Source organism: Legionella moravica DSM 19234 (assembly GCF_000423305.1).
Lineage (GTDB): Bacteria > Pseudomonadota > Gammaproteobacteria > Legionellales > Legionellaceae > Legionella > Legionella moravica.
Map to the genome: position 1 here is coordinate 1 of NZ_AUHS01000003.1, position 57,671 is coordinate 57,671.

Genomic DNA, 57,671 nt, shown 5'->3' on the forward strand with positions numbered 1-57,671 from the left:
CCCCCTCTTTAAGGTATATTCCTACGCGTTACTCACCCGTTCGCCACTCGCCATCAACCTAGCAAGCTAGGTCATGCTGCCGTTCGACTTGCATGTGTTAAGCATGCCGCCAGCGTTCAATCTGAGCCAGGATCAAACTCTTCAGTTCAATTCCTGAGCTAGCTTTATCTAGCGTCTCTTTACTTCTTTGTTTCTTTATTAAGCACTCAAATTCTTCAAAGCGCCCACACAGTTTGTCTTCTCAATTCTTAATGAACCTGCCCCGAAGGCGTGCTGCGTATTCTACTGATTTCAGCTCCAGTGTCAAACACTTTTTGCATTTTTTTCAAAATTTCTGTTTTTATTTTCTTTCACATATATAAGGTATAAATTTTCAAAATTTAGTAGGATAAAAACAGTTGTTACGTGATTTACCGACTCCATTATGCAACCCGGTTGTATTTCTAGCTTATTAGTCCTACTCGTTAACAGGGTATAACAGAAGTCGAACACTCTGAATTTTTTAATGTAAAGGCCTCATTACCTCATTAACTTCCCCTGCGATGAAGTGGATACATCAATCATCATAGTCATCTTTATCCAAACACCACCAAGAATTATCTTGCCTATGAAATCGTACATCCAGTCTGTTGGCAATTCCTTCAACCATTTTTTGACATACCAGTACTTTTTGGCTATTGTCTTCAATTTTGAATATCTTCACCAAGTCAAACCGATAAATTTTCCAGTCATCACCCGATTGATTGGTATGCGCATGGCATTTTTTTTCGTGGGTGTTCACTGTTCCGCTATGGAATTGTACTTTTGGCACTGGATGTTGTGTATTTCGATTTTCAATTTCATAGTACAAAGAAAAATGAGTGATGTTTTTAATACATATGGAGTATGTGTTCAATGATAGAAACACGCCTAAGAGCATAATGAAATATCGTATTTTTGAATCCATTCATTCAACTACCATGTTTTTTTATTTAATAATCACATTACGTTTTTACAATGAATAATTCAAGAAGAACTAATCCAGTTTAGAGTATCAGCCTATTTGATGCCTCAACACTAGCATCCCACCCCTAACCTTGGACTATTGTATTTTTTCAACCTGTTTAAAATAAATATTTATCCGAGATCTGGCGCTCTACTTCTTTTTTTGTTACTCTTCGCAATTCAACTATGGTGGCTCTATTGGTCCCCTCGCGACGATAGATTGTGAACCCCGTCAGGCCCGGAAGGGAGCAGCGGTAACGATTGATTCGGGCGCCGAGGTGTGGCTCTTAGAGCTGCCACCCAAATTGTGAAAACCTGTATGAGCTATCTGGCACTTGCCCGTAAATGGCGACCACGCACATTTTCCCAACTGGTTGGCCAGGAACATATTAATAAAGCGCTGATTAATGCGCTGAATCAACAGCGATTGCATCATGCTTATCTATTTACTGGTACCCGCGGTGTGGGTAAAACCAGTGTTGCCCGTATTCTGGCTAAAGCACTTAACTGTGAAACGGGAATCAGTTCAACACCCTGCCTTCAATGTGATGCTTGCAACGCGATTGAACAAGGTCGGTTCATCGATCTTATAGAAATTGATGGCGCGTCCAAAACCCGAGTCGAAGACACTCGTGATGTACTGGACAATGTGCAGTATGCTCCAACTAATGGCCGTTTTAAAATTTACTTGATTGATGAAGTGCATATGTTATCTCAACACAGTTTCAATGCACTTCTAAAAACACTAGAAGAACCACCCGCTCATGTGAAATTTATTCTGGCAACAACTGACCCACAAAAGTTACCGGTTACCGTTTTATCCCGCTGTTTACAATTTAATTTGAAACATTTGCCTGCTGATTTGATCAGCAAGCATCTGCAGCTCATCCTGAACGATGAACATATCAATTATGAAGTTCAAGCCCTGAATATTCTTGCTCAGGCGGCACACGGGAGTATGCGTGATGCATTGAGTCTTCTGGATCAAGCAATAACCAGTTGTAATGAGAAACTACTGGCTCATGATGTCAAGCTCATCCTCGGATATACACAACAGGACTACGCGGTCAAACTATTGGATGCTCTGGCAAAACAGGATGGCCCGACCATGCTGACGTTAAGTCAGCAGATCGCTACTGAAGGAGGGCACTTTCAATATGTTATTGATGAACTACTAAATTACCTCCATCAGATTGCCGTATACCAAAGCATAGGGGATATGAATCCGTTAATTAGTCCAGCAGATGAAATCAAGAATCTGGCAAAACAATTTTCAAAGGAAGACACTCAATTGTTCTATCAGATTACCCTGAAAGGACGCGAAGAAATTCATCTTGCTCCAACATTGGCAATCGGATTTAACATGACCATGTTACGCATGCTAACCTTCAGGCCGGCTCCTGCTGCAACAGTTCCACCTATGGCTATTCACTACAGTAATTTGGTAGCACAGCCTGCTCTAGCGAATCAGGCATCAATGGACGAACCAGTAGAAACAATAGAAAGAGCAGAATCAGCAGAACCAATAAAAACAATAGAACCAATTGAAGATAAAAGCTCTTTGATGGAAAACTCATTACCCACTGTAAAATGCAGTGAAGCTCTTACAAAGCCAACTGAAGAAATACAACCAATGATTCCTATTGAAGCCCAAAACTGGGCCAGCATCATTCCCAGACTCAAATTATCTGGTTTTGCACTTAATGCAATCGAAAATGCTGAATTTATTACAAAAGATGATCGAGACATTATTTTGAGAGTAGCTAAAGGTCATGAGTCCTTGTTTACTCCATCAACAACCAGCCGAATTGAAGCTGCATTGTCGGATTATTATCAAAGCCCGGTTAAAATTATTCTGAATAGCAACGAAGCTGTTCAGGCTACGCCAGCACAGCAAAAAGAGAGGGCAGCGCAACAAAAGCAGCAAAAAGCAGAGGCGGCATTACACAATGACCCTCTATTTCAGCAAATTCAGCAAGAATTTTCCGCTGAATTGGTCAAAAATTCTATTGTCCCACTCAAAGATGACTTATAATAGTATACCTAACCATAAATAAACGAGGCAGTGATGGATATTAATCAAAATCTTGGTAATCTGATGAAAGAAGCGCAAAAAATGCAACAACGCATGCAAGAAGCGCAACAACAGCTAAGTCAACTGGTCGTCAGCGGTGAGTCTGGTGGTGGCATGGTTCTGGTTAAAATGAATGGTCGACATGATGTAACAGAAGTTAAAATCAAGCCAACATTGATGGATGAAGATGTTGAAATGTTGGAAGATTTAGTTGCCGCAGCAATAAATGATGCCGTGCGTAAAATTGAAAAAGCATCGAAAGAAAAAATCAGTCAATTAACTGCTGGTCTTAATATTCCTACTGATTTAATGGGTGGAGATAAAGGCGGTAAAGAGGAATAAGCCTGAATATGGATACTCTCGCTCGCCTGGTAGAGGCGCTCCGCTGTTTACCAGGTGTAGGTCCCAAATCAGCACAACGCATGGTGTTTCACCTGCTCCAAAACCAAAGACAGCGGGGTTTGCACCTCGCTTCCTGTCTAGAGCACGCCATGAACCATATCAACCATTGTCAGCGCTGTAATAATTACACCGAACACACTTTATGCTCTTTATGTCAAAATACGAACAGAGACCCGGCCTTACTGTGTGTAGTAGAAAGCCCTGCTGATGTTTCTGCCATTGAACAAAGTAATGCTTTTCAAGGTACGTATTTTGTCCTGATGGGAAAAATATCGCCTCTTGATGGTCTTGGCCCTGATGATATCGGATTGCCCAGACTTAAAAATCTGATCATACAAGAAGGAATTAAAGAAGTAATTATTGCTTTAAGCCCAAGTGTTGAAGGCCAAACAACGGTGCATTTTATACATCAATTATTGAGAAATGAACCAGTTAATATCAGCCAGCTGGCACATGGCATTCCCTCAGGTGGGGAGTTGGAATTCCTGGATGGAAATACCATAGGCAGCGCCTTAAGAAATCGAGCAACGATTAATGTTTAGTGCGAACAAACCCCATACTATCCTAAAACAATGTGCCATGATGGTCATCATGTTCATCCTGGCGGGATTAGCTCATGCATCATTCCATAAAAGTTTATGGCCCAAATGGGAAGTTAATAACCCGCTCTCAACTGAAACCATCTCTCACCAAGCCTGGCAAAATTTTCTGGACAAACACGTTGTTACAAACGAAGAGCATATTAATTTGATTGATTATGCTCATCTGAGTCAACAGGATTTAAATTTACTCAAAGAATATGTCAAAGCCATGTCGATGATTGACATCGCTAATTACAACCGTCAAGAGCAACTGGCTTATTGGATCAATGTGTATAACGCCCTAACGGTACAAACAGTTGCAAACTATTATCCCATAGCGAATATTCAGGAGATTAATATTTCGCCCGGGTTATTCAGTGTAGGCCCCTGGGGAGCCAACCTACTGACCATTAATAACACACCATTGACCCTGGACGATATTAATAATCGCATTATTCGACCGATTTGGAATGACCCACGCACTCATTATGCACTCAATAACGCGACCATTGGCGCACCCAATTTAAGCAAAAAAGCATACCAGGGAGCACAGCTGGAAGAACAATTAAATGAAGCCGCGATAACCTATATCAACTCACTGAGAGGAGTTCAGGTAATTGAGGGAAAACTGATCCTTTCCAAACTCTATGATTGGTATGAGGAGGATTATGGTGGCACTAAACAGGACGTAATAAGACATTTACTTCAGTTTGCTCAGGAGCCATTGCTCAGTCAGTTAAAACACATCAATTCAATTGATAGTTATGTTTATAATTGGCACCTGAACTACCCAGCACTACAGACGTCATGAAGCGAGAACGCTCAGCACTCTCATACTTCGGACATTTTGTTTTATATAATCTCTGCTTTTTGGGTTTACAACTCGTTCTTATTTACTCACAATCAGAAAGCCTGGTCAGTTCTATTAAGCTTCCTATAGCTATATACCTTGAATTCGCTGGAACTCTTTGTATTCATGTTGCACTTTATATTATTGTATCGTTAATTCAAACCTGGTTATTAGTAGGGATTTTAAATCGCTCCTGGCATCATTTTTCAGCAGAACAGTGGCTAATTGGCATATGGTCCTTATGTGCTTGTTTCATTATCAGTGCTAATGCCTACTATTTTCCTTTAAGTATATTCAGCAAATTATTTTCACCCCCTATACCTGAATCGTGCTTCAAGATTCTGTATACTCTTTCTTTGTTTTGTTTAGGTTTGTTATTGCTGAACCGTCTGTTTTACCGTAGTAGTTCCTTCTTGTTAGTGCTGCCGATTCCGATCCTTGTTTATAACAGTTTTTTTTATTTCAAAACAATGCCTGCTCCTGAGGTTATTACTCAACCCAACATCATTATTCTGGGAATAGATTCTTTAAGTCCGGAAAGCGTAAAGAAAAAAAACATGCCTTTTCTGTATCAATTGCTCAACTCCAGCACTCAGTTCACCAATGCAATCAGTCCCCTCGCCCGAACCTATCCCGCATGGTGTTCCATTCTGACTGGTTTATACTCAGAACATCATCACGCAGATGAGAATCTGGTTGCAAAGACCTCCGTTAACAATCAGGCGAGCATAGTATGGAAACTGAATCAGCTGGGGTATAGCACAGTTTATGCAACGGATGATCGAAGATTTAATAGCCTCGATAAAGACTTTGGATTTCAAAAATTAATAGGCCCCAAATTAGGAGTCAACGACATTATTTTAGGATCGTTCAACGATTTTCCTCTGGGAAATTTGCTCATTAATTTTCGAATCAGTTCTTGGTTATTTCCCTACAATCATTCGAATAGAGCCAGTTTTTTTTCATATTACCCCAGTACCTTTAGTGCCAAACTGGAGAGAGAATTGGCGATCATGCCAAGGAATAAACCAGTCTTTCTGGCAGTTCACTTTGCTCTTCCGCATTGGCCTTATGCCTGGGCCAAATCATTACCGGATGAAGTAAACAATGAATTCAGTCTTAACAAACGTAACTCCCTCTACCAAAGTGCACTCAAACGAGTAGACAAACAATTTCATTCTTTTTATACCTATCTGGAGCACAATCATTATTTCACGAACAGTCTTGTCATTATCCTGAGCGATCATGGTGAAGCCTTATATTATCCTAATTCAAGACAAACCAATTACCAGAACTATCAAAGTTCGTTGAGCAGCCGGCTGGCAGAGTATTTTAAAAATAAAACAGCAACAGAACTGGATAAAAGCGCGGGCCATGGCTCGGATATATTAAGCCCCAAACAATATCACAGCATATTGGCATTCAAGATATTTAAACAGGGCAAACAGATAACGGGTACTGATAAAATCAAAACTCGAGTGGCATTAATTGACCTGGCTCCAACCATACTCTCCTTTTTGAAGGTAAGCCATAAACCCGCTGTAGATGGAATTTCACTGCTGAAATCAATGTTAAACCCTCAGTCACCATTACCTCAACGTACATTTTTTATTGAAAGCGGTATGTACCCCAATCAGGATTTTTCCAAAGAAAAAGCAATTCAAATTGGACATCAAATTTATACAATAAATCCTCAAACAGGAGAACTCGAACTAAAGCCTGATGAGTTAATCAAAATAAACAGGGCCAAACTGTATGGGGTGATCAAAGGCGATTGGATTTTGGCGTTATATCCCGATGAGCAATCATATATACCAGTAATTCAAAATTTGAAGACAGGACAATGGATTGATAATTTAGATAGTGATTTTGCTAAAACAACACCTGCAGCACAATTAGCGAAAGAGATGCAAACCTTTTACGGAAAAAAGCTCGCTTTTCCTATCCCTTAAAAAAATCGTCCATATAAACCGATGAACGCAGAGTCAAGTGCTTATGCGATAAACTCCTGTCTTAATAAATTGAATATTTAATTATTGTCTTCAATAGAATCAAATAATTTTTCTACCGAATCACTAATGGTAACAGGCTCTCGCCCATAAATTGCAATAATCCTGAACACAGCATCTCGATTACGACGACGTGCCTGTACGTATTGTTTCTCCAAATCATAAACATAGGGCTCTGTTGTCACATGCCTGTTTTTTAATTCTACTCGTAAGGCTTCCATGACGCATTGCAAGGCATTAAATACAGATGCAACCGCATTTTTTTCCGATTTGGTCAAAGGCGGAAGCCAATCCAGTTTCTTATCCTGGATTATGGTAAACAAAGTATAAAGTAAGTATCTACTGTCCTTGTTTGCAAAATACCCATACAAATCAAGACAATCGGTTGTGGTTAACTGACGATACAAATGAAGCATTTCTTGATGAAAAACAGAAAATTGTTCATCATCCGCTACTGAATCGCTCACTAAACGCTGTTGCAATACCATTACAGCATCAATTAATCGATTTGGATTAAACCAGAATTTATAAGCCCTACCCAAATCGTGTAATCGCTCACTGGTTACCTGCTCTTCATTTTCTGGAGAACATTTTACCTTTAGATTTTTAACAGCCAATTGAATGATTTCTCTATAATCTTCATCCACTTCAATAAGAATGCCTTGGGGAAGATCATCGCCATGAAATAAATAATCTACTCCAGATTTTAACCCTTTCTGGAGTGATACTTGATATAATTGTTGTTGTAATCGCTCAATAAATTCATGTAAAAAACCTAATCGCATACGAACCGATACCAGCTTTTCCGGGTGAATCAACTGATTAAATAACTTATCTGGAAACAACTTATAGAAAAATATCGCATTAACCAGATTCACTAATTGCGGATCAGAGAAAAAATCAAGTGCCCGTTGTAACTCATCATGATTCCAATCACGAAACAAAACAGACTGTTCAGCACCGTGCTGGGTACTGTGATTCCAATATTCAACTAATGAAGACAACCATGACTTAAAATGAGTACAGAGAAACAATTGGTTCAATTCGTCAGAACAGCCTTTGGGGTCAATCACAGTACTACGATTGAGTGTAGATGAGAGAGTCATTGAAACAGTACACTGATGATATAAAGAGGCGATTTCAATTATGAGTCTCGATTCTTCTTCCTGAGCAGCCATTTTGGATAATCGTGCCTTTAACTGAGAAATAATCGACATGTATTCGACCCAATTTATTGGTTTAATTTCATCACTGGCGGTATTGAACGTGTAATGGGATTGCGGATCACGCAGTTTTAAATAATCAAGGTATTTTTGAGCCAGTTGGGCACATATTATCCGCACTTCTTCATGACAATAATCCTGCTGATTAGGAACATCCAGATATTTATGGAGACGACTTTCCAAATGTTTTAGTTCATATTTGAGTTGAGCTTTGGCTCGATAATCGTCCGTTAGAAACCAATGCGACAAACCAGGTGTATTTTGAGTCATCCATTTCTCCTCAAGCATCATTCTGAAGCTCGAACTTTAACAATAGCACCGAAATAAGAAATATGTAACTCCCGGCATCGCCAGAATGGCTTTTTAGCTCATTTCCTTTAAAAAATGCAAATGACTGAATTAAAATGAACTATTCTTATTAAATGCACAAAAATAATTGCAAGATGAAGATAATCTTGCCAAAATTAGAGCATATTTTTTTTAACCTTCAGGAGCAAATTGATGTCCCAGAGCCACTGTTTGCTCGTTATTGACACTACACCAGTCAGTGATGAGCTGAAGGATTATTTTGCAAAGTTTAATCTGGACGTTGTACAACAAAAAAGCCTTTATCCGATTCATATTGAGCAGGGAATGCCTGCTGCCATTTTGATTCATTGGTCTATTTTAAAAAATGAGCCAGAAACCATTAGGCAATTTTATAACAATTATCCTGTACCACTCATTATTATAAACGACTCCCCAGATGAGGAGGTTAGCATTGCCATGCTTGAAGCAGGTGCTGATGATGTCATGACCAAACCGCTGTATCCTCGCGAACTTCATGCACGAATAACAGCTATAGCCCGTCGTGTCATTCGCGCTCAACAAAAAATGGCACATGGAAAAGATGTATTGATGTTTACAAACTGGCGCCTTTATCCAGCCTCCAGGCAAGTGTTTGGTGAGAATAATCAGGAATTACAATTAAGCGCTGGCGAGTATGATTTGCTCCTGACGTTCGTTCAGCAACCACAAAGAGTTTTGGATCGAGAGTTCTTACTCCAAATCACCAAAAATACCGATTTGACGCCTTTTGACAGAAGAATTGATGTACAGATCAGTCGATTACGCCAAAAAATCGAGGTTGACGCGAAAAAACCGGCTTTGATTAAAACCATTCGCAACGGTGGTTATATGTTCACTCCACGAGTCGTAACGCTAAAAGAAAGTGATGCCGAGTAAATTCATCTGTTTGTGATATAATGCGCCCAACTGGTACAAAATAAAACAAGAGAACAACGATGCCTAACCTTCTTGAAGTGATCATACATGACGTTGAATTTACTGCCATAAAGACCCTCTTTCACCAAAGCTCCTGTTAATTTACATTCCTTACATTGAGGGTCATTAGCCCTCCTCGTCTGTAAGTATGTGTAGATATTCAGCAAGTATTTAAGTCAGCTACTTGAATCCCTATACTTTTTTATTGGCCACATTATCATGAGTCACACAAAATACGACATTAATTGTTCTGTTATTAACTGGAATGGACATTCTTTACCTGATTGGTTGTTTTACATACCTAAGGCAAAAGACACTTTTATATCTCCTGCCGCCCAATTCAAGCCCGTGGCAGCACTTAATGGATCGCCCTGGCAAACGACCACCACTCCCAAGCAACAGGAACGGGCAAAGACGCTTATCCTTGATACCCATTTTTATATAAACGGGTTGCAAGAACACGATTTAATTGCCCAAATTGAATGGTTCAAACTCCAAGAGATAACGGTTTATTTATGCATAGAACGAGATGGATTAAAATCACTGGTTTCATGCAATGAACCAAATCAGAATTTTGAAGCCTATATTGAGTTCCTTGGCCAATTCGATGAAACAACAGATTATGAGCAACTGACGGCCAGCAACAATCTTGTCCGAGATACAACAGCGGTACTCAATGTTGAGCGCAGTCAACAAATGTTTGCGTGCATGAATCAGCAAAAAAGACACATTGTCTCAAATCACCGCGGCTCCGATGACGGTTCGGCGACCTCCACTCCAGAATACAGATTTTACGATGAATCAGCTTATGCCATTCATATACCCTATGCGATTCTCGCACAAAACAAAGCAATGAAAGCCGCAGATTATCCCATTTGTCTGAATCCACCGGCGGACTGTGCCGATGGTAATGATTTAATCCATTTAATAACCCAATATCCCTATCTTACCCATAAACTGCTTGAACAGAATAAAGATCTGATCACCCATGAACTGGTTTCGGCGTTCTATCACAAACTGCCTGAGTTAAGAGCGGTTATTATTCCCTACTGTTATGATCTGATAGGTCAATCACCTATAATAGATATTGATTATTATATCCTTTTAAAGGATAAACTCGATCTGCACCAAATACCTCTTGAACACTTCAAATTAAATTACTCTCTGTTCAAATGGGCTTGTCCAAATCTTGAAGAGCGATTCGATGCCCTGCTGCATACTGGTTTTAACGCAAAATCATTGCTTAAAGTTTTTCCACATAGGGCGCATGAAATTTTCAGCCATTTCCCTCCAAAAGATCTTTATGACTTAAAGGATTATATTACAGCAGTGCCAGAAGATGCTGACAGTATTATTCAATCTCATCAATCGCTTCTGGTAAATGCAACAAACTCGAAGTTTTTCCTAATACAAATAAGGTATTTTTGGACTGTCTTTAAAAATGCAAAAACAACTAAAGCTCTATTAAATGATCTAATTCAACCTCATCTAGACTCCATGAGTATAATCGTTGACTATCTTGCTAGCGAGCCACCGGAAGTTGAGGCTTTCCTTAAAAAGAACAACCGGTTCACTGGATTATCCAAGCACTTCATTATAAGTCTTGCTAATAAAAATCCCCAAATGGCTGCTTATCTTTTTAAATATCTAAGCACCCCATTAACTTTTATTGATCTAGAATGTGTAACCAATAAAGACTTAAAACTAAGCCTTTATGAAAGAGACCAACCCCAGGTGAGATCAATCAAAGATTTGATAATTTTATTGTCACTGTATCCGGAACAATTCGATCGTCTCATAGATGAATATCAATTCTTATTAGAAAACTCAGGCTCATTTAGGGTTGATCACTTGCCCCCAAAACTCGCATTAACATTAATCCAACTTTTTCCTGATAAAGCTCAAATTAATGAAGTTAATACACCATCCATCAATCCCTTATGGCAAAAGCCTCCATTTATTAATCACATACTAAATCAAATAAGCAGAAAGAATATTGATATAAATTCATTAATCTCATATTACGACCAACTTGCCTTTCTAGGTCGAGATTTGGCAGAGCAGATTATTGCGGAGCAGATTCCTATAAGTACAGAAAAATTCTCGCTCCCGGCTCTTGATTCCAGAAAAACCAAAGGGAATATAACTCTCTTTGAAACAAGCCCCATAATAGAAATAATGGCTCAAGTGACATACTCTGGTATGCAAATGCTTGTTTATACCCCTTCATTTTCACATCCTGAACACCCCCCTCAATACAACGAGTGTACCGCATTAACCATTGGAATGCTGGAAGATGCCCTTGAAGTTGATTTGAGAAAGTTCCCTAATTTAATTTCTTTAAAAATTAATCTTTGTACTGCCAGTCCTTTTAAAATCCAACAATTCTTTGATGAACTCAACCAATATTGTCCTAAATTAAGTCATTTAAACGTGCCTGAATCCCTAGCCCCAAAATCATGTCACCTCCCTTATAAGATTAACTACCAAAAAGAAAAAAAGTTGAAAGAATCAATAACGTCCAGCATCAATATGGTCAATACAATAATGAGGGAAATTAAAGCATACTCATTGCAAGATGGCGCTTCATCATCCCATGACTTACCTCCTGTTGATAAACAAGCTATTAATTTATTTCAACGAACTGATAATTCAACAGCCAAATCCTCATCATCAATATTTGTGGCAAATAATACTCTATCTCATTCAACCCTGTCGCCCAATACAAGTCATTCGTTTATAATGGTAAAAACCGGTGAGTTACTTAATGGGCAAGGAAAAGAACCGCATCGTTTACGAACAGGGATTATTGAGCTTAATGACGATTTGAGTAGGCAACACACTCAAATCCCTGAGTTTATTTTACGCCCTCTACCTCAAAAATTAACACCTGAATTAATTAATGTATGCCGATTGGGAGATGATGGTTTTTACTATCTTCTGACGCTAAAGACATCTGCCAATCAAACTGTTCGCTTACTCTCGGCAGACGCACAAGAAGAGTTAATCGCCCTTGATTCTCAAGGTGTCGAAACAAAACTCATGAGGGGTTCTGACGATTTTTACTATGTACTATTGGATAAAGAATGTACCCTGAGTTACGTCATAAAAGCTCCTGAACCGCAAAAATCGCTAAGAAGTTATAGACATCTCAAAGCGGATGATCCTATTAAAGAGATTTTGGATAGATACTTAAATCTGCCAAACTATACACCTGAAAGTACACGATTCGAATCCAAGCGAGTTTGCGAAACCTTCCCTGAATGGTTTGAACGTCTCTATACTATTGGACAAGGAAGTTGCCAGGAACGTTGTTGTGCAGTATGGTTTCAAATAGCTAAAAATCCAATTATCAAGGATCGAGCTCGACTGGTGAATATTGAAAATAACCACGTACGACTGGAAATCAAGGATCTTGAAGGGCAATGGATACAAGTGGATTTAGGCGGAATCAGGGCAAATCACTGTTATGACAATCGCCATTCCTATAAGGCACATACTCTTTCATCTGCCCAAGATATTCAGAACCGTCATGCCTTGAATAAGAATCACATACCCAATGTTCAGGCTAGCTCATCGAGCTCCACTTCCTGTGCGCCAAGTCAATCCCACTTTTACGAACAGAAAGAGAAATGGAATTGTACTGAGACTTTTGTTCAGCTGGAAACGCTAATAAGCAACCATCAAATCCCCAAGATAGTGAGTCATTTGGATCAAGTATTTGACTACGAACAGTTCCCGGTACTATTAATTCATCAAAACCGAGAGGTGTGTGCACAACAATTTTTACATCAGGCAAAATTACACAATCGACCGGTCTTTTTTTTACATGACCCGAATCAAGTAAAAGTGGGAAAAGAGCAAATCCATCTTGAATCCGATTCGCCCACCATATCGACAGAAGATGCTCTTGATTTATTCAATAAACGAAATCGTGGAAATCCCGACGCAATGATACTGATAGACTGGGCTGCATTTAGTCCACAACAACGAGTAGCGCTTAATAGTATTATTGATAAAAAACACAGTTTATATAACAAAAAATTAAAATTCAAAATTTACAGTCTGTGTCCTGAATTACCAAAAGACAGCTCCTTTGTATCAAGGCACCCACATTTAATCAAACCAATACTGCCCATACCTGCAGTGCATACACTTCAGGCTGCTCGAGAATGTACCATTGATTTAAAAGGCTTAGGAGATTGGCAAGAAACCTTATTTGGCCCCATAGTATTAAATAACAATCAATTAGAATGGCAGAGATCTGAATTTGTTTTAGCCTTGGAAGAAAATGATCTTCAGCCATTATTCATGATTCTGAGTAATATTCCCACACACGCCAGGAAGCAACTGAATACTTTATTACAAAGAGCCAAGGCACAAGGTTACCTGGAGTATCACCACGCCCAAATACCCCTAACAGAACAAGTTCAGTTTAAATTAGACTGTACTGAATTTAATATTACAAAATTTCAGCCGGTGCATTTAATAAAAAACATAGAAAGCTCACAATTACCACCAGATTATCAGGTCATCAATACCGAACTCTTTGATTTTTTATTAACCAATAAAAAAGTAGATCAAGGCCAATACCAAATAATGCCCGGCTGGTTAGAACAAGCCAAAGATAACAGACTTACTCTGTTTATCACTTCTGAGTTATCTGACCATCAATGGTATTGTTTATTAGAGCATGCTCAACTTTATCGGGTTGAATTAACATTGCTTTGCGCCAAGGGAGTGAGTATCCCTCATAAAATAAATGTAAATCAGGGAGCGGAACCAGAAGTTAACAGAGCCATCTCCTTTGATGAGCCGTTAATTTATTTAAGCAACCAACCCAAAAAATGCGTGACAAAAGAAGAACAGGCCTTGTGTTTTGCAATTGAGGATTATAATTATCAAGATCTGATAACCTGGGTTAATTATCTATATCAAAATAACCAGTTTACTGATTTTAATGAACAGACAAGTGATGTCTTCAGTGCCCTGAAACAAGGAAGAACCGTAGTACTTTATGGTGAATTCTCCTCTTCATTACTGTATGCATTACAACCGCTTATCTTATCCCAAACGTCTCAAAATGATAAACCATGGCTGGGTCGGTTGATTTTATCAATTGATAAAAAATGTCATCCTGATCTGCGCTTTTTACCGCAACAATGTGTTCAGTCAATAGAATTTATAGCCTCAAATGAAATTAAACCCAAAATCATCTATAAAGAATTAGCCGATGACAGTACGGACTTAAGTGATTCAGAACAAAAAGCAGAGCGTTATCTGGTGGATCGATTGATTGTTCTAACTGATGCAATAAGTAATTACCCCATATGTACTATGATAGGAAAAACCGGAGTAGGGAAAACATTTTTAATTAGAGAAATTAAAAAACGTTATCCAGAGCAATACCAAGTCTATCATGAGCTGGAACATTTTGAAGACTTTGCTTTAGATGGCAGTGATAAAGTTAAAGTACTGTTTTTAGATGAAGTCAATATTGCCAACAAACACTTAACCATGTTTGAACCTTTGAAGGAAGGAGGAAATGCCCGCATCCTGTATCAAGGGCGTATTTATGAACTCACAGAAAAACACCGGATTGTATGCGCCGCCAATCCTCTTCATTATGGCGGTGGGAGAGTAAAGCAAAAACTGTTTACAGGACAGGATGTACCCGAACTTCATTTGGCAGAAATGCCCACTTATTCTATTTATGAGTACCTTTTAAAACCGATATATCATACTGTTGCACCCTATATGAATGAGCAGGATTTTAAAACCAAATGCCTGCATTTTTTAGCTCAATACAAACAAAGCCAGCTCAATAAAGAAAATAAACTCTGCATTCGAAATTTACAGGAATGGGTCATTTCTTTTGCTATGGAATTATTGAAACATCAACCTGAAACCTTTCTTAAGAAAAGGAAAATTCATATTGATGCGCATGTGACCGATATTATTATTACGGACTCAATGAATTCCTTACATAAAATCTTACGTCGTAGTATTGAAATACGAAAACAAAGATATCTTGAGCGTAGAGGCAGTATTTGGGGTTTAAACGGATGTTTAATAGAAGGCCGTCCTGGTATGGGAAAATCAGAATTAATCAGATTTCGTCTTGCCAAATCAGGATATATACAAACAAAACCTGGAGAGGATGCGCCTGAAAACACGTTAACCTACATCAAAATTGATGCCAGCCTCTCAGATGAATCAAAAAAGGATTTTATCCGTAAAGCATTCAATCAAGGTCAAATCGTTTGGCTTGATGAAGTAAACAGCATCCTTGATGAAGGATTTGAACATTGGATGAATGCTTTTCTTTCTGGATTTGATCCAGATACCCACCTCAAAGCCCAAGTTCCAGGATTCATGCTTCTGGTAACAGCAAATAGCATTGGCATGGAAGGACGCAGCTTAATTGGGCCTGCCTTTAGAGGGCGCTTAACTCAGTTAACCATGCCCGAGCCAACAGTCAAAGATTTCGAGATGATCATTGAAAATAAATTACCCTGTCAGTTAGAAGAAAAACAACGCCACACTATGGCAAGCGAGTTAGTAGTGTTGATGGAAAAAAATAAAAATCTCACATTACGCGAGATTACGCCTAAACTTGAATTAATATCCCGAATTTATAGGGATAGCCCGGAAGTAGATAATGCCCTAAGCATATGATGAGCGAGATACGGTATGGTCAAACAAATACTCTTTATCGCAGTGGTTATATTAGGATGCGTACTTCTGTTAATGTACGTCTTTCAAAGGCATTTAATTTACTTTCCTGATAGACACACACCCAATTTAAAGAAATTTCATGCCCAGGACATGACTTTAGTCACCTTACAAACTGCAGATAATTTAAAATTAAAATCCTGGTATAAGCCTGCAGAAAACAAGCAACCAACTATCCTTTATTTACATGGCAATGCAGGTCATATTGGCTACAGAATGCCTCTTGCTCGACAATTTCTTGATTCAGGCATAGGACTGCTTTTATTGGAGTATCGAGGCTATGGCGGCAATATAGGAAGCCCTTCGGAACAGGGGTTTTATAAGGATGGAGAAGCCGCATTAAATTATTTACTCCAACAAGGGATTTCTTCTCAAAAAATCATCTTGTTTGGAGAATCCTTAGGTACCGGGGTTGCCACTAAATTAGCCTATGATCATCAATTTTGCGCCATCATCCTCCAGTCACCGTTTACTTCTCTTGTAAACTTATCTCGTTATCATTACCCATGGTTGTTTATTAGCCCCTGGGATAAATACGACTCTATAAAACGCATTTCAAAAATTAAAGCTCCATTACTCATTGTACACGGCACCCGAGATCAGATAGTGCCTTATTCTGAGGGTTTAAAGCTCTACAATGAGGCGATTGAACCTAAAAAAATGATCTCCCTTCAGGGCTATAATCATAATAATTTATGGAGTAGCCCAGGGTTTTCAAAAGAAATAATTCACTTTATTAAGGAACATTGCCACCAGTAATTGACGCGGTTATGCTCACTTAATAACAGTGATCTCGCTTACCTTAACGTGTAATAAACCATTTCATGATAGTCTTTAATGGGAATGAATGAAACTCGCACCAGCGTTGAATGATATGACAATCCAATTCTTGTGGAATCCCATGAATCCCATTTGCCATTTTATTTTGCAAGAGCATTAATGAAGCCAAATTGTGGATATAAAACTCAGGATCTATGTATTTCATAGGAGTTGGATCCTGGAGAATAAAATTCACCGGTTTTTTATTATTCAATACATCTTCTGTGCTAAATTGCTCTCCGAACTCATCATATACCCCCATATTGGCTAATATTTTTCCTGAAAACCATTCACGTGGAAAGCCACTCATAATCGACTTTCGTCCAGTTGCAGTAACGATAATATCTGCCAAGTTAATCGCTTCTTTCAAACTCATAATATTAGTCGGATCAATTGCAGGGATATTCAATTCATGAGCCGCATTTCTTTGATCGGCACACAAATCAACTACCGAGACTGGTGTGTGATTTCGAACACAAAAATAGGCCAGGCCTCTGCCTATTTTCCCAAACCCAAAAATGAGCCAAGACAATTTTGCAGGATCAATATTCTTTTCCTGAGCAATAGCCAAACTAATGCTTTCCGCACACCCAAACACTGTCTCCAGCTGCTTCGTTAAGGTTGGGTCAATACTGATAACGGGAAAATCAAGTGGTTGACTGCGATAAAACTGATCACCTGATCCAGTTAACTCAACAGCCCCTATATCAGGCTTCCCCAAGGCCTGGTAAAGCTCGGCTCCACAATCAAAATAGATATCAAAATGCTCTCCTTGCAGCTCGTTGATGTCTTCGACATAACGGACACCGGCTAAACCCAAAGAAGAAACAACATTAGGATCCGCCGACATAAAAGAAAAAGGATTAGTCACTGTAACTTCAGCACCAGCAACAAGCAAACAGACTATCTTTAATACCGTATTAGAAACAAGAGGAACATGATGAACCACTCTCAATCCATTCAAGGGACGGGTGCTCGCCCAAAGCCCCAGTTATTCATGCATAAAAGGGGCCGTTAATTGTGGGTAATCCAGAAAATATTTTGTAAGTTGGGGATGCATTTTATCGAGCATAATCAATAGGAGAAGTTGACCTATAGTAAATAAATCATTCTCCCCATACAACAGAATATAATTTTTAAACCTGAAGCGAATTATCCAACAACAAAATCCTCGCCTACGCCCGGGATTCTTGTCCATTCACAAACAGCACCATAATAACTTAAAGCAGTAATATCCGGTTGCGCAGGGCCTTTTGCAGTGATCACAAAGACACAAGCTCTGGATTCAAAAGATGGAGCCTGTTTTACAGCAGTAAGCGTGTAAGCAATGTCAAAATCAGCATCTTTGGGAAACCCAAATCCATAGATAAATACAGACTCTGGACCCAGTTCTGTGCTGTGAATTGAATTGCATAAGGAATCAGAAAAAGAACCTTCCTGGCTTATAGATTGTAGAGTAAGTTTCCATTGCCCGTCTTTGGAGGTCACATTATGCCAGGTATGAATGCCAGGACAGTAGGGTGATGCATTAATTTGCCCCGCAAATAGAAGCATCAGTGTAACCAGTATTTTTTTCATCCTTTATTCCCTTATAACCCATTCAATTTAGTATCCAAGGGAACACTATAAGTCTAAAATAATGTTCAATGCAATGAATGTTTAACGCGTTTCTGATTTTCGTGAATTGTCCCCGAAGGGTTAATGCAATGAAAAAATTACTGATTTAAATCATTCACAGCATCAAGAACTGTTTCAAGATTACCCGACATTTCACTTGTAAATCCATGATGATTTATCAAATCCAATTGCGTCATCGGAGGAGCTGACTAATGCCATAACTATTTTCGCTTTTTACTAATTTTAACCATTTTCACTGTTTTAATTGTATTATCACTGACTCGCAAAATTTCGATCCGATAATTTTCTATGGTTAAGCAGGACTCTGAAGGCGGGATATATCCCAAATATTCTATAATTAAGCCACTTAAAGTTCTTGGACCTATAGAAGGCAAACTCCAACTCATCATCCTGTTTAAATGTCTAAGCGTTAAACTCGCATCTACAATCACTGTTCCATCATCCTGAGGAATAATATCCCGGCTCAATGCAGCAATATCCGTTGTAAATTCGCCAACAATTTCTTCAAGGATGTCCTCCATGGTAACCAGCCCCAGGATGTCACCATACTCATCAACGACAAAACAACTTCTTCGTTTCATTTTCCTGAAATTTAAAATTTGCACATTCAACGGAGTCGCTTCGGGAATATAATAAGGAGCATCCGCTGAATTTAATAAGCTATCCAGATCCAATTTATCTTCTAACGCCAGATTCAATACATTTCTCGCATGGATCATCCCAACAAGATTATCGATGGAACCACGATATATAGGTAATCGAGTGTGTTGTGCCGTTTCTAGTTGTTCCAAAAGTTGCAACCAGGGTTGATCCAGATCAATTCCAACAATATCAGCTTTGGGTACCATAATGTCTTCAACAGTCGCCTGTTCAAGATCGAGTAGACTAATCAACATACTTTTATGCTCTACAGGCAATAGCCCTCCTGCTTCATGCACTACTGAACGCAACTCTTCACCAGTTAACGCTTCCTTTTGAATGCGATTTATTGATATTCCAAAAATTCGCAATATTCCATTTGAAAAAAAACTAATCACCTGTACCAAAGGAGCAAAAAGCCACTGCAAAATGTATAAAAACAATGAAGAAGAAAAAGCGACTTGCTGGGGATATATCGCTGCTAAAGTTTTCGGTGTCATTTCCGAAAATACCAGAATGATTAAAGTCAGGAGAATGGTAGCGGCAGCTACACCAGCATCACCGTAATAACGCTGTCCAATAAGAGTGGCGATTGTCGATGCGACGATGTTCGCCAGAGTATTGCCAATCAATACGACACTCAATAATTTGTCAGGCCTGGCCAGCATTTGATTGACTCGAATGGCTTGCTTATTTCTCTTTTTTACCAAATGCCTCAATTTATACCGGTTAATGGACATCATCCCTATTTCTGAACCAGAAAAAAAAGCAGAAAGAATAATCAATGAAACCAGCATGATTAATAAAGAGGATATATGGATTTGCACTGGGTTTCCTTAAGCTATAGCGCTGAATTAAGAATTCACATAAAAAATCGTAAGATTATTTTAGGCGATTTGCAGGTATAGTCCAAGGAATATAAACAAACGAAACAGAAGGCGTCATTAATAATAAATCAGCAGTTAGATGTTGAGTGTGCATTCTTTAAATGGATTTAACAAACAGGTCGACTGCCGCTCACAAAAACGAAGCACAAATATAAATTGCGCATCGAAGCACGAAAGTCAACCTGTTTGTCCAGGATAATATAACAGGATTGGCTGGTTTTATTTTTTAGCCTGATTAAAACGCTCTACACTGGATATTATTTCTTTGCGAGCATCCTCTGGTCCAACCCAGCCATCGATTTTAACCCATTTACCTTCTTCCAAATCTTTATAGTGATTGAAAAAATGCTCCAATGACAAGAGCAAATGCTTGGGTAAATCATTATAGGTCTCTATGGATTGATACATTTTACTCAGCTTGGTTGTTGGCACAGCCAGTAATTTAGCATCAACGCCCGATTCATCGGTCATCTTTAACATTCCAACAACACGACATGGAATTACCGCTCCACTGATTAATGGAACCGGTGTCACCACCAGAACGTCTACTGGATCCCCATCCTCAGAGAGAGTATTCGGAATATATCCATAATTTGTTGGATAAAACATGGCTGTAGACATAAATCGATCAACAAAAAGAGCTCCAGTCTCCTTATCCACTTCATATTTAACTGGTTCACCGTGCATAGGAATTTCAATAATTACATTAATTTCATTTGGCACATCACGGCCGCTTTTAATCTCCATTAAACTCATTTATGGACCCTTATACTAAGAAAAACCGCTATTATGCGAAAAATCGCATCAAAAGGCAAAGACAAGCTGTCGCAATCTAATAAAGGAAATGTATAATATCATTTTTATTCGTTTGATTGATTACCTATGAATTGCTTGTTTTGTAAAATTGCTAAAGGAGAAATCCCGGCCACAGTTTTATTTGAAGACAATGAAATTATCGCTTTTAGGGATATTAGACCACAAGCACCCACTCATATATTAATTATACCCAAAAAACATATTGCCACTATTAATGACACCAGCGATGACGATGAGCAACTGCTTGGAAAAATGGTGTTAAAGGCAAAAAAATTGGCTGAAAGTGAAGGGCTTAGCGAAGTGGGTTACCGATTAGTATTTAATATAAATTCTGGTGGCGGGCAGGAGGTTTACCACATTCATTTACATTTACTGGGCGGACGTCAAATGACTTGGCCGCCAGGTTAGGAGTTCTTGCTATGGAACAACTGTATAAAAAACTAATAGAAGAAGTTGGTGAAGACGTACAACGGGAAGGATTGGTAGATACTCCCGCGCGCGCAGCTAATGCGATGCGTTATTTAACCAAAGGCTATCATGAAAGCTTGGACGACATAATAAATAATGCGCTGTTTGACTCAGACATGAGTGAAATGGTCATAGTAAAGGATATTGAGCTCTATTCGTTATGCGAACACCACTTATTACCGTTCATTGGTAAATGTCATGTTGGATATCTACCCAGCGGAAAAGTTATTGGCCTGTCCAAAATTGCCCGTATCGTTGACTTTTATGCGCGACGCTTACAAATTCAGGAACGAATGACAGGTGAAATAGCCCATTGTATTGAAGACATCACTGGAGCTCGTGGGGTAGCTGTTGTAATCGAAGCCAAACATCTTTGTATGATGATGCGTGGTGTAGAAAAACAAAACTCAGTCATGACCACATCCGTGATGCTCGGTGAAATGCATCATAACTCAAACTGTCGTCTGGAATTTTTGAATCTGGTTCGATAATGGTTCTCTTAGCTTGATACATCGGTTGAACCCTTTTCTGAGGTAGATACCACTACCTCAATTAAATTAAATACGTTATACAAGTACATCGACAGGCCTCAACAAAAAAGCCCGCAAAACAATCGAATTGCGGGCTTTTATTATATTTAATCAGTGCTTTAATCGGTGTTTATTATTCGAACAGGGAATGTTTCTATCGCCTCAACACATCAAACTGAGGCGATAGCCCATAATTACTCTTCTTCTGAATTACCGTTTACATCGGCTACTTCATCCTGCTCTTCAGCAACAACAGGAGCCGGAGTAGCTGCTTCAGTTTTTACTTCTGATTGAGGCTTATCTTTCCATTCCAGTTTTACACGGCCTTGTTTATCAACTCCGGCAACAAAAACTTCAATATCCTGTCCTTCTTTAAGAACATCCTCAACTTTTTGTGATCTGTCATTACATATTTGAGAAATATGCAGCAATCCATCTTTACCAGGAAGCAGATTAATAAAGGCTCCAAAATCAACGATTTTGCTTACTTTCCCCTGATAGGTTTGTCCAACCTCTACTTCGGCGATTAGCGCCTTAATTTGGCGTTGGGCCTCTTCTAATGCCATCATATCAGGTGAAAACAGTTGCACCACGCCACTGTCATCAATATCAATAGAAACACCTGTGCTTTCAATCAAACCCTTGATGGTTGCGCCGCCTTTACCAATAATAGTACGAATTTTATCTTCAGCTACTTTCATTGTGGTAATTCTTGGAGCATGTTGCGATAATTCATCTCTGTGCTCTGACAAAGCATTGTTCATTACACCTAAAATATGGGTACGGCCTGCAAGTGCCTGATCCAGAGCTTGCTCCATTATTTCATTGGTAATCCCGGTAATCTTGATATCCATTTGCAATGCGGTAATACCTTTATCAGTTCCAGCCACTTTAAAATCCATATCGCCTAAATGATCTTCATCACCCAAGATATCGGTCAAAACAGCAAAACGATCGCCTTCTTTAATCAAGCCCATTGCAACACCAGCGACGGGAGCTTTTAAAGGCACACCAGCATCCATTAACGCCAAGCTGGTACCACAAACTGTAGCCATAGAACTGGAACCATTCGATTCAGTAATTTCAGAAACGATACGCAGAACATAAGGAAAATCTGCTGGGTCTGGCAATACAGCCATTAAAGCACGTTTAGCCAGACGTCCATGCCCAATTTCACGGCGCTTGGGACTACCGACCTGACCTGTTTCCCCTACAGAGTAAGGAGGGAAATTGTAATGCAGCATAAATCGATCTCTGGTTTCGCCTGTTATTCCATCAAGAATTTGCGCATCCCGATCATTGCCTAAAGTTGCAACAACAATTGCCTGTGTTTCACCACGAGTAAATAGACAGGAACCATGAGTTCGATCCAGGAATTTTGTGCGCACAGAAATAGGACGAACTGTTTTATGATCACGGCCATCAATACGTGGTTCACCATCAAGGATACGATTACGTACTATAGTGCGTTCCAAATCGCCAAACATCTCTTCGATAACAGAGACTGACAACTCTTCATTACCCGCCATCAAAGCGGTAACTGTTTGCTCTTTAAGTTCAGCAAGCCGTTGGTAGCGCTGTTGCTTATCTCTCAGTAAATAGGCAGCCTCAACTTCATTTCGTGCCATATCGGCAACACGTGCCTGCAATGCGGTGTCAATTTCTGCAGGCTTCCAATCCCAACGAGCTTTACCTGCTTCGCCAGCCAGTTCTTCAATCGCCTTGATAACATTTTTCATCATCTCATGACCGTACATAATTGCACCACGCATGATGTCTTCACTTAGTTCTTTAGCTTCTGATTCAACCATAAGGATGGCGTCTTTAGTTCCGGCGACAACCAGGTCAAGTTGCGATTGTTCAAGAGATTTTCTGCTTGGATTTAATAAATAAATACCATCTTTATATCCCACTCGCGCGGCACCAATTGGCCCATTAAAAGGTACGCCTGATAATGCAAGAGCTGCAGAAGCACCAATCATTGCAATAATATCGGAAGATACTTCTGGATTCAGAGATAGAACAGTAGCAATAATCTGTATTTCATTGCGGAAGTTATCTGGAAACAAAGGTCGGATTGGTCTGTCGATTAATCGTGAAATTAAAGTTTCATTATCACTGGGTCTGCCTTCACGTTTTTGGAAGCCTCCCGGTATTTTTCCAACTGCATAAAATTTTTCTTGATAGTTCACTGTCAAAGGAAAAAATCCATTGTTTTCAGCTCCATCCTTCTTGCCAACCACAGTAACCAATACCTGCGTTCCGTTCATGCTTGCCAGTACAGCACCATCAGCTTGTCGTGCTACTTCACCGGTTTCCAGCACTAAGGTATGTTCACCAAATGCGATCTCTTTTGTAATTTTAGCCACGTAATGTCCCCATTAAGTAATAATAACGAAAAAAAAGGCGCAGAAAACTGCGCCTTTTTAAACGATTGTATTTATTTGATATGTCTCATAAGAGACAACGATCCTATCAATCAATAAGAATCTCTCAATCCCAAACTTTGAATCAATGTTTGATAACGAGATTGATCATTTCGCTTCAAATATTTCAAAAGTTTACGGCGCTTATTTACCAACTCTTGCAGTCCGCGTCTGGAATGAAAATCTTTTTTATTTTCTTTAAAATGATCAGTCAAATATTTGATTCTGCCAGTTATTAAAGAAACCTGTACTTCAGGCGAACCGGTATCTTTATCGGCACGCTTATATTGATTAACAATTTCTGCTTTTTCCGCGCTATTTAGCGACATTATACACTCCTGGAACTGCTAAGTATTCATTTAAAGGCGGACATTCTACCAAGGCAAACAAAACGAAACAAGTGTTAGAAATTAAATTGTGCAAATAATTTCAAGTTTATTCCAAAACAAACATCAATTAATGTTCTAATTGAACGTTTTATGGAAAGGAAAGTAATCGTTTTGCTTTTAAATCACCATTAGCAAGTTGTTCGCCCAAGCCTAAAAATTGCGCCCGCTCATCATAAAGACGTACGCAATCCCCCCTATTATCCTCTATTTTATTCTGTATAACTCGTCCTTGACGAATCGTAATGACTTCATCATCAGAAAGAGTTATTGACTTCAAATAATCAATCGCTTTATCCATAGAAATTAAGCAATCGTGTAACTCGTCATGAGACATGGTCAGTATTTCATCGATAGAATACATGGGCATATTTTCAAACCCTGATGTGTACAGTCGATGCAAACGAGTTACATGCGCACCTACTTCGAGGCTGTCACCAATATCTTCAACAAGATTGCGAATATAAGTTCCTTTACTGCATTGAACAGTTAATGAAAAGTGTGTTCCGTCAAAGTTGTTTAAATGCAGTTGGCTGATGACAATTTCTCGTGGTTGACGCTCTATTTCTATCCCTTCTCTGGCGAATCGATATAAAGGCGTCCCATTGTGTTTTAGGGCAGAAAACATTGAAGGAGTCTGCCGAATAACTCCTTTATACTGGGCAAGTATTGCTGACAACTGGTCTTCAGTAATACAAAAATCGTCTACCTGAGCAATCACTTGCCCGGTAGAGTCGGAAGTATTAGTCTTTATTCCTAATACACCAGTTGTTTCATAACACTTATCTGCATCAAGCAGATATTGACAAATTTTAGTTGCTTCGCCAAAACAGATGGGTAACATGCCTGTAGCTAGTGGGTCCAGACTCCCTGTATGACCGGCTTTTTTAGCTCCAAATATACGCTTCACTTTTTGAAGAGCGCTATTTGAGGTAATTCCTTCAGGCTTATTTAATAAGAAAATTCCATTTATTGTAGTTGGCCCCTCAGTGGTTTTCATCTTCATCTGAAACCGAAGGATTAACTTCATCAATTAAACGGCTTAATCGTTCACCATATTCAATTGATTCATCATAGATAAAATGAAGTTGCGGAACAGTACGTAAAGTAATGCTACGAGCCAAGGCACTACGTAAATAGCTAGCCGCAGCGTTCAAAATAGTAGTAGCTAGATCTTTATCGACATCAAAAATAGTAAAGTATACTTTAGCATGCCCCAAATCAGCAGTAACTTTAACTGCTGAAATGGTTATAAAGCCTTTCAAACGTGGGTCTCGAACTTCCATAGGAATAATTTGAGCCAACTTACGCTGGATCATCTCAGATATTCTATCAGTTCGTTTAAAATTATTACTCATTTATAGATCACGCTTTATTTCAACTGTTTCATATACCTCTATCAGGTCACCAGGTTTGACATCATTGTAATTTTTCACGCCGATTCCACATTCAAATCCTTGACGTACTTCTACGACATCATCTTTAAATCGTCTGAGAGATTCTAGTGTACCTTCATAGATCACAACGTTTGACCTTAACACACGAATTGGATTGTTTCGCTTGATAGAACCTTCAATAACCATACAACCAGCAATTGCGCCAATTTTAGGTGATTTGAACACATCCCTTACTTCAGCGATACCAATTATTTCCTCTTTAAATTGAGGTGCAAGCATTCCGGTCAGAGCACCTTTGATTTGATCAACAATGTCATAAATAACACTATAATAATGCAGTGAAACTGACTCTTGCTCAGCCAACCTCTTGGCGCTGGCATCTGCTCTTACGTTAAACCCAATAAGAATAGCATTTGAAGCAATAGCCAAATGAACATCAGATTCTGTAATCCCACCCACACCGTTGGAAATCACTTCTACTTTAACTTCGTCATTCGACAGCTTCACCAGAGCATCAGAAATCGCTTCAATAGAACCCTGGACATCCGCTTTTAACACAATGTTCAGAACTTTTGACTCAGTAGCTGTCATATTCTCCATAATGCCTTCTATAGAAGATTTTTGGCGTCTAGCCAATTTGACATCACGGAATTTTCCTTGGCGGAATAGTGCTACTTCTCGAGCCTTTTTCTCATCAGGAACTACAACAGCTTCATCTCCAGCATGTGGAATTGCTGATAAACCTAAAACTTCTACCGGTATTGAAGGACCAGCACTATCCACCATATCACCATTGTCGCCAACCAAAGCACGCACGCGACCGTATTGAAAACCTGCTAATAAAATATCGCCTTTGTGCAAGGTACCACTTTGAACCAATACAGTCGCAACAGGCCCTCTTCCCTTATCAAGGCGAGATTCAATAACAACGCCTTTAGCGGCACCATCGGTTAGTGCGGTCAGTTCCAGTACCTCTGATTGTAAAAGAATTGCATCAAGTAAATCATCAACACCCATACCTGTTTTTGCAGAGATACTCACAAACATGGTGTCGCCACCCCATGCTTCAGGAATGACTTCATGCACGGCCAGTTCATTCATCACTTTCTCAGGATCGGCATCTGGCTTATCCATTTTATTGATTGCAACAATAATTGGAACTTTTGCCGCTTTCGCATGTTGAATAGCTTCTATAGTCTGTGGTTTCGCACCATCATCAGCAGCGACTATCAGTACAACAATATCTGTTGCCTGAGCACCACGAGCCCGCATTGCGGTAAACGCGGCATGGCCAGGTGTATCCAGGAAGGTAATATCACCTTTAGGTGTACTTACGTGGTATGCACCAATGTGCTGAGTAATACCTCCAGCTTCTCCGGCAGCAACTTTTGTACGTCGAATATAATCAAGCAATGATGTTTTACCATGATCCACGTGACCCATAATGGTTACAACAGGAGCTCTGGACTCTGTTGTACTACCTTTGGATATTGCTTCACCAAGACCAACTTCAATTGCGTCTTCTTTTATTACGATAGCTTTATGCCCCATTTCCTCAACCACGATCACTGCAGTTTCCTGGTCAATAACCTGATTAATTGTTGCCATTGCACCCAGGGTCATCATGATTTTAATTACTTCAGCTACTTTGACTGACATACGTTTAGCCAATTCGCCAACAGTAATTGTCTCAGGGATAAGGACTTCTCTAATAATGGGAGCAGTGGGAAGAGCAAATCCGTGAGTTAGAGATTCTTCAGCTTCTCGGTATTTTTCAGATTTTTCTGAGCCTTTACGCTTTTTAAATTTATTGCGACCACCGCGTCGATGTGCATCTTGCTCATCATCTTCACGATCAAATGTCTGATATTTAGGTTTCTTTTTCGCTTTCTTGAATTCGGCAGATTCTGATTCTGTACTTGCAATTTCAGGATGTTTCTTTTTACCAGCTTTGTCTACTTTGGGCTCTTCCTTTTTAGATGCTATCTGAACTTCTTCAATAATTGGTTCAACATCAAGCGTTTCAGAAGGAAGCTGATCTTCAGTGGCATTAGATTCAGTTATAGTTTCAGGTAACGATTCTTCTGTAGGTTCATGCTCTGATTCAGAAGTTTCGGATTGAACTGCAGCCGTGGTTTCACTCGATTCAATAATTTCTTCTGTATCCACTATTGTATTTTCTGTAATTTCAGTGGCAGTAACCTGCTCTTCCTCAAGCTTATGAACCTCAGGCTCATGAATTGCCTCTTCAACCTCAGGTTGTTCAACAATACTGCTGCGTTTTACAAAGGTCTTCTTTTTGCGAACTTCGATATTCACTGTTTTCCCACTGTGAGCATCATGGCCAACAGTCACTTGGGTCAAACTTTTACGTCTTAAGGTTATTCGCTCAGGTGCAGCACTTGTATCACGTGCAGAGCTACCCTTTAAATGATTCAGTAAAATTCGCTTTTGATCTTCATTCACAGTCTGTTGATCATCATTAAAAGATAACCCTGCTTCCTGTAACTGGTTCAATAAGCGCTCAACCGGGATACCAACGACTTGAGCTAATTGTTTAACCGTCACATCCGCCATATTTTAATCCCCTTTCAGCAGTTTTAATATAACTGCAAATATTCTAATACTACTTTCACCAAATTGGTGTATTTACTTTCAGAAACCATTTATCTATTGAAACCATGGTTCTCTGGCTTTCATTATTAATGCACCAGCTTGTTCTTCACTAATTCCTTCAATTTCTAACAACTCATCGACCGATTGCTCCGCAAGTTCTTCCATTGAAGTAATACCTTTACTGGCTAATTTATTCGCTAATTCGTCCGTCATACCGTCCATAGAGAGCAAGGAATCATCAGGTGATCCAGAAAGACCTTTGCCGGAAGTAAGAGCCATAGCAAGTAACGTATCATTCGCTCGGTTTCTTAGCTCCTCAACTATTTCCTCATCAAATTCTTCAATTGCTAACAACTCATCTTTAGGAACATAAGCCACTTCTTCGAGTGAAGAAAATCCGTGAGCAACCAAAAGGGCCGCAATTTCTTCATCGATTTCCAATGCTGAAGTAAAGAGTTTAACAATTTTGCTGGACTCTTCCTGATTTTTATTTTCAAACTCATCTGTTGTCATTACATTGAGAGTCCAACCAGTCAATTGGCTAGCTAATCGAACGTTTTGCCCATTTCGACCAATCGCTTGAGACAGTTGATCTTTCTCTACTGCCAAATCCATAGTGTGGCTGTCTTCATCAACAACGATAGAAGTAATATCAGCTGGTGCCATGGCATTGATTACGAGCTGCGCAGGATTATCATCCCATAATATAATATCAACACGCTCGCCACCTAACTCACTAGATACGGCTTGAACTCTGGCACCCCGCATGCCAACACAGGCACCAATCGGATCGATACGACCGTCATTCGTTTTAACTGCAATTTTAGCCCTATTTCCTGGATCACGAGCAGCAGCTTTAACGTCAATAATGTTCTCACCAATCTCGGGTACTTCGATGCGAAATAATTCGACTAACATTTCATTACGTGTACGACTCACAAATAATTGTGGTCCTCGAGCCTGAGGTGTAATTTCATATAAATAAGCTCGAACACGATCATTGGGTCTAAACATTTCGTGAGGTAGCATTTCAGATCGTGGCAAGAAGGCTTCAGCCTTACCGCCTAAATCGATAATGATATTATCACGAGTGACTTTTTTAACCGTTCCATATACTAATTGACCCAATTTACTACGAAATTGATCAATCACCAACTCACGTTCAGCTTCTCTAACCTTCTGCATTATGACTTGACGAGCTGTCTGTGCTTCAATACGTCCAAACTCTATAGAAGGAATCAACTCCTCAATCCGTGTTCCAATCTCAGCAGCAGGATTTCGTTCTTTGGCTTGTTCCAGTGTTAATTGATGGTCTGGATATTCTAGTTCGCTTTCTTCAACAACATCCCAATATCTGAATGTTTCATACTCACCTGTTCTTGGATCCAGCTTAATACGAACGCCAATATCCAATCCAAAAATTTTCCGAGTAGCAGACTCCAATGCGGCCTGAATGGCAAGTATAATAACTTCTTTACTAACGCCTCTTTCGTTTGATAACGCCTCAGCAACTAATAACAATTCTTTGCTCATTGTTCGCCTCTCTAGACTGTCAAATTTGCTTTCACAATATTTGAAAATAGTATTTCATGATGTTCATTGTTAATATCCAGTACTACTGAACTCTCTGAAGCGGAGACAATAGTTCCTAACAACTTGCGCTTACCATTTACCGGCTTAAACGTCTTCAACTGTACAGGTTGTCCTGCATAACGCTCATACTGCCAAGCACTAAATAAAGGTCTCGGAATACCTGGAGATGAGATTTCCAAACTATAATTTCCAGGTATAGGATCTTCAACATCGAGCAGCGCACTAATGTGTTTGCTCACTTCCTGACAATCCTCAATTCCAATTCCATCTGGCTTATCTATGTAAATTCTTAATAAAGAATGTTTACCCTGAGATAGATATTCACATCCCCAAAGTTCATATCCCATAGCACGAACAGTAGGTGCTAATAAGTGTACCAATTCATCTTGCATCATAGTATTTACAAACAAAAAAAGGGCGCACACGCCCAAGTCTGTATAACGACTCAGATTCGCACGGTACCCTATGAAACATAATAAAAAACCCCATAAATGGGGTTCTAATAAAGTGGTAGCGGGGGCAGGATTTGAACCTACGACCTTCGGGTTATGAGCCCGACGAGCTACCAGGCTGCTCCACCCCGCGTCAACTGAGGCCAAGTATACTGTGACTTGGCATTCTTAGCAAGTACTTTCGCTAAAGAAATCAAATTAATTAACAAAAGCATTAATGCACGCAGCAATTAATGCGCCAGGAAATATTCCCAAATACAACAAAGAAAGACAATTTATAGAAAATATAAATGTGTTTCCTTTGCTTATAGTAATTTGATCGTTGTGAACAGGTTGATCAAAATACATGATTTTAACAATGCGCAGATAATAATAGGCACCGATTACTGTAAACAGCAAGCCAAGTACTGCCACCCAGGTTAACTGAACATCGACCAGGGCTTTTAAAACGAGTAATTTTGTAAAAAATCCAACTGTTGGGGGTACACCCGCCATAGAGAACATAACAAGCAACATCATAAATGCCAACCATGGATTACGTTTATTTAACCCCTTTAGATCATCAATACTATCAATTTCCATGCCTTGCCTGGACATCAATACAATTATTCCGAATGCGCCAGCTGACATTAACGAATATATAAGGATGTAGTACAACGCTGCAGAGTAACCTGCTGCATTAGCTGCCAAAACACCAAATAAAGCATAGCCAATATGCGAAATTGCAGAATAGGCGAACAAGCGTTTGATACTTGTTTGTATGACTGCAAATAAATTACCTAGGCCAGCTGAGAGCAAGGACATAACCAGAATAATTTGTTGCCATTGAACGGTTATATCAACCAGACCAATTGTTAACAATCTGAACGCCATTCCCAATGCAGCAATTTTAGGAGCGGTACTAATGAATAGTGTTACAGAACTAGGTGCGCCTTGATACACATCTGGAGCCCACATGTGAAAGGGAACTGCTGCCAATTTAAATCCAACACCAGCCAGGATGAAAACCACAGCAAAAGCCATTATTGTATTTTGTTGTTGCCAATTGGCCGCCACAGCATTGGCTACATCTAACAAATCCAATTTACCTGTTGCACCATAAACTAAAGAAATACCATAAAGCAGCATTCCAGATGCAATAGCGCCCATAACGAAATATTTCATTGCAGCTTCGGATGCATCACTGTTGGTTCTTCTGATGGCTGTCATTGCATAAAGCGGCAAGGACATTAATTCAAGTCCAAGATATATGGTCAACAATGAGTGAGCTGAAACGAGAATCATCATACCCAGAGTAGAAAATAAACCCAATATATAATAATCACCCGAAGGGATTTTGCGCTCGTCGATGTAATTTCTGGAATAAATAAAACTTAATAGAACCGTTATATAAATAAATAACTTCATCAGGTGACCCACATCATCACTGATAAATAAATTATTGAAAATTAATAATTTAAAACTTCCCAGATACAGATAGCTCACACTGGCAGATAAAATTAAACCAGCACATGCAATGTAAAATGCGATGTCTGAATGTTTGTGGCGAACAAATAAATCAGCAAGCAAAGCAAGGCATGCGGTGACCAACACGATCATTTCAGGGAGTGCTACATGGAGATTTTCAAGTATTGCTATCATATTGTTTAACCTTGCGTTGTTACAATTTTGATTTATCGGCTAATGCCAATGTATGACTGACTGTTTGATGGACATATTCCAACATGGGTTTAGGATAAACCCCCATCGCAATAACCATCAAAGCAAGTAGAACATAAGCGCTTAACTCGAAACCTGATATATCTTTTAAGGCAGCAACCTTTTCATTGGCTACAGGACCGAAAATTACTCGTTTATACATCCACAAAGTATAAGCAGCTCCTATGATGAGCGTTAAAGCAGCCCAAAACGCAACCCAAAAACCTGCTTTTATACTGCCTAAGATAACCATAAACTCGCCAACAAAGCCGGAAGTTCCTGGTAATCCGGCATTTGCCATAGCAAAGAGCATAAAAAATGATGCAAAAATTGGCATGGTATTCACTATTCCACCTAAATCAGCCAGTTTTCTTGTGTGCATTCGCTCGTAAATATACCCTACACCAGCAAACATAGCACTTGAAACAAAAGCATGAGAAATCATTACCACTATAGCGCCTTCAAGAACCAAACCGGCACTACTTAATCCAGAGCTGTTTGCTATGGCAAATATGGCGAAGCAACCTAAAGTTACAAAGCCCATATGGGATATTGACGAATAGGCAATGAGTCGCTTCATGTCTTTTTGAATGATTGCTATTAATCCAATGTAGACGACTGCAATCAATGACAATACAACCATTAAAGTTGCATATTTACCGCATGCATCTGGAACTATAGGCAAAGAGAATCTGATGAATCCATAGGCACCAAGCTTTAAAAGAATTGCCGCAAGAATTACTGAACCTCCTGCCGGTGCCTCGGTATGTGCATCGGGCAACCAGGTATGAACAGGGAACATCGGTATTTTGATGGCAAAACCAAGAAAAAATGCAATGAAAATTAAAGTTTGCGCAGTCATTGATAATTTGATTGCATAAAAGGTTTCGATTTTGAACGACCCGGCTATGTAACCCATATATAAAAAACTGGCCAACATTAAAACAGACCCAAGGAACGTATACAGGAAAAACTTGATTGCTGCATAAACGCGATTTTCTGAACCCCATATACCAATGATTAAATACATTGGAATTAAAGTTGCTTCCCAGAATATGTAAAAAAGTATTGAATCCATAGCTGAAAAGACACCAACCAGAAGTCCCTGCATGATTAAGAATGCAGACATGTACTGAGCTACTCTTTTTGTGATGCTGTCCCAAGTTGCCAAAATAACAATCAGATTAGTAAATATGCTTAAGACAATCAATAATAAGGATAAACCGTCGACACCGAGACTGTAATTAATACCCAGTGAAGGCATCCAGGTAATTTCTTCAGTAAATTGCATGCTGAAGGATTGAAGATCAAATCCATTAATCAGCGGAACGCATAATATGAGACATAATATCACTGTAAATAATGATAAATAACGCGCTACATTCGGATTGCTATCGTCGCCAGTAAGGAGAACAAAAACTCCGCCTAATATAGGCAACCAAATTAATAAATTAAGCAAATGATGCATACCTTCACCTTATCTTCACTGTCATTTAGCTAAGAAACATAATCACATATGGCCTAGGAGATACATTAAGTATTTCCTTTGAGCTGGTTTAATCATGTTTAAGCGCTTTCGAAGCAAACTTCACCTGGATAGTTTTATAAGCTAATCCAGGAACGTTTGATTTCATATTAGCCGAGTATCAACCAGCACAAAAAACCCAATAACCCAAATACCATAACTGTTGCGTAATGATATAGATAACCACTTTGAATCGCACGCCCTTTAGCTGAACACCATCGAACAAAACGACTACTACCATTTACAACCAGGCCATCAATCAATTTCTGATCGCCAACAGCGTAAAGTACGCGTCCCAGCCCTTTTGATCCTTTAACAATAAAGAAATCGTTAAATCGATCAAATCCGTATTTATTTACCAATATAGTGTACAGGAAGGATAAATGGCGTGAACAATATCCCGGAATAGAAGGAACAGCGATATAGCAAATCCAGGCGATTAGTGCACCAGCCAAGGAAATCCAAAGTGTTAAAGAATGAACTGAATGAAGTGCACTTTCAAATGGTGATGTCACTTCTCTTCCTAATTCCAGTAACACATCATGTTCCGGCAGTGTAAATATTGAGGAGCTTAATAAAGTGGGATTATCAAACAGCATAGGCATATATAATACATAACCTAATATAATGGATGGTATAGCCAACAGAACTAGAGGAACCCATACTACCCAAGGTGATTCATGCACATGACTCAAAGTATGAGCATCCATTCTTGGTTTTCCGTGGAAGGTCATAAAGAGAGATCTAAAGGTATAAAGCGCTGTAACCATAGCTCCAACGGTTACACAAAAATAGGCATAACTGCTACCGGGGATTTGTGATAGCTGTGCCGCTTCGATAATTGTATCTTTGGAGTAAAAGCCTGAAAATGGTGGAAAAGCACAAAGTGCCAAGCTGCCTATTACAAAAGTAATATAAGTTATAGGCATTTTATTCCATAAACCACCCATTTTACGCATGTCTTGCTCGTGATGCATTCCAATAATTACAGAACCAGCACCGAGAAAGAGTAATGCTTTAAAACAAGCGTGAGTGAGGAGGTGAAACATCCCGGCACTATAAGCAGACACGCCCATAGCAACCATCATATAACCCAACTGAGACAAAGTAGAATATGCAACCACTCTTTTTATATCATTCATTACCAATGCGAGAATTCCAGTAAATAAGGCTCCTGTAGCTCCTATGACCAGTATCACACTCAACGCAGTTGTCGACAGTTCCATTAACGGAGAAACTCTTGCTACCATAAACACGCCTGCAGTAACCATCGTTGCAGCATGGATTAGAGCTGAAATTGGCGTTGGGCCCTCCATTGATTCAGGCAACCATACGTGAAGAGGGACTTGAGCAGATTTACCCATAGCACCGACATAAAGCAATATGCAAATCACCGTAATCAATGACCAGTCATGACCACTAAATAGTTGAATATTCTGACTAGCGAGATAGCTGGCACTTTTAAATACTGTCTCGTAATCCAAACTTCCTGTATAGGCAAATACCAGTGCAATACCCAGGACAAATCCAAAATCGCCTACTCTGTTGACTAAAAACGCTTTAAGACTGCCTTCGAGAGCAGATTCTTTTTGATACCAGAACCCAATCAGCAAATAAGATACTAATCCGACGCCTTCCCAACCAAAGAACAACTGAAGAAAATTGTTTGAAGAAACCAACATTAACATCATAAAGGTAAATAATGAAATATAGCTAAAAAAGCGTTGGTAACCATCGTCATCCGCCATATAACCAATACTATAGATATGCACCAGCAAAGAAACAAAATTGACGATAACCAACATCACAACACTTAGTGGATCAATTAAAAATCCTATGCTGAATTCATAAGGGATTAACAAACCACCGCTAGCCCAATTGTAAAGCACTGAATTTGTAGTTGGGATAAACCCTGAAAAGATACCCCAAGCTATGTAAATGGATAGCAAAAGCGATATTGAAACACCCAGGATTGTTACACTCTGGGCACCCACTCTTCCAATCTGATTACGAAAGAAACCGGCAATTGCTGATCCTGCCAGAGGAGCTAAAACAATTATTAGACAAAGTTGTTGTATACTCACAATGTTAACCTTTTAAATGATTCATCTTATCTACGTCTATATTGCCACGATTTCTATACAGCAACATAACTATGGCCAAACCAATAGCTGCTTCTGCTGCAGCTACTGTTAAAATAAAGAAGACAAAAACCTGACCGCCCAATTCATTGTAATAATGGGAAAATGCAACAAAATTGGTGTTAACTGACAATAACATTAATTCAACGCATACAAGAAGCAAAATGATATTTTTGCGATTCAACATGATGCCAACAAGGCTTAAACCAAATAAAATCGCACCTAATATCAGATAATTAATAACCGGTATCATAAAGGATTCCCCAATTTCATTTCTCTGATTTCATACTGATTAACTGAACTCGATCATTTCTGCGAGTCATAATCTGCTGTGTAATATTTTGTTTTTTTGATCGAACTGTTGTTCTATGTACTAACGTTATCGCTGAGATTATGGCCACTAGCAGTAGTACAGCTGCCAATTCAAACGCCAGAAAATAATCTGTATACAAAACCAAGCCCAGGGCTTCAGTATTCGATACGTTACTTTGCGGCTTTATTGTATTTTCATCACCAGGAGCAACAATGAGTTGAGAGCCATCAACTGTTACTTCCTGTTGAATCTGAGTTGTCGATTTAAATGAATCTGTTGGTACAGCTACCAGTAGAATTCCAACTAACAGTGCAACGACTATTAACCCAAATGGCAAGTATCGTAGAAAATGACTGGTCATACTTTCAACGTCAATGTTAAGCATCATTACTACGAATAAAAACAAGGTCATTACTGCGCCAACATAAACAAGCACCAGGATGAGTGCAAGAAACTCAGCCTCCATCAATATCCATAGCACCGAGCTGGCAAAAAATGTTAATACCAGAAATAAAACACATCGAACCGGATTATTCTGACTAATAACCATAAGTGCAGAACCTACAGCTAGAGCAGCAAAAATATAAAAAATTACCTGCAGTAATAATTCATTCATAGATCACCCCGTTATCGGTACTTTTCATCAGCAGTACGATCTGCTGCAAGTTTCGGTTCCATTAAATCACCCAATGCCAATAACTTTTCTTTGGTCATGATGTTCTGGCCACGTTCACTGATATGGTAGTGATGAACAGGGGTCACTACTATAGAATCAACCGGGCATGACTCCTCACACAATCCACAATTAATGCATTTGAACATATCAATGTCATAACGAGTGGTGCGCCGTGATCCGTCCTCGCGTTGTTCTGACTCAATTGTAATGGCTAACGCAGGGCATACCGCTTCACACAATTTGCATGCGATACAGCGTTCTTCACCGTTGGGATAGCGACGCAATGCCAAAACACCTCTAAAACGAGGGGAAATTGGTGTGAATTCTTCAGGAAACTGAATAGTCGTTTTCTTCTTAAAGAAATATTTCCCTGTTAACTTTAAACCAGATAAAAGTTCCCACAGAAGAAAACTGCGTACATAATGTCGAATATATTGATATGCTTTTTTCATCGGCTTCTCTATTAACCATTAAAACCAGGGTTTGAAGTGAGTGACAACCATTAATGCTGTAACTATTACCCAAACTATGGTGACAGGGATGAGTACTTTCCATCCTAAACGCATGAGCTGATCGTACCGATATCGAGGAAACGTTGCTCTAATCCATAAATATACAAATAGGAAGAAGCTTATTTTGAGTAATAACCAGACAAAGCCAGGAACTACATAAAATAAGTCATCCAGAAAAGAAACACCTTCAAAAGGGGACATCCATCCACCCATGAACAAAAGCGCCATTACAGTAGAAATTAAAATCATACTGGCGTATTCAGAAAGGAAAAAGATTGCGAAACCGATTCCCGAATATTCAACATGGAATCCAGCCACAATTTCAGATTCACCTTCCGCCAAGTCAAATGGTGCTCTGTTGGTTTCTGCAATACCTGCAATCCAAAAAACCAAAAATAGAGGTAGTAGAGGAATAAACCACCAATGCAGTATGCCTCCTTTCTGAGAGAGTACGATATCAGTGATATTCATACTGCCTGCAGCCAGTAAAACACCCACAAAGGCAAATCCCATTGCGATTTCATAGGACACTGTTTGAGCAGTACTTCTTAAAGCTCCGAACATGGCGTATTTGGAATTAGATCCCCAACCGGCTATAAGCACCCCGTAGACACCCAGCGAACTCATTGCGAAAAGGTACAACACCCCGGCATTAATATTGGCCAATACTACGCCTTCCTCAAAGGGAATTACGGCCCAGCCAGCAAGTGACGGTGCGAGAGCAAAAAGTGGAGCAATCACAAATAAATATTTATTTGATTTTGTTGGAACGATAATTTCCTTCGTTATCAACTTAATCAAGTCGGCAAAGGGTTGGAGTAAGCCTTTTAATCCAACTCTATTTGGGCCTATCCGTACTTGAATATATCCTATAACCTTGCGTTCTGCATAAGTAAGATAAGCAACACATAGCAGTAGCGGCACTACTATTACCAGTATTTTAATGATGATCCAAATTAATATGCTAATATTTTGAAGCATTTTAGTACCTATCTAGCGCTTAATAGTTATTGCAGCAAATGAATGACCTAAATCTACAGTCTCAGGCATCGCGTTTGCTACCCATACAACATCCGCCGCAATGCGCTCGTCACGTTTAAGCGGCAATGTTATCTCAATATCTCCCTGAGATACAGTAGCAATATCGTCTAATTTCAATCTATCTGCTGTTGCAGGGTTAATCCTTATACAGGCTGATTCAGAAGCAGCACATAACTGCAGTTCTTTTGCGTTTCGTACAATTGCATCAATCCGATATAGAGGCCATTCACCTACGCGAACAAGCGATTGGTTTATAACAGGAAGGGACTCTGGATAATATGGCGTGTAATCATGCTCCATCGTCATTGCAGCGCACTCTTTTACTTCAGATAAAATTTCCTCTGTTGAAGTATATTCAAAATCCTTGCAATGCAATAAGTTACCCAGCACTCTTAAAACCTTCCAGGCTGGGCGTGATTCTTCAAAAGGTAATAAAGCGCCCTTTACGGTTTGCCATGTATTATCTACATTAATGTAAGTCCCGGATGTTTCTGCAAATGGGGCTATTGGTAGAATTACATCAGCATAATCGAGCATTGAATCATGCTGATACGCCGATAACATCACTACAAACTCAGCAGCGAGCATGGATTGTCTGGCACCATAGGGATTGGCAAAATCAAATCCAGGCTCCACAGCCATTAAAAAATATCCCTTCAATTTGGCATTTAATGCTTCGTGTACATTCATGCCTGGCTCGGCAACAGACTTCCCTGCTACTGTTCTGTGTGGCAACATTCCCGCCATGCAGGCACCAGCAGAATTAGCGCCAGTGGTTAACCTAAGAACATTAGCGCCACTTAATTGTTTAATCACTGCAATCAAGGTACGTATTATTGATGCATCAGGATGATTTTCACAAATCGCTCCAGTGACAATACATGCATTCTCTTCTTTTAATAAAGCCGCTACAGTGTTGGAAAATTGATCTGCTTCAAGGCCAATTAAGAGTTTTTGTACTTCCTCTGGCAAGTTTTTAACATTTGGTGTCAATGCAAGAGCCAGTCTGGCCAGTTGCATTGGCATTTCTAATGGAGAAATAACTGTTTTGCCATCCAACTCGAAACGATAATCATAATCAACAGGATTAATAGCATGGATTTTTGCTCCATTTCGATAAGCCTTTCTTACGCGTACTCCTGCCAGCGGAACTTCTCTGTCGATATTACATCCGACAAGTAATATTGCATTTTGATGTTCTATATCAGCATAAGGAATAGAACTGCCTGGAGTTGTGCTTTGGTTATCCTGATCTCGGAAATCAATTTGTTGAAGTCTGTGATCAATATTATGCACACCAATTTCACGCATTAATTTTTGTAAAAGATACATTTCTTCTAATGTTGACGAACTGGATGCGAAGGCAGCCATTTGTTCAGCACCATTTTGTTTAATTACGCGGCTGATACCATCGGCAGTAAATTTCAGAGCGGTTTCCCAATCAACTGTTTCCCATTGACCGTTACGCTTAATTTGGGGCTTTCCTGCACGTGATGTGCTTTTTAATCCCAGATAGCTGAATCTGTCTCTATCGGATAACCATGTTTCATTAATGCCTTCATTTTCTTTGGGTACTGCGCGCATCAAAACATTGTTTCGAGTATGCAGATATATATTAGAACCCAGGCAATCATGAGGAGCAATGCTATCATGCTGAGTTAATTCCCATGACCGTGCAGTAAATCGATATGGTTTAGACGTTAATGCACCTACAGGACATAAATCGATAATGTTTCCAGAGACCTCTGAGGTCATGCTATGCTTTACATAGGTACCGATTTGCATGTGTTCACCACGGCCAGTAGCGCCCAGTTCTCTTACACCTGCAACTTCATCACCAAATCGAACACAACGCGTGCAATGTATACAACGAGTCATTTCAGTAGAGATCAACGTACCTAAATCATCATCCTCAACTGAACGCTTACTCTCAGTATATTCAGAGTGGTCATCACCAAAGCCCATGGAAACATCTTGTAATTCGCACTCGCCACCCTGATCGCAAATCGGGCAATCCAGCGGGTGATTTATTAATAAAAACTCCATAACTACTTTCTGTGAATGCAAGGCTTGTTCGGATTTAGTATATACTTTCATTCCGTTCGTTATCGGAGTGGCGCAAGCAGGTACCGGCTTTCTTCCATTTTCAACTTCAACCAAACACATACGGCAGTTAGCCGCCACTGACAGTTTTTTATGATAGCAAAAACGAGGAATATGAATACCCGCTTCATCTGCTACTTCAATGATCATTTTACCGTTTTCGACTTCAAATGTTTTACCGTCAATTTCAATAGTAGCCATGGTCTAACCTTCTCAATTATGCTGCAACGATCGAGCGTTTATGCTTAATGAAATAATCAAATTCATTATAAAAATGTTTAATGAAACTTTGCACTGGCCAGGCAGCAGCCTCGCCCAAAGCACATATGGTTCGTCCTTCAATGTTATTAGCAACATTGACCAGTTTTTCAATATCCCCCGGCTCACCATGGCCGTGTCTGATTCGATGTAATAATCGAACCAACCAGCCTGTACCTTCGCGACAAGGTGTACACTGACCGCAAGATTCTTCCATATAAAATTCTGAAATGCGATATAAAGCATCCACCATGCACGTTGTTTCATCCATAACAATTACGGCTCCAGAACCAAGTCCTGAACCTGCTTTCTGGATGCTGTCGTAATCCATATCCAGTCCAAGCATTACATCACCAGGTAAAACTGGCATGGAAGTTCCGCCAGGAATAACGGCTTTAATTTTACGATTTTCCAAAACCCCACCGGCCAAATCAAGAAGAGTCTTAAATGGTGTACCCAACGGGATCTCAAAATTTCCTGGTTTGTTTATATGCCCACTCACACTAAAGCATTTTGTTCCGCCATTGTTCGGCTTGCCCAGTTTAAGGAACCACTCGCCACCTTTTTCCATGATAACCGGGACGGAGGCAAATGTTTCGGTGTTATTAATCGTAGTGGGTTTACCATACAAACCATAATTAGCTGGAAATGGGGGTTTAAATCGTGGTTGACCTTTTTTACCTTCTAATGAATTTAGAAGCGCTGTTTCTTCACCACATATATAAGCGCCAGCACCTAAATGGTTGAACAGATCAAAATCGACCCCAGAGCCCATAATATTTTTGCCAAGTAATCCAGCAGCATATGCTTCTTTTAATGCCTGCTCGGTGCGCTCATAGGGTAACCAAAATTCACCTCGAATATAGTTATATCCAACAGTTGCGCCCATAACGTATCCCGCAATGGCCATACCTTCAATAAGTTGGTGCGGATTTAAACTTAAAATTTCTCTATCTTTACAAGTACCCGGTTCCCCTTCGTCCGAATTACACACGACGTATTTTTGAACGGGAGAATTACGGTTCATAAAACTCCATTTTAGTCCTGTAGGGAAACCTGCTCCACCTCGTCCGCGCAGTGCAGACGTTTTTAACTCATCTATGATTAATTGAGGAGAGGTTTGTTCTTTTAATATCTTACGCCACGCACTATATCCACCAACACTTTCATAAGTAGATAGAGTCCATGGCTCTGGTAAATGAACTGTTCGATAACAAACCTGATTTAATTCAACCATGTCTAGCACCTCTATCTCTTATTGGTATTGTTCCAACACCGCATCAATTGATTCCGCAGTGAGATTTTCATGATAATCTTTATCGACCTGCATCATTGGTGCATTAACACAGGCTCCCAAACACTCTACTGACCTTAAGGTAAAACGCCCATCATCGGTTGTTTCACCCAGTTTAATACCCAGTTTTTTCTCTAAATGCTCTACCACACCCGCAGAGTCTCTTAATAAACAGGAAATATTGGTGCAGACATTAACCAAATGCTTTCCTACTGGTTTATGTTCATACATCGTGTAAAAACTGGCAACTTCATACACAGCAATTGGAGCCATATCAAGATACTCTGCTACTGCATCCATTAACTCTGGTGTCAAATGCCCATGTTCTTCCTGAACTATACGCAAAGCACTCATTACTGCAGATTGCTTCTGATCAGCTGGGTATTTCTCAATCCATTCATTAATTTCATGCATACGTTTTGCCGGCATAAATTGGTGTAATATTTTTTCTGAAGTATCAGACATATCTAAACCTTTATCTTGTTTGTTTTTACACTGCCTTTTCAGGCAAGTACTGGATCTCAATTAGCGATCTATCTCACCAAATACTATATCCTGGCTTGCCAGAACAGCCACACCATCTGCAAGCATATGACCTCTTACCATCTCATCAAAACTGGATAAATGAGCAAAACCCGGTGCACGAATTTTCATACGGTACGGTTTATTTGCACCATCAGAGATCATATAAATACCAAACTCACCTTTTGGCGCTTCCACTGCAGAGTAGACTTCGCCACGTGGCAGACAAAAACCTTCAGTAAATAATTTGAAGTGGTGAATTAAGGACTCCATATCGTGCTTCATTTCAACACGACGAGGTGGGGTGATTTTATGGTCATCAATTTTCACTGGACCTGGATGCTTTCTAAGCCATTCAATACATTGCCTGATAATACGGTTTGATTGCCGTAGTTCTTCAATACGTACCAGATAACGATCGTAACAATCCCCCTTCTTACCCACGGGAATATCAAAGTCAACTTTATCGTACGCAGCATAACTCTGCTTTTTACGTAAATCCCAAGCCACACCTGAACCCCTTAGCATTGGACCGGTAAAACCCCATTGCAAAGCATCTTCTGGCGAGACTACACCAATATCAACTGTACGTTGTTTCCATATTCGGTTATCGGTTAAAAGTGTTTCGTATTCATCGACGCAATGAGGGAATCGCTCTGTGAATGCCCAGAGAAAATCCAAAAGACTACCTTCCCTGTTTTGATTCATTTTTTCTACTTCACGTTCATTATGCCAACGTGAAGGCTTATATTTAGGCATTGAATCAGGTAGATCTCTTGCTACACCACCAGGACGATAATAGGTCGCGTGCATACGGGCTCCTGAAACCGCCTCATAACAATCGAACAGATCTTCACGCTCTCTGAAACAGTACAAGAACACAGTCATTGCACCCAGGTCAATTGCAATTGCTCCTACCCAAAGCAAATGGTTGAGTATTCGAGTGACCTCATCAAACATGGTACGAATGTATTGCGCGCGGATCGGGGCTTCTATACCCAATAATTTTTCAATTGATCTGACGTAAGCGTGTTCATTACACATCATGGACACATAGTCCAGGCGATCCATATAGCCGATGCTCTGCAAATAGGGTTTTGTTTCAGCTAATTTCTCTGTTGCCCTATGAAGTAGGCCAATATGAGGATCAGCACGAACTATAGTTTCACCCTCCAGTTCAAGTACCAAACGCAAAACACCATGCGCTGCAGGGTGTTGAGGGCCAAAATTTAAAGTATAATTCTTTAATTCAATCATTTGCCATCACCCTCATTACCTGTGTAACGATTATCATTACGAATTACTTTAGGCACCCCAATTCTGGGCACAATATCGACGGGAGCATAGATGACCTTTTGCAACTTTGCATCATAGCGCATCTCAACATGACCACTAAGAGGAAAATCTTTACGAAACGGATGACCAATAAAGCCATAGTCAGTCAATATACGTCTAAGATCTGGATGGCCTTCAAAAAGAATACCAAACAAATCATATGCTTCACGTTCAAACCAGTTGGCACTTTTCCAAAGGTGATGTACTGATGGGACTATTAAATGTGCTTCGTCTATAAACAGCCTGACTCGTAAACGGTGATTTTTTGTTGTTGAAAGAAGATGGTATACAACCGCAAATCTGGGTTTATCGAGTGCATATGCTCTCGCCTCTTGACGCTCTACACCTCTTGAAAATCCATTTTCGGTAGCAGAATCGGTCTCCCAGTCATACTCACCGTAGAGTAAATAATCAACACCACAAATATCTATAAGCTGATCAAAAGAAAAGGATTCTCTATCTCGCAGTTCAAGCATTATGGGTAATAAATTGCTTTCATTACATTCAATGGTCACTTCATTATGAGCAATATTTATATTGCTTATGTGACCCGCTAATTCAGCATTGAGCTGTTCAACCAAAAAATCGTTTTTAGTCATCTAATTTGCACCTTTGATGCTCTTAAGCTTCTATTATTTGTTTACGTCTGATTTTATTCTGTAATTGAATGATGCCATAGAGAAGTGCTTCGGCAGTTGGTGGACAACCAGGCACATAAACATCTACCGGAACGATACGATCACATCCTCGCACTACAGAGTAAGAGTAATGATAGTATCCGCCGCCATTAGCGCAGGAACCCATTGAAATGACCCAGCGTGGTTCAGGCATTTGGTCGTACACTTTACGTAAAGCAGGAGCCATTTTGTTGCACAAAGTACCCGCTACAATCATTACATCCGATTGACGTGGACTTGGGCGAAAGATTATCCCAAATCGGTCAAGATCGTAACGCGCAGCACCAACATGCATCATTTCCACAGCACAACATGCCAAACCAAAAGTCATAGGCCACATTGAACCACTACGAGCCCATCCAACAAGTTTATCGACCGAAGTCGTTATAAAGCCATTTTTTTGCAATTCTGCAACCGCCATAGCTAGCCTCTAAGCAGTTAATTAATAATAAACTCAATAATTGTTTGAACATTTACGAGATAAAGTTACTCCCACTCTAAAGCACCCCGTTTCCACTCGTAAATAAATCCAATAACTAATAAGCCAAGAAATAGCATCATACCTGCAAACCCAAACCAGCCAATCTTGCGCAGAGCTAAAGCCCATGGAAAAAAGAAGGCGGTTTCCAAGTCAAATATGATGAACAATATAGCAACCAGATAAAAACGCACATCGAAGGGAATATGCGAACTTTCAAATGCGCCAAAGCCGCATTCGTAAGGAGCGTTCTTGGCATCGTCGGGGCTTCTCTTTGAAAATAAAGAGCCAGCGCCTATCATCGCCAGGCCTAATCCTAAGCCAACGATAATAAAAACGAGAACGGGTAAATATTGAGATAGCATCAGTTCACCTTGCTCGGATTATAAATGGTGCCGAAGGCCGGACTCGAACCGGCACGGCTTACGCCACCGCCCCCTCAAGACGGCGTGTCTACCAATTCCACCACTTCGGCATGTCTTGTCAAACTTTCCGTTATGTTACCCTCGATTTTATGAAAAAACCATCACTTTAGACGCAAGACTCAATATAAACACTGAGGGTTGTCTCAGGATGAAAATTTCCACAATCCGTTCAGGACTTCATAATGGAACATTATATTTATTATTTTTTTACATCTGTACTACTATCAACCGGAACTGGTACTGAGCTTACTGGTACAGTTGTCTGTTGAGGGATAGCTTGCTGCTCTGCTTTTTGGTATTGCGTAGAAACCAAATAGGATAACATTAAGCTAGTGACAAAAAATGCCATCGCCAAACCACCGGTTAATTTAAATAAAAAGCCTCCGGTACCCTGACTTCCAAATAAAGTATTTGACGCCCCAGAACCAAAAGCTGCGCCAATATCAGCGCCTTTACCATGTTGTATGAGCACTAAGCCTATCAAGACTACAGCAACCACTACATGAATCATTAATATCAATTGATACATTTGACAATTTCCACAAACTGTTTCGCGTTCAACGATGCGCCCCCTACCAAACCACCATCGATATCTGGCATGGCAAATAATGCCTTGGCATTATTTTCGTTCACACTGCCTCCATAGAGAAGTGTTAAACGCTCAGCATCACTATTATTTACATCGGCAACCACTTCTCTTATGAACTGATGTACCTCTTGTGCCTGTTCTGGCGTTGCCGTGTTACCCGTGCCTATAGCCCAAACAGGTTCGTAAGCAATTACACAATCTGAAAAACATTGTTTATTATTTTCGCTTACAGCATGCAATTGTCTGGCAATTACTTGCTCTGTTTGTCCTTTTTCACGCTCAATAAGCGTTTCACCTACACAAAGAACAGGTATCATACCATGATCTTTTACATGGTGGAATTTTTGTGCGACAAAATTTTCATCTTCATGAAAATATTGTCTTCGTTCAGAGTGTCCCACCAAAACGTAACGACAGCCAAACTCTTTTATCATCGGCGCTGACAGTTCACCAGTATAAGCGCCGGCATCCTTTGGGTAAACATTTTGTGCGCCTGTTTTAATAGGTGATTCACCTAATATCTCTTTAATCAAGGAAAGGTAGATGCTTGGAGGCATAATCACCGTCTCTACACAGGAATCCGATGTAATCTGATCTTTCAACTGGTTAGTCAATTGAACCACCAGCTCCAGGCGACCATTCATTTTCCAATTTCCAGCAACTATTTTACGTCTCATAGCCCCTCCCTATTTCAGGTTCGGACTATACCCAAACTTCGCTCAGATGTGTAGCATTATTCTGTGTTTTTTTTAGTATTGTTTATCTACAATTTTTACATAAAATGTGAATATCCTACTTGCTTAGTCCCGTTATTTCGTTAGAATCCTAATGACTGTACAAGGAGGGTATACCAATGAATGAGATCATACTGCAATTATTGAATGAAATTTCTGCTTTAAAACACCCAATTGATCCGCTGATTTTAAAAAACCTCTTCGACAAAACTCTGTTTTTAACAGAGGAACCATCCGCTGAATATATAGAACATTTCAATGTACTTAAACGGTTGCATGAACTGGCTGTTGAGTACAACAAATACAACAACCAATTAGCTGATCTGGAGCATACAATCCAAACCCATGCTGAATTATGTCAGCAAATTGAACTGACACAAAGTCAAATAACTGATTTACAAGAACGTATTCACCAACTTAAAAGTACTTTATTGCCAATTTATAAGGATATTGAAATCAAAGCCAATGAGTTTACTTTAGCCTCTGATCCATTAGCCGTAATCAAAACAAAAACATCTTTTGTTGAAAAGAAAACAAAAGTAGCTGAATTTTCGTCGAAATTGGTCAATATACGCACTGAAATTGATAATCGTATCGGCAAAGCCAAGCTAGTCATCAACAAATCCAAATTTGATACACTCGCAGCTGAACTGAACGAACTCGATATCACTTGCTCACACAATCAATCGGCTCAACACATTCAAAACATCATCAGCAAGGTTTCCTCTGAAACAGAATTTTTTTCAACCATGCAGAAAACCGCTCTCTTTCTTCAAAAGAAATTTTCTGAGCGGCTTTCCAATGAGAACCTGCCGATACGTATTAGAGAGCTTGAACAGGAACAAGAAGAGCTGACTGAACACAAACATGATATTGAAACTCAATTAGCTAATAATTCTTTAGATGAAGATGTAAAAATTCAATTAATTCAAGAGTTTACCTCCAGCGCTGATAGAGACGCCTTGATATGTTCATATCGAAAAAAAATGGACTCGTTCTTAACTTATTTGGATCCCGTAGCATGGACTTTGTGGGGAATAAACCTTGTTACACTACAAGATGGTAATAGAAAACATGATGAGGAACAACGCACTATCTCTCTTTCAGTTAAATTCCTTGAATTACTAACCAAGAAAAGTGAAACAGAAAACAAGCAGCTTAACATTACAAAAAGTATTATTGCACTTCAAGCTGAAAAAAATAAAGCACAACTTGTTGATCCACCCCAAATTCATGATACTCCAACCAATTCGATCAACACCCTGGAGCGTTCTGAGTTAGTTTCTGAAGCATTGCAGTTATTATATGACCTGCCACCCTCATCCTATACGGCAACTATGGTCCTCAATGAAAATTCACCGGACATGCATTTTTTAGAGACCATCATCCTGAATATTCCTGCTATATCGTATACTCTTGAAAGAAAAGGTACCGCGTTAACTAAGCTTAATGAATTATTTCTTATATTAAATGAGATTAATCGATTAAGAGCAGACTTTAATTTAATCTCTGATCACGATATTCTATTACCCACCATCCAAGATGCAAAAAATGAAGAGAAGACTTTTCCAGCTCTAGAAGAACAAAAAGATGAATATACAAAGCTCATAGGACTATGCGATTCTTATCTTCAGGACGCCCTGACTTATGACAAACTGGCTCAACAACTCACCCAAACTGTCGAATTGCAGAAGCAACTAAAATCCCATTTAAAAAGACCACCGAAAGAGGGTGTACTGGAGTCCATATCAAATCATCTAACTACCTTAAAAGATGTGATTTCCCTAAAATTAAACCAATTGATTGAATTACCAGCACCAGCAACCATAAACCTCAAAGCTGAAGAATCCAAAGAAACCCATTGGGATTCAAACCGCTCTGATAATTCGACAATATCGCAAGAAGATCCTGTTTATAGCGACTCACCACAGCCAACTATTTCAATTAATGTATTTTCGACTACTGCTCAAGAGCAATTGGAACCAAAGCAGAAGTTGAGCGAGGAATCTGAACCTTCAACGATAACACTTCCAGAACCTAGCCAATCAGACACAAAATCTCCTGAATTGGGACTATTTCCAGAAGAGTCATCTGATGAGTCGTTGTCGTGTTCATCTGAAGATGCAGATTCTGATTGGACATCTGAACTCGACTCACCATCTAACTCTGATGAAGCTCAAGAATACACTGATTCATCCAGCGATTATGAAAATAATAATTCTGATCTCCTTGATGAACGCTTCCCTGCATTTTCAAATTTATCACCACCACAGTCCCCTCCAAATCCAGTAGATTATTACCTGGATGCTCCTTCTGATGAAGACCATTCTGGTTCAGTTAGCTCTGATAAGGATTCACCTGACAATGAAACGGATTTAGTGGAACATGTAGTTTCACCTCGAAGCCAGATTATTGCTCCTAAACCTAGCTTTCTGGTTGTAAATCTTGCTGAAAATTCAGATCAACAAAGCTCAAGACAAGACTGTCAGCAATCGTTAGATCATCACATTGCCTTAGCTGCCCCACTAAGTCCAATATCGGAAAATGAATGCAGCACCGCCAGTACACCTGACAATTCCAGTTGCTCAGCTGAGGATTTAACTTCTGAAGATCGTGAAGATTATTCTCTGCAGAATCATAATCTTCTTAATACCATCAAATGGCATCATGAGATTCTGGGTTATCTGAACAGATTACCTAATGTGTTGCAAAAATGGTATAAAGAACTCTACCTCGAAATAAAATTTCAGCTTAATAATGAATTAAATTGTTACAAAGCGGCACATATTGTGCGCGATATTTTATTTGAAGTGGAACATATGAATAACACCGATGTACTGAATGCCTATATGCGTCTGTGTCCTCAACCCTCACAAGGCATTGAAGCCTTACTTGCAATAAAACCTTCATTATTCATAACAGATGAACCCTATAATGAATCAGACATTATGATGGATTGTCCAAAAGAATTAAAAAAACATTATGATCATTATTCCAGATTAAAGAAAGAATACCCCATTGAAGCTGAATTATTCCTACAGGCAGTACGTTCGGTACATATGATGCAACTCTATGTAAAATTACCCAATCGAACTATTACAGCGGATCAGATCCCTTCGCTAGCAACAGATCCTCGTTACGACCCCTTAAAACGCCATAGGGGGTTTATGAAACTCTGGGAGTTTTTAGAAGATCTTTACAGATTTATTTTGGGCAAAATTCAAAATCAACCAGTATATGAATATTCTAAAAAACCGTGTTTATTTAATACTAAATCACATCGATTAATTAAGGAAGCAGATGAAATGATGCATGATCTGCTTCCATTAAACACACCTTAAACAGGAGCTTGTGAGCTATTCGCTTCTCGATCAATGAGGCTGATGTCGTCACATAATTGTTGAGCGTACTGCTTTACAATTGACTCATCAGCTCCTTCAACCATGACTCTGAGCAATGGTTCAGTGCCTGAAGGCCTCAGTAAAACACGGCCTTGACCTTTCAACGTACCTTCAAGTGACTGAACCGCTTTTATAACCTGCGGATTTGATGCCAACATTGCAGCGCGATCTGTTTTCAAATTAACCAGAGATTGAGGCAGCAAAGTAATTCCCTGAGTCAACTCCTCTAAAGTTTTATCTTGTTTCATCATAATGGATAAAACCTGGAGTGCAGCAACTATTCCATCACCAGTTGTCGTCTTGTCGAGGCACACAATATGCCCCGATGTTTCGCCGCCAATCTTCCATTCATTTTCACGTAGTGCTTCTAATACGTATCGATCACCAACTTTAGAGCGAACAAAAGGGATATTTAGTGCTGACAGAGCCAATTCCAAGCCATAATTACTCATCAAAGTACCGACAACTCCTCCATGCAAAACATTTCTTTGCTGTCGATCTTTAGCAATAATATAAAGAATTTGATCTCCATTGATTAAATTACCTTTGGCGTCCACTAAAATCAGCCTGTCACCATCGCCATCTAACGCAATACCAATATCAGCACCAGTACTTAGAACCTTGTTTTGCAATAATTCAGGTGAAGTAGAACCACATTTCTCGTTAATATTAAAACCATCTGGCCTATCCCCAATAGCAACAACAGAAGCACCCAATTCAGAAAAAACGTTGGGCGCGATGTGATAAGTCGCTCCATTAGCACAATCGACAACAATTTTTAACCCGGATAATCGTGACATAGAAGGTATCGTTGATTTGCAGAATTCAATGTATCGGCCTGCAGCATCATTAATTCTAGTTGCTTTACCCAGGTTAACCGAAGGCACTGTCTGCAACTGCTTCTCAAGTTCGGCCTCGATCAGAAGCTCAACACTGTCCGGAAGTTTTCCACCATCAGCAGAGAAAAACTTAATTCCATTATCTTCAAATAAATTATGTGAGGCACTAATAACAATTCCTGCATTCGCTCTTAGAGTCTGCGTCAAATAAGCAATTCCTGGAGTTGGCATAGGTCCCAATAGTGCTACATCGACACCAGCGGCAGACAGTCCTGCTTCCAGAGCGGACTCGAGCATGTATCCCGATACACGCGTATCTTTACCTATAACCACTTTCTTGCGATGTCCATTGCCAAGCACCCGGCCAACCGCCCACCCCAGCTTTAAAACGAACTCCGGATTAATACTTGATAAGCCCACGTGCCCTCGTATGCCATCAGTACCAAAATATTTACGTTGACTCATCCTTACCTACCTTTTAATTAATTCAACCAAAACAGTGTTTAGACCATTCATCATCGTACTAAAATCCAATAGTAATAATGAACAAAATGTGTTCATTTCTTTCGAACCGAATCCTGTATTGCATTCACTGGATAGTCAAATCTGAATCATCTACACACGTTGTACACAATATAAATTTATTCAGCCAGCCTGACATACTGCATCAATCATGTGTAAGGCTTGCTGTGTTTCATTAACATCATGTGTTCTTAAAATCCCGACACCGTTCAGTGCAGCATAAACAGAAAGGGAGAGACTGCCAATCAATCTCTGATTTACTTCTTTTCCAAGAACCGCCCCTATTGTGCTTTTACGCGAGACACCTAAAAGTACAGGTCTATTTAAGTAAGTAAACTCATTGATCCGTTTCATCAGATGAAGGTTATTTTCTACTCGCTTACCAAAACCAAATCCTGGGTCAATAATTAACTGTTTTCTATTAATTCCTGCTTTCTCACAGGCATTAATACGTTCTAAAAAAAATTGTGTTAACTCAGACATCACTCCGAGAGGATATCGCGGATTATCTTGCATGTTTTGAGGGTCACCCTGCATATGCATCAAACAAACAGGGACGTTCAGTTGAGCTGCCATCTCAAGTGCACCCTCTTTTCTTAACGCATAGATATCATTAATGATATTCGCTCCAGCGCCCACTGCAGCATTCATTACCGGAGGCTTATAGGTATCAATCGATATACAAACATCCGAGTTTTTTCTAATTTGGTCAATCACGGGCAGAACTCTTGATAATTCTTCATCAAGAGAAACGTAAGTTGCGCCAGGTTTTGTTGACTCACCACCAATGTCAATTATATCTGCGCCTTGGGCAATTAAATTAAAAGCATGCTCGCAGGCTCTATCCGTAGATAAAAAGTTTCCGCCATCAGAAAATGAGTCTGAAGTAACATTCAATATCCCCATAATGAGTGGCTTTTGGAAACTGGTGGGAAAATCCGGCTGGCTTCTTTCTTCAAGCCAGCCTATAAATTGTTCTGGTGTCACCCGAGTACCTCTGTTAACAGCTTGAACATAACAAATCAATGCTCTTCAGCTGGATTTTCTATGGTTTCACCATTAACTGGTTTTGCAGTTGTGTCGTTGGATGCTTCTGTTTTTTCTAGAGGTTTTGATGCACCCCAGCCAGCTGGTGGCGAAGGTTCTTTTCCAGACATGATTTCTTTAATCTGATCCGCATCAATAGTCTCATACTTAATTAAACTCTCAGCCATCAGATGCAATTTATCCATATTAGCAACCAGGATTTCTTTCGCTCTTTGATAATTTCTATCAATAATAGCTCGAACTTCATCATCAATTTGCTGTGCGGTTCGATCTGACATTTCTTTATGTTTGTTCATTGATCGACCTAAAAATACTTCTTCCTCTTCTTCTCCAAAAGTTAGAGGCCCTAAGGTTGACAGCCCCCAGGTAGTAACCATTTTACGAGCTATTTCAGTTGAACGCATAATATCATTTGAGGCACCAGTGGTTACACTTTCGAGACCAAAAATAAGCTCTTCAGCAATTCGTCCGCCAAATAAACTGGATAACTGACTTTCCAAACGACGTTTACTATGACTGTATCTGTCTTGTTCTGGCAAGAACATCGTTACCCCCAGGGCTCTTCCGCGAGGAATGATAGAGACCTTATACACGGGATCATGCTCAGGCACTGACAAACCTACTATGGCATGTCCGGCTTCATGATAAGCAGTAAGCTTTTTCTCATTGTCATCCATCACCATGGACCGCCTTTCAGTACCCATCATGATTTTATCTTTTGCTTTTTCAAGCTCGATCATACCCACTTTACGCTTGTTCGCACGAGCAGCAAAGAGAGCGGCTTCATTCACCAGGTTGGATAAATCAGCACCGGAGAAACCTGGAGTCCCTCTGGCAATATCCATGACTTCAACACTGTTATCTACAGGTACTTTTTGCAAATGAACTCTTAATATTTGTTCACGACCCCTGATATCAGGCAAAGGCACAACAACTTGTCGGTCAAAACGTCCGGGACGCAACAGAGCAGGATCCAGGACATCCGGACGGTTAGTCGCGGCAACAACAATAACTCCTTCACTGCCTTCAAAACCATCCATTTCAACTAAAAGCTGGTTAAGCGTTTGCTCGCGTTCATCATGTCCACCACCAAGGCCCGCCCCCCTATGCCGACCCACTGCATCAATTTCGTCGATGAAGATAATACATGGAGCATGCTTTTTGGCTTGTTCAAACATATCTCGGACACGAGATGCGCCTACACCCACAAACATTTCCACGAAATCGGATCCGGAAATAGTAAAGAAAGGAACTTTTGCTTCCCCTGCTACAGCCCTGGCAAGCAAGGTTTTACCAGTACCAGGAGAGCCAACCAGGAGAACGCCTCGAGGAATTCGTCCCCCCAGGCTTTGAAATTTGGTAGGGTCACGTAAGAAGTCAACCAACTCTTTAACCTCTTCCTTTGCTTCATCGACACCTGCCACATCAGCAAAGGTAACTTTGACCTGGTCTTCACCGAGCAATCGTGCTCGTGACCGACCAAACGACATAGCACCACGACCACCGCCGCCTTGCATTTGTCGCATAAAAAATATCCAGACACCAATTAAAAGCAGCATGGGGAACCAGTTGATAAACAGATGCAAGAGAAAACTCTCTTGTTGCTTTTCCTGGCCGCTAACATCCACTTTGCCTTTTAACAGTTCACCTAAAAGTGCGTTATCCTGCATTGGCATATAAGTGACAAAGCGTTTATTATTTTTTGTCATCCCTTTGATGATCTTGTTATCTTCAATAGTAACTGAGTTCACCATGCCTTGATCGACTTCTTTCAAAAACTGGCTGTAAGAAACTTTCTCAGCAACAGAGTTTCGAGGACCAAAATTACTGAAAACAGAGACTAGCACAATCGCTATAATCAGCCATAAAAATAAATTCTTAACCATGTCGTTCAAAGTATTAACCTCATTAGTTACTTACAGCTTTGTTATGAGAACGATAATATAACCCTTGTAAATGAAGTTGCTTGTAATGGTGCATCTTTATCCTTCAAGAGATATATATAAAGCTACTATAAATTATAGCCCTTTGCCAGCAAATAGGTTTCTTTTGAACGAGATCTTGAAGCTGATGGTTTACGAATAACCACTCGCTCAAAAGATGCTCGCGCTTGTTTCACTAATTCATCAAACCCAGAACCATGAAAAATTTTAACTAACATAGAGCCCCCCGGTTTTAACATTTTTTCTGCAAAATCAAAAGCCAGCTCTACTAAATACATGGCGCGAGGTATATCTATAGCCGAACTTCCGCTCATATTTGGGGCCATATCTGATAATAACAAGTCCACACTACGTTCTGGAATTAAATTAATTAATTCCTGTAATACGATATCTTCCCTAAAATCTCCCTGAATAAAAGTTACGTCGGGCAATGAATCCATAGGGAGTATATCTAAAGCAACAATATGACCTTTACCATTTAATCGTTCAGATACGTACTGCGTCCAGCCACCTGGTGCCGCACCTAAATCAACAACGGTCATTCCTGGCTTCAGCAGCAGTTCCTTTTCATCCACTTCTTTAAGTTTATAAACAGCGCGGCTTCTGTAGCCTTCTGCCTGTGCTTTTTTAACATAAACGTCATCAAAATGCTCTTGCAACCAACGTTTACTGCTTTTAGTACGACTCATAAATTTCAAATATTATACTGGATTATCCTATGATACTGAATTTTACTACCTTTTCCCAGCAAAACGTGCAATAATTTGCCATTTTATCGATCAGGAACAACATAGTGGATACTTCGTTCAAACAATCACTTAAAGCACAGGCCCATCATTTGAAACCTGTAATACTTCTGGGTGCCAAAGGATTAACCGAAGCAGTTATTGCTGAAACCAATATTGCCTTACTATCCCATGAATTAATTAAAGTTAAAATTAATGGTGCAGAAAAGGAAGACCGATTGGAAATGGCGCACGAATTATGCCAACAATTGCAAGCTGAATTAGTACAGATGATTGGCAATACGGTCATTCTCTACCGTAAAAATGAAGAAAAGCGCAAATAAATCAGTTTAGTGGATTGCCAAACTCCTGAAGATATAATGCCCCTAACCGATACGACGCGTAATCGGTAATGTGTCCTGCGTCACGATAAACTGGAATCCCCTCAAGATCTGCTGTACAGCGATTATTGGGGCATTGAACTTTTTTGGGATCAATAATAATTAACTGAGGATATTTCATTTTCATCTCATCAAAAACCGCATTAATCCACTGATCTTTCTCTGAGCTGTAAAAATTAAATTTACATTGTTCAGGATTATAAGATTGATGAAATTTTATGTGCTTGTAAAAACAAGCCAAGGCATTATTTTTCATGATTGCTGTCGATTTGATTAAAACAGGTTTGGCCCCAGAATTCGTTATTACATCCAAAGCTTTGTCTAAAGCAACTTTAAACCGTTGCTTCGCCAACGACTTAGAACGCGGGTCACCAATCTGATTAATGATGCTTTCAGTCAGGTAATTACTCCAGACTTGTCCAATTATGACGTAATCATAATGATTGTTGTGAATTTTACGAAAATATTTTTGGGTCTGATCAAAACATTCCTGATAGACACTGTTTTTAAATGTCCACCAATCATAAAGAAAAATACCTGGTAATGTGAGGCACGAGGATGTGCCTTCGGCCTGAATGGCTATCCCCGCATCTTTTCCCAATGTATCCATTAATCCCCAATAGTGGTTGGAAAAAGAATCCCCAATCATCAAAGCTGATTTGCTCTCTGCTTTTTTAGCGCCCAATTTGCACACACGATCATAATCCGTGTATTTGTTACTAATACATAAGGGTCTTTGCGCACTGTTATAATGTTCCAATTGCTTATAAATATGTACCAACTCCTGATTAAAACGCTGCGGAAATCCCGATTGATACCTAATGACTGCTGAGTTTAAATGAGTAAACGCAATAGGCAACAACAATAAAATAATAACAGTATAGTGAAACGGAATCTGATGATAACGCCTGGCAGGTTTTTCAATATAACGCCATGATATATAACCTAGAGCAAAGGTAAGCAGGTAGGCTAAAAGCAATACCAGAGGCGTCTCGACATTACCTTGATATCTTAAAAATGAAAACACAACCCAGTGCCAAAGATACAAGGAATAGGACAATACACCTAGAAAAACCAAAGGCTTTGCTGATAGAATTTTTACTAAAAAATGCTCCGAATTATACTGGCCCAAAGCAATCAAGAAGCCAGTTGCCAGACAGACCAAAAAGGCATAACCATTAGGATATCCAAGAAGTATCTGGTCAAGTCTGGCCACATAAAAAATGGTACTCAAAGAGATTAGTCCTGCTATTGACAGAACATAACTGTTTAAATTGGCACGATACAAAGGCATTAACGCAATACAAGAACCTAATAAAAATTCAAAAATTCTACTGGAGAACAGGTAATAGGTTTGCGCTGGAATATCATGAGACTGTCGCAGTGTCATCAAAAAACAAATAATGGTCAGAACCAAAACAACTCGAATCACATTTTTTTTGCTTACCATACGATGCAAAATGAACATCGCTATAGGTAAAATCAAATAACATTGCCATTCAATTGACAGTGACCAGGTGTGCAAGAGTGGCAGTTGATGAGTGTCAGGAGAAAAATATCCTGTCGTCGTATGATTAAAAAATAAATTGGAGATAAATAAAGACGTTTTACGTGCGCTGCGACTGAACTGGATTAAATCCTCAGGTAAAAAAAGCAAAAAAGATAAAATCGTAGTACACACGAT

General features: G+C 39.6%; 45 protein-coding genes, 2 tRNA genes, 1 rRNA gene, 1 other RNA gene and 2 pseudogenes (1 of these 51 running past the window's edge). 13 read left to right on the forward strand and 38 right to left on the reverse strand.

Features of this window, described 5'->3' with window-relative positions; genetic code table 11:
* Both G543_RS0100005 and G543_RS0100010 read right to left on the reverse strand, forming a co-directional pair.
* Positions 1-148, reverse strand: a 16S ribosomal RNA gene (locus G543_RS0100005); the annotation flags it as partial.
* 408 nt (positions 149-556) lie between these two features.
* Positions 557-946, reverse strand: coding sequence for a hypothetical protein (locus G543_RS0100010; RefSeq protein ID WP_028382684.1), 390 nt, complete (start codon positions 944-946; stop codon positions 557-559).
* 234 nt (positions 947-1,180) lie between these two features.
* Here G543_RS0100010 and ffs point away from each other — a divergent pair.
* From ffs to G543_RS0100035, 6 genes are all read left to right on the forward strand, one after another.
* Positions 1,181-1,277, forward strand: an RNA gene (gene ffs, locus G543_RS18545) — signal recognition particle sRNA small type.
* A 26-nt stretch (positions 1,278-1,303) separates the two neighbouring features.
* Positions 1,304-3,019, forward strand: coding sequence for a DNA polymerase III subunit gamma/tau (gene dnaX / locus G543_RS0100015; protein WP_028382685.1), 1,716 nt, complete (start codon positions 1,304-1,306; stop codon positions 3,017-3,019).
* A gap of 33 nt (positions 3,020-3,052) precedes the next feature.
* The gene (locus G543_RS0100020; protein WP_028382686.1) at positions 3,053-3,400 is read left to right on the forward strand and encodes a YbaB/EbfC family nucleoid-associated protein; all 348 of its coding nucleotides are present in this window, start codon (positions 3,053-3,055) and stop codon (positions 3,398-3,400) included.
* A gap of 8 nt (positions 3,401-3,408) precedes the next feature.
* Positions 3,409-4,002: a recombination mediator RecR gene (gene recR, locus G543_RS0100025; protein WP_028382687.1), complete on the forward strand. Its 594-nt coding sequence runs from the start codon at positions 3,409-3,411 to the stop codon at positions 4,000-4,002.
* Between the two features lie 49 nt (positions 4,003-4,051).
* Positions 4,052-4,852, forward strand: coding sequence for a DUF547 domain-containing protein (locus tag G543_RS0100030; protein WP_238584727.1), 801 nt, complete (start codon positions 4,052-4,054; stop codon positions 4,850-4,852).
* Complete coding sequence (locus G543_RS0100035) at positions 4,849-6,843, forward strand: sulfatase-like hydrolase/transferase (protein ID WP_028382689.1); 1,995 nt, start codon at positions 4,849-4,851, stop codon at positions 6,841-6,843. Before G543_RS0100030 ends, G543_RS0100035 begins: the two co-directional genes overlap by 4 nt.
* A gap of 77 nt (positions 6,844-6,920) precedes the next feature.
* Here G543_RS0100035 and G543_RS0100040 read toward each other — a convergent pair whose 3' ends face one another.
* Positions 6,921-8,393: a hypothetical protein gene (locus G543_RS0100040; RefSeq protein ID WP_028382690.1), complete on the reverse strand. Its 1,473-nt coding sequence runs from the start codon at positions 8,391-8,393 to the stop codon at positions 6,921-6,923.
* 231 nt (positions 8,394-8,624) lie between these two features.
* Here G543_RS0100040 and G543_RS0100045 point away from each other — a divergent pair, with 231 nt between their 5' ends.
* The 3 genes from G543_RS0100045 (at position 8,625) to G543_RS0100055 (ending at position 16,880) form a co-directional block, all read left to right on the forward strand.
* Entirely contained in the window at positions 8,625-9,347 is a 723-nt protein-coding gene (locus G543_RS0100045; protein WP_028382691.1) for a winged helix-turn-helix domain-containing protein, read from the forward strand.
* A 258-nt stretch (positions 9,348-9,605) separates the two neighbouring features.
* Positions 9,606-16,064 carry a P-loop NTPase family protein gene (locus G543_RS0100050; protein WP_028382692.1) on the forward strand — a complete coding sequence of 2,153 codons (6,459 nt, stop codon included), beginning with the start codon at positions 9,606-9,608 and terminating at the stop codon, positions 16,062-16,064.
* Between the two features lie 15 nt (positions 16,065-16,079).
* Positions 16,080-16,880: an alpha/beta hydrolase gene (locus G543_RS0100055; protein ID WP_028382693.1), complete on the forward strand. Its 801-nt coding sequence runs from the start codon at positions 16,080-16,082 to the stop codon at positions 16,878-16,880.
* Between the two features lie 43 nt (positions 16,881-16,923).
* Here G543_RS0100055 and G543_RS16770 read toward each other — a convergent pair whose 3' ends face one another.
* From G543_RS16770 to ppa, 4 genes are all read right to left on the reverse strand, one after another.
* Positions 16,924-17,889 (reverse strand): Rossmann-fold NAD(P)-binding domain-containing protein, encoded by a 966-nt coding sequence (locus tag G543_RS16770; protein ID WP_338011316.1) that lies wholly within the window; start codon positions 17,887-17,889, stop codon positions 16,924-16,926.
* Positions 17,890-18,092: 203 nt separating this feature from the next.
* Positions 18,093-18,518, reverse strand: coding sequence for a hypothetical protein (locus G543_RS0100065; protein WP_028382694.1), 426 nt, complete (start codon positions 18,516-18,518; stop codon positions 18,093-18,095).
* A 260-nt stretch (positions 18,519-18,778) separates the two neighbouring features.
* The gene (locus G543_RS0100070; RefSeq protein WP_028382695.1) at positions 18,779-20,044 is read right to left on the reverse strand and encodes an HlyC/CorC family transporter; all 1,266 of its coding nucleotides are present in this window, start codon (positions 20,042-20,044) and stop codon (positions 18,779-18,781) included.
* 279 nt (positions 20,045-20,323) lie between these two features.
* Positions 20,324-20,860 carry an inorganic diphosphatase gene (ppa, locus tag G543_RS0100075; RefSeq protein ID WP_028382696.1) on the reverse strand — a complete coding sequence of 179 codons (537 nt, stop codon included), beginning with the start codon at positions 20,858-20,860 and terminating at the stop codon, positions 20,324-20,326.
* A 126-nt stretch (positions 20,861-20,986) separates the two neighbouring features.
* Here ppa and G543_RS0100080 point away from each other — a divergent pair, with 126 nt between their 5' ends.
* Positions 20,987-21,328 carry a histidine triad nucleotide-binding protein gene (locus tag G543_RS0100080; RefSeq protein WP_028382697.1) on the forward strand — a complete coding sequence of 114 codons (342 nt, stop codon included), beginning with the start codon at positions 20,987-20,989 and terminating at the stop codon, positions 21,326-21,328.
* A gap of 11 nt (positions 21,329-21,339) precedes the next feature.
* Positions 21,340-21,879, forward strand: coding sequence for a GTP cyclohydrolase I FolE (gene folE, locus G543_RS0100085; protein WP_028382698.1), 540 nt, complete (start codon positions 21,340-21,342; stop codon positions 21,877-21,879).
* Between the two features lie 233 nt (positions 21,880-22,112).
* Here folE and pnp read toward each other — a convergent pair whose 3' ends face one another.
* From pnp to tpiA, 26 genes and pseudogenes are all read right to left on the reverse strand, one after another.
* Positions 22,113-24,287, reverse strand: a complete 2,175-nt coding sequence (pnp, locus tag G543_RS0100090) for a polyribonucleotide nucleotidyltransferase (RefSeq protein ID WP_028382699.1) — start codon at positions 24,285-24,287, stop codon at positions 22,113-22,115.
* A gap of 110 nt (positions 24,288-24,397) precedes the next feature.
* Positions 24,398-24,673, reverse strand: coding sequence for a 30S ribosomal protein S15 (gene rpsO / locus G543_RS0100095; protein ID WP_028382700.1), 276 nt, complete (start codon positions 24,671-24,673; stop codon positions 24,398-24,400).
* 148 nt (positions 24,674-24,821) lie between these two features.
* Entirely contained in the window at positions 24,822-25,730 is a 909-nt protein-coding gene (gene truB, locus G543_RS0100100) for a tRNA pseudouridine(55) synthase TruB (RefSeq protein WP_028382701.1), read from the reverse strand.
* Positions 25,717-26,088: a 30S ribosome-binding factor RbfA gene (gene rbfA, locus G543_RS0100105; RefSeq protein WP_028382702.1), complete on the reverse strand. Its 372-nt coding sequence runs from the start codon at positions 26,086-26,088 to the stop codon at positions 25,717-25,719. The genes truB and rbfA overlap by 14 nt, the downstream gene beginning before the upstream one ends.
* Positions 26,089-28,116 (reverse strand): annotated as a pseudogene (gene infB, locus G543_RS0100110) (translation initiation factor IF-2); the annotation flags it as partial.
* Positions 28,117-28,364: 248 nt separating this feature from the next.
* A pseudogene (locus tag G543_RS19495) lies at positions 28,365-28,704 on the reverse strand (translation initiation factor IF-2 associated domain-containing protein); the annotation flags it as partial.
* A gap of 93 nt (positions 28,705-28,797) precedes the next feature.
* Complete coding sequence (gene nusA, locus G543_RS0100115; RefSeq protein ID WP_028382704.1) at positions 28,798-30,276, reverse strand: transcription termination factor NusA; 1,479 nt, start codon at positions 30,274-30,276, stop codon at positions 28,798-28,800.
* 11 nt (positions 30,277-30,287) lie between these two features.
* Positions 30,288-30,731: a ribosome maturation factor RimP gene (gene rimP / locus G543_RS18550; RefSeq protein WP_028382705.1), complete on the reverse strand. Its 444-nt coding sequence runs from the start codon at positions 30,729-30,731 to the stop codon at positions 30,288-30,290.
* A 113-nt stretch (positions 30,732-30,844) separates the two neighbouring features.
* Positions 30,845-30,921, reverse strand: a tRNA-Met gene (locus G543_RS0100125).
* 65 nt (positions 30,922-30,986) lie between these two features.
* A complete protein-coding gene (gene nuoN / locus G543_RS0100130; protein ID WP_028382706.1) occupies positions 30,987-32,429 on the reverse strand; it encodes an NADH-quinone oxidoreductase subunit NuoN in 1,443 nt (480 codons plus the stop codon).
* Positions 32,430-32,448: 19 nt separating this feature from the next.
* Positions 32,449-33,954: a complex I subunit 4 family protein gene (locus G543_RS0100135; protein ID WP_028382707.1), complete on the reverse strand. Its 1,506-nt coding sequence runs from the start codon at positions 33,952-33,954 to the stop codon at positions 32,449-32,451.
* A gap of 167 nt (positions 33,955-34,121) precedes the next feature.
* Positions 34,122-36,095 carry an NADH-quinone oxidoreductase subunit L gene (nuoL, locus tag G543_RS0100140; protein WP_028382708.1) on the reverse strand — a complete coding sequence of 658 codons (1,974 nt, stop codon included), beginning with the start codon at positions 36,093-36,095 and terminating at the stop codon, positions 34,122-34,124.
* Between the two features lie 4 nt (positions 36,096-36,099).
* Positions 36,100-36,405: an NADH-quinone oxidoreductase subunit NuoK gene (nuoK, locus tag G543_RS0100145; protein ID WP_028382709.1), complete on the reverse strand. Its 306-nt coding sequence runs from the start codon at positions 36,403-36,405 to the stop codon at positions 36,100-36,102.
* Positions 36,406-36,421: 16 nt separating this feature from the next.
* A complete protein-coding gene (locus G543_RS0100150) occupies positions 36,422-37,081 on the reverse strand; it encodes an NADH-quinone oxidoreductase subunit J (protein ID WP_028382710.1) in 660 nt (219 codons plus the stop codon).
* An 11-nt stretch (positions 37,082-37,092) separates the two neighbouring features.
* Positions 37,093-37,593 (reverse strand): NADH-quinone oxidoreductase subunit NuoI, encoded by a 501-nt coding sequence (nuoI, locus tag G543_RS0100155; protein WP_028382711.1) that lies wholly within the window; start codon positions 37,591-37,593, stop codon positions 37,093-37,095.
* An 18-nt stretch (positions 37,594-37,611) separates the two neighbouring features.
* A complete protein-coding gene (nuoH, locus tag G543_RS0100160; protein WP_028382712.1) occupies positions 37,612-38,634 on the reverse strand; it encodes an NADH-quinone oxidoreductase subunit NuoH in 1,023 nt (340 codons plus the stop codon).
* A gap of 12 nt (positions 38,635-38,646) precedes the next feature.
* Positions 38,647-40,998, reverse strand: coding sequence for an NADH-quinone oxidoreductase subunit NuoG (gene nuoG, locus G543_RS0100165; RefSeq protein WP_028382713.1), 2,352 nt, complete (start codon positions 40,996-40,998; stop codon positions 38,647-38,649).
* 16 nt (positions 40,999-41,014) lie between these two features.
* The gene (gene nuoF, locus G543_RS0100170; RefSeq protein ID WP_028382714.1) at positions 41,015-42,292 is read right to left on the reverse strand and encodes an NADH-quinone oxidoreductase subunit NuoF; all 1,278 of its coding nucleotides are present in this window, start codon (positions 42,290-42,292) and stop codon (positions 41,015-41,017) included.
* Positions 42,293-42,310: 18 nt separating this feature from the next.
* Positions 42,311-42,814 (reverse strand): NADH-quinone oxidoreductase subunit NuoE, encoded by a 504-nt coding sequence (nuoE, locus tag G543_RS0100175; protein ID WP_028382715.1) that lies wholly within the window; start codon positions 42,812-42,814, stop codon positions 42,311-42,313.
* A 60-nt stretch (positions 42,815-42,874) separates the two neighbouring features.
* Entirely contained in the window at positions 42,875-44,128 is a 1,254-nt protein-coding gene (locus tag G543_RS0100180; RefSeq protein ID WP_028382716.1) for an NADH-quinone oxidoreductase subunit D, read from the reverse strand.
* Entirely contained in the window at positions 44,125-44,805 is a 681-nt protein-coding gene (locus G543_RS0100185) for an NADH-quinone oxidoreductase subunit C (RefSeq protein WP_028382717.1), read from the reverse strand. The genes G543_RS0100180 and G543_RS0100185 overlap by 4 nt, the downstream gene beginning before the upstream one ends.
* Before the next feature lie 22 nt (positions 44,806-44,827).
* Entirely contained in the window at positions 44,828-45,304 is a 477-nt protein-coding gene (locus tag G543_RS0100190; protein WP_028382718.1) for a NuoB/complex I 20 kDa subunit family protein, read from the reverse strand.
* A gap of 65 nt (positions 45,305-45,369) precedes the next feature.
* Entirely contained in the window at positions 45,370-45,726 is a 357-nt protein-coding gene (locus G543_RS0100195; RefSeq protein ID WP_028382719.1) for an NADH-quinone oxidoreductase subunit A, read from the reverse strand.
* A gap of 25 nt (positions 45,727-45,751) precedes the next feature.
* A tRNA-Leu gene (locus G543_RS0100200) sits at positions 45,752-45,836 on the reverse strand.
* A 149-nt stretch (positions 45,837-45,985) separates the two neighbouring features.
* Entirely contained in the window at positions 45,986-46,315 is a 330-nt protein-coding gene (gene secG, locus G543_RS0100205) for a preprotein translocase subunit SecG (RefSeq protein WP_028382720.1), read from the reverse strand.
* Positions 46,303-47,052: a triose-phosphate isomerase gene (tpiA, locus tag G543_RS0100210; RefSeq protein WP_028382721.1), complete on the reverse strand. Its 750-nt coding sequence runs from the start codon at positions 47,050-47,052 to the stop codon at positions 46,303-46,305. Before tpiA ends, secG begins: the two co-directional genes overlap by 13 nt.
* Before the next feature lie 176 nt (positions 47,053-47,228).
* On the opposite strand from tpiA, the gene G543_RS0100215 reads away from it, so the two are divergent.
* Positions 47,229-50,450 carry a coiled-coil domain-containing protein gene (locus G543_RS0100215; RefSeq protein WP_028382722.1) on the forward strand — a complete coding sequence of 1,074 codons (3,222 nt, stop codon included), beginning with the start codon at positions 47,229-47,231 and terminating at the stop codon, positions 50,448-50,450.
* Here G543_RS0100215 and glmM read toward each other — a convergent pair.
* The 4 genes from glmM to rlmE all read right to left on the reverse strand — a co-directional run bounded on the left by glmM (position 50,447) and on the right by rlmE (position 55,550).
* Positions 50,447-51,814: a phosphoglucosamine mutase gene (gene glmM, locus G543_RS0100220; RefSeq protein WP_028382723.1), complete on the reverse strand. Its 1,368-nt coding sequence runs from the start codon at positions 51,812-51,814 to the stop codon at positions 50,447-50,449. The two genes, G543_RS0100215 and glmM, sit on opposite strands and share 4 nt — an antisense overlap.
* A 180-nt stretch (positions 51,815-51,994) precedes the next feature.
* Positions 51,995-52,858 (reverse strand): dihydropteroate synthase, encoded by an 864-nt coding sequence (gene folP / locus G543_RS0100225; RefSeq protein WP_028382724.1) that lies wholly within the window; start codon positions 52,856-52,858, stop codon positions 51,995-51,997.
* A 35-nt stretch (positions 52,859-52,893) separates the two neighbouring features.
* The gene (gene ftsH / locus G543_RS0100230; protein ID WP_035921101.1) at positions 52,894-54,804 is read right to left on the reverse strand and encodes an ATP-dependent zinc metalloprotease FtsH; all 1,911 of its coding nucleotides are present in this window, start codon (positions 54,802-54,804) and stop codon (positions 52,894-52,896) included.
* A gap of 125 nt (positions 54,805-54,929) precedes the next feature.
* On the reverse strand, positions 54,930-55,550 hold the full coding sequence (gene rlmE, locus G543_RS0100235; RefSeq protein WP_028382726.1) for a 23S rRNA (uridine(2552)-2'-O)-methyltransferase RlmE: 621 nt from the start codon (positions 55,548-55,550) through the stop codon (positions 54,930-54,932).
* 104 nt (positions 55,551-55,654) lie between these two features.
* Between rlmE and yhbY the strand changes: the two genes are divergently transcribed.
* Complete coding sequence (gene yhbY / locus G543_RS0100240) at positions 55,655-55,930, forward strand: ribosome assembly RNA-binding protein YhbY (RefSeq protein WP_028382727.1); 276 nt, start codon at positions 55,655-55,657, stop codon at positions 55,928-55,930.
* A 1-nt stretch (position 55,931) separates the two neighbouring features.
* Here yhbY and G543_RS0100245 read toward each other — a convergent pair whose 3' ends face one another.
* On the reverse strand, positions 55,932-57,671 hold the 3' portion of the coding sequence (locus G543_RS0100245; protein ID WP_028382728.1) for an acyltransferase family protein. It continues 237 nt past the right edge of the window; 1,740 of the gene's 1,977 nt are visible here — the last part of the coding sequence; its start codon lies beyond the right edge, outside the window; it ends in the stop codon at positions 55,932-55,934.

Coding starts and splice junctions, on each gene's coding strand:
- G543_RS0100150 (WP_028382710.1), bottom strand. CDS start 37,081: ATGAATGAATTATTACTGCAGGTAATTTTTTATATTTTTGCTGCTCTA.
- nuoE (WP_028382715.1), bottom strand. CDS start 42,814: ATGTCTGATACTTCAGAAAAAATATTACACCAATTTATGCCGGCAAAA.
- G543_RS0100055 (WP_028382693.1), top strand. CDS start 16,080: ATGGTCAAACAAATACTCTTTATCGCAGTGGTTATATTAGGATGCGTA.
- nuoF (WP_028382714.1), bottom strand. CDS start 42,292: ATGGTTGAATTAAATCAGGTTTGTTATCGAACAGTTCATTTACCAGAG.
- G543_RS0100180 (WP_028382716.1), bottom strand. CDS start 44,128: ATGATTGAATTAAAGAATTATACTTTAAATTTTGGCCCTCAACACCCT.
- G543_RS0100010 (WP_028382684.1), bottom strand. CDS start 946: ATGGATTCAAAAATACGATATTTCATTATGCTCTTAGGCGTGTTTCTA.
- dnaX (WP_028382685.1), top strand. CDS start 1,304: ATGAGCTATCTGGCACTTGCCCGTAAATGGCGACCACGCACATTTTCC.
- tpiA (WP_028382721.1), bottom strand. CDS start 47,052: ATGAGACGTAAAATAGTTGCTGGAAATTGGAAAATGAATGGTCGCCTG.
- nusA (WP_028382704.1), bottom strand. CDS start 30,276: ATGAGCAAAGAATTGTTATTAGTTGCTGAGGCGTTATCAAACGAAAGA.
- G543_RS0100030 (WP_238584727.1), top strand. CDS start 4,052: ATGTTCATCCTGGCGGGATTAGCTCATGCATCATTCCATAAAAGTTTA.
- rimP (WP_028382705.1), bottom strand. CDS start 30,731: ATGATGCAAGATGAATTGGTACACTTATTAGCACCTACTGTTCGTGCT.
- G543_RS0100040 (WP_028382690.1), bottom strand. CDS start 8,393: ATGACTCAAAATACACCTGGTTTGTCGCATTGGTTTCTAACGGACGAT.
- G543_RS0100045 (WP_028382691.1), top strand. CDS start 8,625: ATGTCCCAGAGCCACTGTTTGCTCGTTATTGACACTACACCAGTCAGT.
- rbfA (WP_028382702.1), bottom strand. CDS start 26,088: ATGAGTAATAATTTTAAACGAACTGATAGAATATCTGAGATGATCCAG.
- nuoI (WP_028382711.1), bottom strand. CDS start 37,593: ATGAAAAAAGCATATCAATATATTCGACATTATGTACGCAGTTTTCTT.
- secG (WP_028382720.1), bottom strand. CDS start 46,315: ATGTATCAATTGATATTAATGATTCATGTAGTGGTTGCTGTAGTCTTG.
- folE (WP_028382698.1), top strand. CDS start 21,340: ATGGAACAACTGTATAAAAAACTAATAGAAGAAGTTGGTGAAGACGTA.
- glmM (WP_028382723.1), bottom strand. CDS start 51,814: ATGAGTCAACGTAAATATTTTGGTACTGATGGCATACGAGGGCACGTG.
- G543_RS0100080 (WP_028382697.1), top strand. CDS start 20,987: ATGAATTGCTTGTTTTGTAAAATTGCTAAAGGAGAAATCCCGGCCACA.
- G543_RS0100195 (WP_028382719.1), bottom strand. CDS start 45,726: ATGCTATCTCAATATTTACCCGTTCTCGTTTTTATTATCGTTGGCTTA.
- G543_RS0100065 (WP_028382694.1), bottom strand. CDS start 18,518: ATGAAAAAAATACTGGTTACACTGATGCTTCTATTTGCGGGGCAAATT.
- recR (WP_028382687.1), top strand. CDS start 3,409: ATGGATACTCTCGCTCGCCTGGTAGAGGCGCTCCGCTGTTTACCAGGT.
- ftsH (WP_035921101.1), bottom strand. CDS start 54,804: ATGGTTAAGAATTTATTTTTATGGCTGATTATAGCGATTGTGCTAGTC.
- rpsO (WP_028382700.1), bottom strand. CDS start 24,673: ATGTCGCTAAATAGCGCGGAAAAAGCAGAAATTGTTAATCAATATAAG.
- rlmE (WP_028382726.1), bottom strand. CDS start 55,550: ATGAGTCGTACTAAAAGCAGTAAACGTTGGTTGCAAGAGCATTTTGAT.
- nuoK (WP_028382709.1), bottom strand. CDS start 36,405: ATGATACCGGTTATTAATTATCTGATATTAGGTGCGATTTTATTTGGT.
- G543_RS0100035 (WP_028382689.1), top strand. CDS start 4,849: ATGAAGCGAGAACGCTCAGCACTCTCATACTTCGGACATTTTGTTTTA.
- nuoN (WP_028382706.1), bottom strand. CDS start 32,429: ATGATAGCAATACTTGAAAATCTCCATGTAGCACTCCCTGAAATGATC.
- G543_RS0100190 (WP_028382718.1), bottom strand. CDS start 45,304: ATGGCGGTTGCAGAATTGCAAAAAAATGGCTTTATAACGACTTCGGTC.
- G543_RS0100185 (WP_028382717.1), bottom strand. CDS start 44,805: ATGACTAAAAACGATTTTTTGGTTGAACAGCTCAATGCTGAATTAGCG.
- G543_RS0100135 (WP_028382707.1), bottom strand. CDS start 33,954: ATGCATCATTTGCTTAATTTATTAATTTGGTTGCCTATATTAGGCGGA.
- G543_RS0100020 (WP_028382686.1), top strand. CDS start 3,053: ATGGATATTAATCAAAATCTTGGTAATCTGATGAAAGAAGCGCAAAAA.
- ppa (WP_028382696.1), bottom strand. CDS start 20,860: ATGAGTTTAATGGAGATTAAAAGCGGCCGTGATGTGCCAAATGAAATT.
- G543_RS0100050 (WP_028382692.1), top strand. CDS start 9,606: ATGAGTCACACAAAATACGACATTAATTGTTCTGTTATTAACTGGAAT.
- G543_RS0100215 (WP_028382722.1), top strand. CDS start 47,229: ATGAATGAGATCATACTGCAATTATTGAATGAAATTTCTGCTTTAAAA.
- nuoG (WP_028382713.1), bottom strand. CDS start 40,998: ATGGCTACTATTGAAATTGACGGTAAAACATTTGAAGTCGAAAACGGT.
- nuoH (WP_028382712.1), bottom strand. CDS start 38,634: ATGCTTCAAAATATTAGCATATTAATTTGGATCATCATTAAAATACTG.
- truB (WP_028382701.1), bottom strand. CDS start 25,730: ATGAAAACCACTGAGGGGCCAACTACAATAAATGGAATTTTCTTATTA.